The sequence below is a fragment of the Embleya sp. NPDC005971 genome (genome assembly GCF_040629175.1).
Classification (GTDB): domain Bacteria; phylum Actinomycetota; class Actinomycetes; order Streptomycetales; family Streptomycetaceae; genus Embleya.
On record NZ_JBEXUX010000004.1, the window covers coordinates 169,756 to 227,426 of the forward strand.

The 57,671-nt window shown below is 71.8% G+C and carries 44 protein-coding genes (2 of these 44 only partly in view); 26 read left to right on the forward strand and 18 right to left on the reverse strand.

Annotated features, from left to right (window positions below):
• On the forward strand, nucleotides 1-2,764 hold the 3' portion of the coding sequence (locus tag ABZ374_RS06275) for a LamG-like jellyroll fold domain-containing protein (protein ID WP_360306896.1). Its footprint begins 1,802 nt before the window's first position; only the last 2,764 of its 4,566 coding nucleotides appear in the window; its start codon lies off the left edge, out of view; the stop codon is at nucleotides 2,762-2,764.
• A 157-nt stretch (nucleotides 2,765-2,921) separates the two neighbouring features.
• Here ABZ374_RS06275 and ABZ374_RS06280 read toward each other — a convergent pair whose 3' ends face one another.
• Together ABZ374_RS06280 and ABZ374_RS06285 are read right to left on the reverse strand one after the other, a co-directional pair.
• On the reverse strand, nucleotides 2,922-3,542 hold the full coding sequence (locus tag ABZ374_RS06280) for a hypothetical protein (protein ID WP_360306899.1): 621 nt from the start codon (nucleotides 3,540-3,542) through the stop codon (nucleotides 2,922-2,924).
• Nucleotides 3,539-4,033, reverse strand: coding sequence for a hypothetical protein (locus ABZ374_RS06285; RefSeq protein ID WP_360306902.1), 495 nt, complete (start codon nucleotides 4,031-4,033; stop codon nucleotides 3,539-3,541). The genes ABZ374_RS06280 and ABZ374_RS06285 overlap by 4 nt, the downstream gene beginning before the upstream one ends.
• 732 nt (nucleotides 4,034-4,765) lie before the next feature.
• On the opposite strand from ABZ374_RS06285, the gene ABZ374_RS06290 reads away from it, so the two are divergent.
• The 7 genes from ABZ374_RS06290 (at nucleotide 4,766) to ABZ374_RS06320 (ending at nucleotide 21,671) form a co-directional block, all read left to right on the forward strand.
• Nucleotides 4,766-5,878 (forward strand): Rieske 2Fe-2S domain-containing protein, encoded by a 1,113-nt coding sequence (locus tag ABZ374_RS06290; protein ID WP_360306905.1) that lies wholly within the window; start codon nucleotides 4,766-4,768, stop codon nucleotides 5,876-5,878.
• Nucleotides 5,879-6,051: 173 nt separating this feature from the next.
• Nucleotides 6,052-6,594, forward strand: a complete 543-nt coding sequence (locus tag ABZ374_RS06295) for an EF-hand domain-containing protein (RefSeq protein WP_360306908.1) — start codon at nucleotides 6,052-6,054, stop codon at nucleotides 6,592-6,594.
• A gap of 99 nt (nucleotides 6,595-6,693) precedes the next feature.
• The gene (locus ABZ374_RS06300; RefSeq protein ID WP_360306911.1) at nucleotides 6,694-16,056 is read left to right on the forward strand and encodes an amino acid adenylation domain-containing protein; all 9,363 of its coding nucleotides are present in this window, start codon (nucleotides 6,694-6,696) and stop codon (nucleotides 16,054-16,056) included.
• On the forward strand, nucleotides 16,050-17,270 hold the full coding sequence (locus ABZ374_RS06305) for a cytochrome P450 (protein WP_360306914.1): 1,221 nt from the start codon (nucleotides 16,050-16,052) through the stop codon (nucleotides 17,268-17,270). The genes ABZ374_RS06300 and ABZ374_RS06305 overlap by 7 nt, the downstream gene beginning before the upstream one ends.
• Nucleotides 17,267-18,919 carry an NAD(P)/FAD-dependent oxidoreductase gene (locus ABZ374_RS06310; RefSeq protein ID WP_360306917.1) on the forward strand — a complete coding sequence of 551 codons (1,653 nt, stop codon included), beginning with the start codon at nucleotides 17,267-17,269 and terminating at the stop codon, nucleotides 18,917-18,919. Before ABZ374_RS06305 ends, ABZ374_RS06310 begins: the two co-directional genes overlap by 4 nt.
• Before the next feature lie 14 nt (nucleotides 18,920-18,933).
• Nucleotides 18,934-20,619 carry an NAD(P)/FAD-dependent oxidoreductase gene (locus tag ABZ374_RS06315; protein ID WP_360306920.1) on the forward strand — a complete coding sequence of 562 codons (1,686 nt, stop codon included), beginning with the start codon at nucleotides 18,934-18,936 and terminating at the stop codon, nucleotides 20,617-20,619.
• Nucleotides 20,616-21,671 (forward strand): NADP-dependent oxidoreductase, encoded by a 1,056-nt coding sequence (locus tag ABZ374_RS06320; protein WP_360306923.1) that lies wholly within the window; start codon nucleotides 20,616-20,618, stop codon nucleotides 21,669-21,671. Before ABZ374_RS06315 ends, ABZ374_RS06320 begins: the two co-directional genes overlap by 4 nt.
• Before the next feature lie 4 nt (nucleotides 21,672-21,675).
• Here ABZ374_RS06320 and ABZ374_RS06325 read toward each other — a convergent pair whose 3' ends face one another.
• Nucleotides 21,676-22,716: a methyltransferase gene (locus ABZ374_RS06325; RefSeq protein ID WP_360306926.1), complete on the reverse strand. Its 1,041-nt coding sequence runs from the start codon at nucleotides 22,714-22,716 to the stop codon at nucleotides 21,676-21,678.
• 295 nt (nucleotides 22,717-23,011) lie between these two features.
• On the opposite strand from ABZ374_RS06325, the gene ABZ374_RS06330 reads away from it, so the two are divergent.
• The 3 genes from ABZ374_RS06330 (at nucleotide 23,012) to ABZ374_RS06340 (ending at nucleotide 26,245) form a co-directional block, all read left to right on the forward strand.
• Nucleotides 23,012-23,560 (forward strand): DUF1062 domain-containing protein, encoded by a 549-nt coding sequence (locus tag ABZ374_RS06330; protein ID WP_360306929.1) that lies wholly within the window; start codon nucleotides 23,012-23,014, stop codon nucleotides 23,558-23,560.
• Nucleotides 23,561-23,774: 214 nt separating this feature from the next.
• Nucleotides 23,775-24,587, forward strand: a complete 813-nt coding sequence (locus ABZ374_RS06335) for a TetR/AcrR family transcriptional regulator (RefSeq protein WP_360306932.1) — start codon at nucleotides 23,775-23,777, stop codon at nucleotides 24,585-24,587.
• Nucleotides 24,584-26,245, forward strand: coding sequence for an FAD-binding dehydrogenase (locus tag ABZ374_RS06340; RefSeq protein WP_360306935.1), 1,662 nt, complete (start codon nucleotides 24,584-24,586; stop codon nucleotides 26,243-26,245). The genes ABZ374_RS06335 and ABZ374_RS06340 overlap by 4 nt, the downstream gene beginning before the upstream one ends.
• Before the next feature lie 31 nt (nucleotides 26,246-26,276).
• Here the strand turns inward: ABZ374_RS06340 and xylB are convergent, their stop codons facing one another.
• Together xylB and xylA are read right to left on the reverse strand one after the other, a co-directional pair.
• On the reverse strand, nucleotides 26,277-27,710 hold the full coding sequence (gene xylB, locus ABZ374_RS06345; RefSeq protein WP_360306938.1) for a xylulokinase: 1,434 nt from the start codon (nucleotides 27,708-27,710) through the stop codon (nucleotides 26,277-26,279).
• A 1-nt stretch (nucleotide 27,711) separates the two neighbouring features.
• Entirely contained in the window at nucleotides 27,712-28,869 is a 1,158-nt protein-coding gene (gene xylA, locus ABZ374_RS06350; RefSeq protein WP_360306941.1) for a xylose isomerase, read from the reverse strand.
• Nucleotides 28,870-29,032: 163 nt separating this feature from the next.
• Between xylA and ABZ374_RS06355 the strand changes: the two genes are divergently transcribed.
• On the forward strand, nucleotides 29,033-30,271 hold the full coding sequence (locus ABZ374_RS06355; RefSeq protein WP_360306944.1) for an ROK family transcriptional regulator: 1,239 nt from the start codon (nucleotides 29,033-29,035) through the stop codon (nucleotides 30,269-30,271).
• Between the two features lie 90 nt (nucleotides 30,272-30,361).
• Here ABZ374_RS06355 and ABZ374_RS06360 read toward each other — a convergent pair whose 3' ends face one another.
• Nucleotides 30,362-31,288 carry an amidohydrolase family protein gene (locus ABZ374_RS06360; protein WP_360306946.1) on the reverse strand — a complete coding sequence of 309 codons (927 nt, stop codon included), beginning with the start codon at nucleotides 31,286-31,288 and terminating at the stop codon, nucleotides 30,362-30,364.
• Nucleotides 31,289-31,434: 146 nt separating this feature from the next.
• On the opposite strand from ABZ374_RS06360, the gene ABZ374_RS06365 reads away from it, so the two are divergent.
• From ABZ374_RS06365 to ABZ374_RS06380, 4 genes are all read left to right on the forward strand, one after another.
• Nucleotides 31,435-32,523: a hypothetical protein gene (locus tag ABZ374_RS06365; protein ID WP_360306949.1), complete on the forward strand. Its 1,089-nt coding sequence runs from the start codon at nucleotides 31,435-31,437 to the stop codon at nucleotides 32,521-32,523.
• A gap of 61 nt (nucleotides 32,524-32,584) precedes the next feature.
• Nucleotides 32,585-33,133, forward strand: coding sequence for a hypothetical protein (locus ABZ374_RS06370; RefSeq protein ID WP_360306952.1), 549 nt, complete (start codon nucleotides 32,585-32,587; stop codon nucleotides 33,131-33,133).
• Nucleotides 33,134-33,197: 64 nt separating this feature from the next.
• Nucleotides 33,198-33,998, forward strand: a complete 801-nt coding sequence (locus ABZ374_RS06375) for an SDR family oxidoreductase (protein WP_360306955.1) — start codon at nucleotides 33,198-33,200, stop codon at nucleotides 33,996-33,998.
• Nucleotides 33,999-34,047: 49 nt separating this feature from the next.
• On the forward strand, nucleotides 34,048-34,329 hold the full coding sequence (locus ABZ374_RS06380) for a hypothetical protein (RefSeq protein WP_360306958.1): 282 nt from the start codon (nucleotides 34,048-34,050) through the stop codon (nucleotides 34,327-34,329).
• Between the two features lie 154 nt (nucleotides 34,330-34,483).
• On the opposite strand, the gene ABZ374_RS06385 is transcribed toward ABZ374_RS06380, so the two are convergent.
• Together ABZ374_RS06385 and ABZ374_RS06390 are read right to left on the reverse strand one after the other, a co-directional pair.
• Nucleotides 34,484-35,608 (reverse strand): winged helix DNA-binding domain-containing protein, encoded by a 1,125-nt coding sequence (locus ABZ374_RS06385; protein ID WP_360306961.1) that lies wholly within the window; start codon nucleotides 35,606-35,608, stop codon nucleotides 34,484-34,486.
• Nucleotides 35,605-36,594: an NADP-dependent oxidoreductase gene (locus ABZ374_RS06390; protein WP_360306964.1), complete on the reverse strand. Its 990-nt coding sequence runs from the start codon at nucleotides 36,592-36,594 to the stop codon at nucleotides 35,605-35,607. Before ABZ374_RS06390 ends, ABZ374_RS06385 begins: the two co-directional genes overlap by 4 nt.
• Nucleotides 36,595-36,704: 110 nt before the next feature.
• Between ABZ374_RS06390 and ABZ374_RS06395 the strand changes: the two genes are divergently transcribed.
• The 4 genes from ABZ374_RS06395 (at nucleotide 36,705) to ABZ374_RS06410 (ending at nucleotide 43,118) form a co-directional block, all read left to right on the forward strand.
• Nucleotides 36,705-37,661, forward strand: coding sequence for a YafY family protein (locus ABZ374_RS06395; RefSeq protein WP_360306967.1), 957 nt, complete (start codon nucleotides 36,705-36,707; stop codon nucleotides 37,659-37,661).
• A gap of 410 nt (nucleotides 37,662-38,071) precedes the next feature.
• Entirely contained in the window at nucleotides 38,072-39,202 is a 1,131-nt protein-coding gene (locus tag ABZ374_RS06400; protein ID WP_360306970.1) for an acetate/propionate family kinase, read from the forward strand.
• A 162-nt stretch (nucleotides 39,203-39,364) separates the two neighbouring features.
• The gene (locus tag ABZ374_RS06405) at nucleotides 39,365-40,012 is read left to right on the forward strand and encodes a hypothetical protein (protein ID WP_360306973.1); all 648 of its coding nucleotides are present in this window, start codon (nucleotides 39,365-39,367) and stop codon (nucleotides 40,010-40,012) included.
• A gap of 592 nt (nucleotides 40,013-40,604) precedes the next feature.
• The gene (locus ABZ374_RS06410) at nucleotides 40,605-43,118 is read left to right on the forward strand and encodes a tetratricopeptide repeat protein (RefSeq protein ID WP_360306975.1); all 2,514 of its coding nucleotides are present in this window, start codon (nucleotides 40,605-40,607) and stop codon (nucleotides 43,116-43,118) included.
• A gap of 90 nt (nucleotides 43,119-43,208) precedes the next feature.
• On the opposite strand, the gene ABZ374_RS06415 is transcribed toward ABZ374_RS06410, so the two are convergent.
• The 4 genes from ABZ374_RS06415 to ABZ374_RS06430 all read right to left on the reverse strand — a co-directional run bounded on the left by ABZ374_RS06415 (nucleotide 43,209) and on the right by ABZ374_RS06430 (nucleotide 47,884).
• The gene (locus ABZ374_RS06415; RefSeq protein WP_360306978.1) at nucleotides 43,209-43,718 is read right to left on the reverse strand and encodes a universal stress protein; all 510 of its coding nucleotides are present in this window, start codon (nucleotides 43,716-43,718) and stop codon (nucleotides 43,209-43,211) included.
• Nucleotides 43,719-44,011: 293 nt separating this feature from the next.
• Nucleotides 44,012-46,375, reverse strand: coding sequence for a phosphoketolase family protein (locus ABZ374_RS06420; protein ID WP_360306981.1), 2,364 nt, complete (start codon nucleotides 46,373-46,375; stop codon nucleotides 44,012-44,014).
• 161 nt (nucleotides 46,376-46,536) lie between these two features.
• Nucleotides 46,537-47,184: a hypothetical protein gene (locus tag ABZ374_RS06425; protein WP_360306984.1), complete on the reverse strand. Its 648-nt coding sequence runs from the start codon at nucleotides 47,182-47,184 to the stop codon at nucleotides 46,537-46,539.
• 172 nt (nucleotides 47,185-47,356) lie between these two features.
• Nucleotides 47,357-47,884: a DinB family protein gene (locus ABZ374_RS06430; RefSeq protein ID WP_360306987.1), complete on the reverse strand. Its 528-nt coding sequence runs from the start codon at nucleotides 47,882-47,884 to the stop codon at nucleotides 47,357-47,359.
• Nucleotides 47,885-48,040: 156 nt separating this feature from the next.
• On the opposite strand from ABZ374_RS06430, the gene ABZ374_RS06435 reads away from it, so the two are divergent.
• Nucleotides 48,041-48,661, forward strand: a complete 621-nt coding sequence (locus ABZ374_RS06435; protein WP_360306990.1) for an L-threonylcarbamoyladenylate synthase — start codon at nucleotides 48,041-48,043, stop codon at nucleotides 48,659-48,661.
• A gap of 72 nt (nucleotides 48,662-48,733) precedes the next feature.
• Here the strand turns inward: ABZ374_RS06435 and ABZ374_RS06440 are convergent, their stop codons facing one another.
• The 3 genes from ABZ374_RS06440 to ABZ374_RS06450 all read right to left on the reverse strand — a co-directional run bounded on the left by ABZ374_RS06440 (nucleotide 48,734) and on the right by ABZ374_RS06450 (nucleotide 51,008).
• On the reverse strand, nucleotides 48,734-49,087 hold the full coding sequence (locus ABZ374_RS06440) for a beta/gamma crystallin domain-containing protein (protein ID WP_360306993.1): 354 nt from the start codon (nucleotides 49,085-49,087) through the stop codon (nucleotides 48,734-48,736).
• 173 nt (nucleotides 49,088-49,260) lie between these two features.
• The gene (locus ABZ374_RS06445; protein WP_360306996.1) at nucleotides 49,261-50,337 is read right to left on the reverse strand and encodes a CU044_5270 family protein; all 1,077 of its coding nucleotides are present in this window, start codon (nucleotides 50,335-50,337) and stop codon (nucleotides 49,261-49,263) included.
• A complete protein-coding gene (locus ABZ374_RS06450) occupies nucleotides 50,334-51,008 on the reverse strand; it encodes an RNA polymerase sigma factor (RefSeq protein ID WP_360306999.1) in 675 nt (224 codons plus the stop codon). Before ABZ374_RS06450 ends, ABZ374_RS06445 begins: the two co-directional genes overlap by 4 nt.
• A 438-nt stretch (nucleotides 51,009-51,446) precedes the next feature.
• On the opposite strand from ABZ374_RS06450, the gene ABZ374_RS06455 reads away from it, so the two are divergent.
• The gene (locus ABZ374_RS06455; protein ID WP_360307002.1) at nucleotides 51,447-52,037 is read left to right on the forward strand and encodes a hypothetical protein; all 591 of its coding nucleotides are present in this window, start codon (nucleotides 51,447-51,449) and stop codon (nucleotides 52,035-52,037) included.
• 173 nt (nucleotides 52,038-52,210) lie between these two features.
• Nucleotides 52,211-52,900 (forward strand): 2-phosphosulfolactate phosphatase, encoded by a 690-nt coding sequence (locus tag ABZ374_RS06460; RefSeq protein ID WP_360307005.1) that lies wholly within the window; start codon nucleotides 52,211-52,213, stop codon nucleotides 52,898-52,900.
• A 114-nt stretch (nucleotides 52,901-53,014) separates the two neighbouring features.
• Here ABZ374_RS06460 and ABZ374_RS06465 read toward each other — a convergent pair whose 3' ends face one another.
• Nucleotides 53,015-53,863: a helix-turn-helix transcriptional regulator gene (locus ABZ374_RS06465; RefSeq protein WP_360307008.1), complete on the reverse strand. Its 849-nt coding sequence runs from the start codon at nucleotides 53,861-53,863 to the stop codon at nucleotides 53,015-53,017.
• Between the two features lie 161 nt (nucleotides 53,864-54,024).
• Between ABZ374_RS06465 and ABZ374_RS06470 the strand changes: the two genes are divergently transcribed.
• Nucleotides 54,025-54,804, forward strand: a complete 780-nt coding sequence (locus ABZ374_RS06470) for an NAD(P)H-dependent oxidoreductase (RefSeq protein WP_360307011.1) — start codon at nucleotides 54,025-54,027, stop codon at nucleotides 54,802-54,804.
• Nucleotides 54,805-54,896: 92 nt separating this feature from the next.
• On the opposite strand, the gene ABZ374_RS06475 is transcribed toward ABZ374_RS06470, so the two are convergent.
• Together ABZ374_RS06475 and ABZ374_RS06480 are read right to left on the reverse strand one after the other, a co-directional pair.
• Nucleotides 54,897-55,376, reverse strand: coding sequence for an alpha/beta hydrolase (locus ABZ374_RS06475; RefSeq protein ID WP_360307014.1), 480 nt, complete (start codon nucleotides 55,374-55,376; stop codon nucleotides 54,897-54,899).
• Between the two features lie 103 nt (nucleotides 55,377-55,479).
• Nucleotides 55,480-56,022: an MFS transporter gene (locus ABZ374_RS06480; protein WP_360307017.1), complete on the reverse strand. Its 543-nt coding sequence runs from the start codon at nucleotides 56,020-56,022 to the stop codon at nucleotides 55,480-55,482.
• Nucleotides 56,023-56,049: 27 nt separating this feature from the next.
• Between ABZ374_RS06480 and ABZ374_RS06485 the strand changes: the two genes are divergently transcribed.
• Together ABZ374_RS06485 and ABZ374_RS06490 are read left to right on the forward strand one after the other, a co-directional pair.
• Nucleotides 56,050-56,682 carry an Lrp/AsnC family transcriptional regulator gene (locus tag ABZ374_RS06485; protein ID WP_360307020.1) on the forward strand — a complete coding sequence of 211 codons (633 nt, stop codon included), beginning with the start codon at nucleotides 56,050-56,052 and terminating at the stop codon, nucleotides 56,680-56,682.
• Nucleotides 56,683-57,103: 421 nt separating this feature from the next.
• Nucleotides 57,104-57,671, forward strand: the start of a protein-coding gene (locus ABZ374_RS06490) for an AMP-binding protein (RefSeq protein WP_360307023.1). 1,433 nt of this gene lie beyond the right edge of the window; the window shows 568 of its 2,001 coding nt (coding positions 1-568); its start codon is at nucleotides 57,104-57,106; its stop codon lies off the right edge, out of view.

The following is a 57,671-nucleotide window of genomic DNA, read 5'->3' on the forward strand; positions in this document are numbered from 1 at the left end:
CCGCAGCGACACCCGACAATGGGCGTTCACCGTGCCGAGCGCCGACGTCGACGACTTCGCGGGGGACCGGGTGTCGGGCGACGCCCCGGTCCGCCCGCACGTGTGGACACACCTCGTCGGTGTCTACGACGCGGGCGAGGAACAGATCAGGCTGTACGTGGACGGCAGGTTCGCCGGCCGGGCACCGCATGCCACGCGCTGGCACGCCGCCGGCCCCGTACACATCGGAGACGCCCGATTCGACGGTGCGGCGGTCGACTTCCGGCCCGGCGCCGTCGACGACGTGCGGCTGTACGACCGGGTGCTGACCGACGGCCGGGTGAACCCGGGCGATCGGGTCGCCCCGGACAGCGACGTACACACCCTCGCCACCAAGCCCGCCGAGCCCGCCGGACGCTGGACGTTCGAGGAGAACACCCCCGACTCCACCGCGGACACCTCCGGGCAACGTCGCGCCGGCACGTTCGTGGGCGGAGCCTCGTGGACCCCGGTCGGCACCGGCCGCGCCGTCCTGCCGGACGGCGTCGACGATCACGTCGTGGTGGCGGGGGTGCCGGCCCGCACCGACGCGGGCTTCACCGTCGGCGCCCGAGTCCGTGCCGACGCGGCGCGCACCGACATGACCGCGGTCAGCAGGTCCGAGGCCGGCACCGCCCGATCCGCGCTGCGTTACGACGCCCGGCGCCGGGCCTGGGAGTTCGTGGTCACCGCCGACGACACGGACGACGCCCCGAGGTGGACCGCCACCGCGCCCGTGACCGCAGTAACAGGCCGATGGACGCACCTGGCCGGGGTCCACGACACGGCCGCCGAGGAACTGCGCCTGTACGTGGACGGCGTGCTCCAGGCCGTCGCCCGCGCGGGCCCGAGCCGGCCGATCGACGAGGGACTGCGGATCGGCGCCCACCTCACGCGCGGGGTCCCGGACGAATTCTGGGCCGGCGCGATCGACGACGTGCGCCTCTACCGCGGTGTGCGGGCGCCGGACCAGATCGCCGACGAGGCCGACGACCCCACCGAGGGAACGGTGTTCGCCCGGGACGGGCTGCACCGCAGCCTCGCGCACGACGGCGAGCACACCACCACCGGCGGCGCCGGAGCGGCGGGGCTGGCACCCCCGGGATCCCATCTGGAGTACGAACTGGGCTGGTACGCCCCGGAGGGGGCCGCCGGCACCCGAGTGCTGTACTCCTGCCTGCTCGGCGACGACCAGTTCACGTCGGTCGACCCGCGCTGCGAAGGTCACCGCCTGCTCGGCGCGTTGGGGTCGATCCATGCCGAAGCCCCGGGCGACGAACCGGTGATCGACCTGTACCGCTGTCGCACCGCCGGCGGCGAGCACTACGACTCCGTGCACGACGACTGCGACGGCGGCGGTACCCGCGAGTTCCGGTTGGGCCGGCTGCGCGCGTACGCCCCGCTGATCCGTTATGTGCAGCCGGACGCGCCGGCGGACCACACGAGCACCGTGGGCGGGACGGCCCCGGGCTACCGCGCGGAAGGGCGGATCGGCGTCCTCTCCCTCGTCCAACGCCCCGGCACCCGGCTGCTCTTCGCGTGCCGCGACGGCACGGACACCTTCACCTCGCTCGACAGCGCCTGCGAGGGCGGACACGGGCTGCGCACCCTCGGCTGGATCCACTCCCGGGCCGCGATCCCGGGCGACGACCGGTGCCCGCGCACGTCCTACGCGCGCAATCGGGAGACCCGGCCGGTGTCCGCGGTCGGCCGCGTCGAGGTTGTCGCCGTCGCGTGCGCCACGCCGCCGCGCTTTCCGGAGCACGCCGTCTCCGACGAACGCACCCACTACGACGGCCTGGCGTGGGCGGAGCCACCGACCGCCGGGGACGCGACTCTCCGGGAGAAGGTCGCGGCCTACGCGGACGGTCGACCCCGGTACGTTCCGGTGACCCGGACCCGCCACGACGTGCACGGCCGGGTGCTGGAGTCGGTCGACGCGCTGGACCGCAGGACCGTCACCGCCTTCGCTCCGCCGACCGGCCCTCCGCAGACCTCGACGAGCACCAACCCGCTCGGCCACACGACCACCACGACGCTGTTCCGCGCCTGGGCGGAGCCGCAGGCGGTCGTCGACGCCAACGGGCGGCGCACCGAGTTCGTCCGCGACCCGCTCGGTCGGCTCACCGAGGTCTGGATGCCCGGCAGCGCCGCCGGATCCCGCCGACTGCACGAGCGTTACACCTACACGATGCGCAAGGACGGCACGAGCCACGTGGCCACCGCGACCGCCAAGGCGGACGGCGGCCTGGTGACCGAATACAGCCTGCACGATGGCATGTTGCGCGCACGCCAGACGCAAAAGCCGGCCTGGGGCGGCGGTCGGGTGGTCACCGACACGTTCCACGACCCGCGCGGTCTGGTCGTGCGCACCAACAGCGCGTACAACACCGTCGGCGAGCCGGACGGCAACCTGGTCGGCGCCGATCCGATCGCCGTCCCGGCCTACACCACGACCCGATTCGACGGCGCCGCGCGCCCGGTCCTGGCGACGACGCCGCCGGCAACCGGCACGTGGAGACCCGGCAGGGCCCGAACGGCGCGGCCGAGACCGTCCGTACCTACCACTACCCACCGGCGGGCGCCCCCCAGCCGCACACCGTGCGGTCCGTCACCACCGGCCCTGGCAACGCCGGCGAGCAGTCGTACACCTACGGCCCCACCGGCGCCACCACCGTTCGTCCCGGCCCGAACGGCGATGCGCAGCACGTCACTTGGGACGCGGAGGACCGTCCGGCCGCGGTGACCGACCGCACCGGGACCACCCGCTACGTGCACGACTCGGCACGGGCGTCTCGTACGGCTTCGGCACCCCTTCCCTGAGTGCCGGCCTGGAACCGGGCTTCGGTTGGCGGTAGCGGAACCGCCGCGCCACGCGGCCTCGTTCGTGGCCCGGCCGGGGCCTACGCCGGGTCGGCGGGCGGCACCTGTTCGGGCGTCGGGAGCAGCGCGATGCCCGACCTGAGTCGCACGGCGCCCGGCAGGTCCAGGCCGCAGCGGCGAGTGGCGACGACCGACTCCTGCATCGCCAGGGTGCCGGTGGTCGTACAGGTGCCGCAGCGCAGCGACGTCAGCCGGGCCTGCCGGACGACCGCCTGCATGCCCTCGATGTCGAAGGCGACGGTGAGGCGGATGTCCAGGGTGCCGACGCGGACGCCGTCGACGGTCAGGTCGACGCACGGGCGATGGGTGGAGGTGACCTGGTGGGTGGCCAGTGCGACGACCTCCTCGGTGTCCGGCGCGGCGCGGGTGCGGTGTGCGGCCTGGACGAGCGCGCCGTGTTTGGCCCATCCGGCGGCCACCAGGTCGAGCAGATCCAGGCTCAGGAAGCCGTCGACCACCGTGCCGATCTCCTGCTCGACGGTGCGGCCCGCGCTGTCCGTCAGGCTCTGGGCGCCGCGCCCGAGCAGCGTGGCGACCTCGTGTTCGTGTGCCGCGTCGGCGAGTGTTTCGGCAGCGGCTTCACCGTCGGCGCCGAACAGCAGTTCGCGCACGGACGTGGGGTGCGGCGCGGCGTCGGTCATGGGTCCGGCTCCTCGATGGTTTGTTCACCGGGGTCCGCGCGGGGTTCCAGCCGTACGGTCCGGTTCGTTCCGTGGGTGTCCCGCACGTCCTGTACGCCGGCCGCGGCCGGGCCGGGGCGGATGACGGCGCGAACGTGTCGACGGGTCCAGCGTGGTCCCCGCCCGCGACGGAAGATGCCCAGGTAGCCGGCGAGCGCGGCGACCAGCAAACCGCCGCCCGCGATCATCCCGATCATCCAGCCCGAGCCGGCGCCGGCTCCGGTGCCGCCGACCGCGGTCGACGACGAGGTCGGCGTCGGCTTTCGGGAAGAGGCCGGTCCGGTGCCCGTGGTGACCTCGAAGGGGGCGGAGGCGTCGGCTTGCCCGCAGTACGCCGAGACCCGATGGCTCCCCTTCGACGCGTCCTTCGGGACCACCAGTCGGACGGTGAAGCCGCCCCCGTTCGGGGCGACCCCCGTGGCGGCGGTGATCGTGGCACCGTCCCAACGCATGTCGACCCGGGTTCCGGGACGGCAGGCCGCGAAGCCGGAGCCGGAGACCGCCACCGTGGTGCCGGCACCACCCCTTGCCGGGGCCAGGACCAGAACCGCGGCCCGGGAGCCGGGGGCGGGCGTCGTCCCTCGGGGGGACGGCTGCCCGCTCTTCGTGGACGGCGCAGGCGTCGTCCTTCGGGCGGACGGAGCCACGGGCGAGGGAGGGTACGGCGGATAGGTGATCGGCGGCGGCGGCGGCGGTGGTGGAGGCGGCGGCGGTTGTGGCGGTGGGGGAGGCGGCGGTGCCACGTGGGCGTGCGCGACGCAGGTCGGCGCGCAGACCCCGGCCCCGACGCAGAGCAGTGCCCCCACCAACCCCGAGACCGCGATCAGTCGCCCGCTCCGCCCGGTCTCGGGGCGTCGGGCGGGACCGTCGCACGCCTCCACCGTGGTTCCTTCCGTGTGTCCCCGGCGCGAGAGCAGGCTCTCGACTCGATCACGAGCCACAAAAAAACGCGTTCCGGCGCGCAACGCACCGGAGCGACTCCGGTTCAGACAAACACGGGACGGCACGTGTCGCATCCGGATGGTCTCGGCGACATCTGCGGCGTCGGTGCCCCCGAACCGGGCGGGAAACCGATTATCGTGAATTCGAAAGATAGTCTTGCGCATTTCGGTGAACACATTTCGGGAAACCTCCCTGGTCGGTGGTATATCTGGTCCGCCGGAATCAAATCCAGGAGGGTCGCTTTGGGATTGTCACGCAAATACGCGAATACGATCACCCAGGGACCCACCCCGGCGGATGTGGCGCGGGCGCCCGGCCTGCCCTATCCGAGCGGCTGGTCCGCGCTGGCCTTCTCCGACGAGTTGAGGCCCGGAACCGTGCTCACCCGACCGCTCCTGGGCGAGGACGTGGTGCTGTACCGGTTGCGGACCGGGGGCGTTCGGGCGGTCCGTCCCTACTGTCCGCACCTGGGTGCCCATCTGGGCCTGGCCGACCTGGACGGGGACGACCTGGTGTGTCCGTTCCATTCCTTCGCCTTCGGTCCCGACGGTTCGTGCGTCCGCACGGGATACGGCACGCCGCCACCGAAGGCGCCGCTGGATGCGATTCCGGTGCACGAGGTCAACGGCGCGGTCTTCGTCTGGCGGCACCACGACGGTCGGGAACCGGACTGGCGGATTCCCGCCTGGCGGGCGATCGCCGGCCTGCCGACTCGGCACGTGACGTGGGAAATGGCGGGCAATGTCCAGGAGGTCATCGAGAATTCCGTGGACATCGGGCATTTCGCGACGCTGCACGGCTGGGTCCGGGCCGAACTCGGCGCGCCGATCGCGTACGAGGAAACGAATTTCCACGTGTCGATGCGAGTGCGCGAGAGCGCTCCGCTGATCGGTGAGTTCGACGTGGAGGTGGAGGTCGACGGCTATGGCCTGGCCTGCCTCCAGGCCGAGATCCACACGCCGCGCTTCGGCCTGCGGATGTACACGCAGGTGATGCCGACCGCGATCGCACCCAATCGGATGCAACTTCGGCAGGCGAACCGGGTCACGGTGACGGAGCCGTCCTGGTCGACGCCGGGCCTGGCCCGGACGGTGACCCGGGCCGTCACGCGTGCGCTGGAATGGCCGCTGTTCCGATCGAGTTGCGCCTTCACCGCCGCCGACTTCCCGATCTGGCACCACAAGCGATACCAGCAGCCCCCGCGACTGGGACTCGGGGATGGGCCGATCGGCGCCTTTCGGCACTGGGCCCGGAAGTTCTATCCGGCGGAGGGCGTCGAATCGAGGAGCGCCGCACACGCCGACAGGTCCCTCGAACGGGCCGCGCCCGAGCGGGTGAATTCACCGGGAGGGTGAACGCCACACGGTCGCGCCGGGGCGGGTCGGGGTCGAGATCGTCGACGGCGCGATCGGTCGCGCCCGGGTGCAGCAACCGTGATATCCGCGACCGGCCGTATATCTTTCATCACGCAACGCAACCAACCGTCTGTACGTGGACGTCACCGTCCGCGACGACCGAGAGGATCGCCGTGCAATCAACACTCATCGACGACAAGCCCCGGCACATGTTCGCCCTGTTCGACACCGACCGCAACGGGGTGATCACGGCGGAGGACTTCCAGCAGCACGCGGAGCGAATCGTCGGCCAGTTCCCCGACGCGGACCCGCAGAAGATCCAGGAGGTGCGCCGGCAGTACGCCGAGCTGTGGAAGGAACTGGCCGAAGCGGCCGACGCGGACCGTAACGGCCAGGTCGACGAGGCCGAGTTCGCGGTGCTGCTCCAGGGCTCGAACCAGAAGGAGGCGGCCCGTACGGTGGGGCGCCGGATGGCCGAGTTCACGCTCGCCGACACGAACGGCGACGGCTACCTCGACCGGCAGGAGATCATCCCGCTCCTGAAGGGCTACGGCGTTCAGGGAAGCCGGGTGGACACCGTCATGGAGATCCTGGACAAGGACGGCGACGGGCGCATCTCGTCCGAGGAATACGCCGTCATGCTGCGCGACGTCTACATGGGCACCGACCCGTCGTCGCCCGGAGTGGCCCTCTTCGGACGCCTCAGCGACGCCTGATCCACCGGAGACACGCGACCGCCCGTCGCCGCGACGACGGGCGGTCGTCTGTGTTCGCGATGCCGCGCACCGAACCACGACCCACGGATGTTTACGACCATGACAGTTACGAGGAACGCCGGCTGCCGCGACAAGATCGCGGTCATCGGGATCGGGTGCCGGCTGCCGGGCGGTGCGGGCGATCACCGGGCGTTCTGGCGGAACGTGATCGAGGGCAGGGACTGCCTCACGCCGACCCCGGCAGACCGGTACGACCTCGGCACACTGCTCAGCCGTGACACCGCCAAGTCCGGGCGGCTGGTGGGCGGTCGCGGCGGCTACATCGACGGGTTCGACACGTTCGATCCGGCGTTCTTCGGCATCAGCCCGCGTGAAGCGGAGCACATGGATCCCCAGCAGCGCAAGCTCCTGGAGGTCGCCTGGGAGGCGTTGGAGGACGGCGGGCAGCGCCCCGCCGAACTGGCCGGTCGCGAAGTCGGCGTGTTCGTGGGCGCGTTCACCCTCGACTACAAGATCCTGCAATTCGCCGACCTGGGCTTCGAGACGCTGGCCGCGCACACCGCCACCGGCACCATGATGACGATGGTGTCGAACCGCATCTCGCACTGCTTCGACTTCCGCGGCCCCAGCCTCTCCATCGACACCGCGTGCAGCTCGTCCCTGGTGGCCGTCGACCTGGCCTGCCGCAGCCTGCTGCGCGGCGAGAGCAGTCTGGCGCTCGCGGGCGGCACGCTGCTGCACATGGCCCCGCAGTACACCATCGCCGAGACCAAGGGCGGCTTCCTGTCCCCGGAAGGCCGTTCGTGCACCTTCGACGCCTCGGCCGACGGCTACGTGCGCGCCGAGGGCGTCGGCCTGGTCGCGCTCAAGCGTTTGGCGGACGCCCGGCGCGACGGCGACCCGATCCACGCGGTGATCGTCGGCAGCGGCGTCAACCAGGACGGCCGGACGAGCGGGATCACCGTGCCCAACGCCGACGCCCAGGTGGCGCTCATCGAGCGGGTCTGCGCCGAGGCCGGCATCACCCCCGGCGACCTCCAGTACGTCGAGGCGCACGGCACCTCGACACCGGTCGGCGACCCGATCGAGGCGGCCGCGCTCGGCCGGGCGCTGGCGATCGGACGCGGGCCGCAGGACCGGTGCTACGTCGGCTCGGTCAAGCCGAACATCGGACACACGGAGTCGGCCGCGGGCATCGCCGGCCTGATCAAGACCGTGTTGTGCCTCGAACACCGGGTGATCCCACCGCACATCAACCTGGAGCGGATCAACCCCGCGATCGACCTCGCGTCGCTGCCGTACGAGATCCCGACCCGGCCGACCCGGTGGCCCGATCACGACGGACCGGCGCGGGCCGGGGTGAACGCGTTCGGCTTCGGCGGCACCAACGCGCACGTGGTGTTGGAGGAGCCGCCGAAGGCGCCGGTCCGGCCGGCCGGCGACGAATCCGACACGTACACCATCCTGCCCCTGACCGCGCGCGACCCGGCGGTCCTGCCGGAACGGGCCGCGGCGATCCGGCGCGAACTCGCGGGCACCGACGGCACCCGCGTGTCGCTGTCCGACCTGGGGCACACGCTGGCGCACCGTCGCCAGCACCTGGAGTCCCGGCTGTCCCTGGTGTACACCTCGCGTGCGTCGCTGGAGGAGGCGCTGGACGCCTACCTGCGGGACGAGGAACACCCCCGGGTGCTCGCGGACCGCAGCCGCGACGGGCTGGGGCGGCGCCTGGTCTGGGTGTTCACCGGGATGGGTCCGCAATGGTGGGCGATGGGGCGTCGGTTGTTCGCGAGCCGGCCCGTCTACCGGGAGGCGGTCGAGCGGTGCGACCGCGAGATCGCCGAACTCACCGGCTGGTCGGTGGTCGAGGAACTCGGCGCGGACGAAGCCGATTCCAGGATCGGCGAGACCTGGCTGGCCCAGCCCGCCAACTTCGCCCTCCAAGTCGGCCTGGCCGCCCTGTGGCGCCACCACGGAGTGCGGCCCGACGCCGTGGTCGGGCACAGCACCGGCGAGGTGGCGGCCTTCCACGAAGCCGGGGTCTACAGCCTGCGGGACGCGGCCAGGATCGTGGTGCACCGCAGCCGACTCCAGCAGCGCCTGGCGGGGACCGGCACGATGCTCGCGGTGAGCCTGTCCGCCGCCGAGGCGACCCGACGCCTGCGGCCCTACGCCGACCGGGTGTCGCCGGCCGCGTTCAACAGTCCGACCTCGGTCACCCTCGCGGGCGACCCGGACGCGCTGGAGCAACTCTTCGCCGAACTGCGCGCCGACCAGGTCTTCGCCAGGTTCCTCGACGTGCAAGTGCCGTACCACAGCGCGCGGATGGACCCGATCAAGGACGAGCTGCTGTCCTCGCTGGCGGACATCAAGCCGCAGCCCGCGCAGCTCCCGGTCTACCGGACCGGTCGCGAAGGCACCGCGCAGGGACCCGAGTTGGACGCCGGCTACTGGTGGGAGAACGTCCGGGGCAGTGTGCACTTCCGGGCCGCGGTCGACCGGCTGGCCGACGACGGCTACGGCGTGTTCCTGGAGATCGGCCCACACCCGGTGCTGGGCCACGCGATCCGGGAATGCCTGGCCGCCCGCGGCCGGGAGGGGCGCACGCTGGCGTCCATCCGCCGCCGGGAGGACGAGAACGAGACCTTCACCGGGTCGCTGGCCGCGCTGCACAACCTGGGCGTCGACGTCGCCTGGGACGTGCTGCAGCCCGCCGGGCGGCCGGTGGCGCTGCCGCCCTATCCCTTCAAGCGGGACCGCTACTGGACCGAGCCCCGCGCGGTGGAACAGATCCGGCTCGGCCGGATCGACCACCCGCTGCTCGGCCGGCGCCTGGCGCACGCCGACCCCACCTGGGAAGTCAGGCTCGACGCCGAGACGTTGCCCTATCTCGACGACCACCGCATCCAGGGCAACGTGGTCTTCCCCGCGGCGGGATACCTGGAAATGGCCGTGCAGGCGGTCCGGGCGCTCACCGGCGGGACCGACGCCACACTCGCCGACATCGAACTGCGCAAGGCCCTGTTCCTGCCCGACGGCGAGTCCGCGACCGTGCAACTGTCCTTCGCGGGCGAGGGCGCCGCCTTCACCGTCGCCGGCATCACCGGCGACGGCCGGGGCCCGGCCGTGCACGCGAGCGGAGTCGTCCGGGCCGGGCAGCGCCGCCGACACGGCGGCACGCTCGATGCCGACGCGATCCGCGCGCGCAGCGCCCGGCGACTCGACGCCGGCGAGTGCTACCCGGCGTTGGCCGCCGAGGGCTATCACTACGGTCCCGCGTTCCAGGGCATCGAACAGGTGTGGACCGGCCCCGACGAGGCGCTGGCCCGGATCCGCGCGACCGCGCCGCTCGGCGACGACGCCGCCCGCCATCATCTGCATCCGGTGCTCCTGGACGCCTGCTTCCAGACCCTCCTGACGGTGCGGTTGGGATCGGCCGGCGCGGACGGTGCCGTCCTGTTGCCGCTGTCGATCGACGAGGTGCGCATCGACGCCGTCGGCGACCGGCCGCTGTGGGCACACGCGACGGTGGTGCGGCGCGGCGCCGGCGAACTCGTCGGGGACATCGCCCTGTACGACGACGACGGTGTGCCGCTCGGCCTGATCAGCGGCTTTTGTGCGGGCGACGTCGAGCGGGCGGCGACCGCGGTCGGCACGAACACCATCGACGGCTGGCTCACCGATGTGACCTGGGTCGACCGGCCGCTCGACGCGGGCGAGGCGACGGTCGACGGTGCCCACGACTGGCTGGTGTTCGCCGACGCGCAGGGGGTCGCCGACGAGTTCGCGGCCGCGGTGGTCGCCGGCGGCGGGCGCTGTCATGCGGTCCGCCCGGGCAGTGGCTACCGCAGGGCCGCCGAGGGACACGCGTGGACGGTTGCGCCCGGTTCCGTCGAGGACCTGGCGCGCCTGTTCGCGGACCTGCGCGCGGACGCGGGCGCCGTGCCCGGGCACATCGTGCACCTGTGGAGCCTGGACGTGCCGCGGCTCGACCCGGACGACGGGCAGGCCCTCGATCCGCACCTGTTCGACCGGCACACCGACACCGGCGCCTACTCGCTGATCACCCTCGCCCAGGCGCTGACCCGCGAACTTTTGCCCGCCAGGCTGCACATCGTCACCCGAGGCGCGCAGGCGGCGGCCCCGGGGGACGCGGTACAGCCGCCGGCCGCGCCCGCCTGGGGCATCGGCCGGGTGTTGCGGCAACAGGAGTTGACCGCGCACCCGGGCAAGCTGATCGACCTGGACCCGGCCGCGGCGCAGGACGCCGGAGCACGCCGAGCCGAGGCCGCGGCGCTGCTGCGCGAGATGTCCGTCCAGGACGAGGACGAGATCGCGCTGCGGGCCGAGCGCCGGCTCACCGGTCGGCTGGCGTCCGCCACCGGGCTGACCCGACCGTTGCCGCTGCGCCTGCGCGCCGACGGAAGTTACCTGGTGACCGGCGCCTTCGGCGCGCTCGGCCGGTTGTTGTGCCGCACGCTCGTCAAGCGCGGGGCCCGCCGGCTGATCCTGATGAGCCGCAGCGCCCTGCCCGAACGCGAGCGGTGGCACGAGATCGACCCCGACACCCCGGCCGGTCGCCGGGTGTGCTTCGCCAGGGAGCTCGAAGCACTCGGCGCCCACCCGGTACCGGTGACGCTGGACATCACCGACGAGGCCGCCCTGACGGTGTGGCTGGCGCACCATCGGCAGACCCAGGCGCCGCCCGTTCGCGGCGTGTTCCACCTCGCCGGACAGGTGCACGACGCCCTGCTGCCGGGCATGGACCGGGAGGTCTTCCACGCCGCGTACGACCCCAAGGCGGTGGGCGGGTACCTGCTGCACCACCTGTTGCGCGACGAACCGCTCGAACACTTCGTGCTGTTCTCCTCGATCGCCTCGCTGCTCACCACGGCCGGCCAGACCAACTACGCGGCCGGCAACGCCTTCCTGGACGCGCTCGCGCACCACCGCCGCAGCCGCGGCCTGCCCGCCCTGAGCGTCAACTGGGGCCCTTGGGCGACCGGCATGATCGAGGAACTCGGACTGGTCGAGCACTATCGCGTCAGCCGGGGAATGAGCTCGCTGTCCCCGGAGACCGGCATGGCCGTGTTGGAACGGGTCATCGGCCAGGACCGCGCCCAGTTGCTGGTCGCCACCGTCGTCGACTGGCCGACGTTCCTGGCCTGGTACCCGGCACCGCCGGCGCTGGTGGCCGAACTCGCCGCGGTGGGCGATCGGCACACCGTCGTCGGGGACGACACCTTCCTGGACACCTTCCGCGGCGCCGACACCGAGGAGCGCCGGCGGTTGCTGACCGAACGCTTCACCGCGCTGGCGGCGGGCGTATTGCGGATGAACGCGCAGGCCGTCGGCCCGGACGACACACTGGGTGCCCTCGGCCTGGACTCGCTGCTCGCGATGGAGCTGCGGGCCCGCATCCACACCGAGTTGGGCGTCGCCCTGCCGGTGGTGGCGCTGCTGGGCAACGCGCCGGTGGCCGAACTGGTCGCGCAGGTGCACGTCGGCCTGGTCGAACTGCCGGACACGGACCCGGGGGACGCGGGCGACGCCGACGTCGAGCTGTTCGACGACGAGCGGCAGTTTCCGTTGACGCAGAACCAGAAGGCGCTGTGGTTCCTCAAGCAGCTCAACCCCGACGGGTTCGCCTACAACATCGGCGGCGCGGTCGAGGTCCGCGTCGAGCTGGAACCCGAGCTGATGCGCGCCGCGTTCACCGCGATGATCGAACGTCACCCGCTCCTGCGCGCCAACCTGGTCATGGTCGACGGCCGGCCGGTGCAGCGGATCAACGCGGCGAGCACGCCCGACTTCGGCGTGTTCGACGTGCGGGACCGGGAGTGGGACGACATCCGGTCGATGATCATCCGCGAGTACCGCAAACCCTACGACCTCGAACACGACCCGCTGATCCGCTTCCGTCTGTTCGAGCGCGAGCGGGACCGCTGGGTGATCATGAAGGCCGTGCATCACGTCGTCTCCGACGCGATCTCCACGTTCACCTTCATCGAGGAACTGCTCGCGGTCTACGAAGGACTGCGGCACGGACGCCCCGCCGAACTGCCGCCGGTCCCGGCCCGCTACCTCGACTTCCTCAACCGGCAGAACCGGTTCCTGGCCCGCCCCGACGCGCAGCGCATGCTCGACTACTGGCGAAGCCGGCTGCCGGCCGAGGTGCCGGTGCTCAACCTGCCCACCGACGGGCCCCGACCCGCCGTGCAGACGCACAACGGCGCCTCCGAGTTCTTCGTGCTCGACGAGGAGACGAGCGCACGCGTGCACGCCCTGGCGCGCGAGCACAACGTGACCGTGTTCATGGTGCTGCTCAGTGCCTACTACCTGCTGTTGCACCGCTACAGCGGGCAGGACGACCTCATCGTCGGCAGCCCCGTCACCGGCCGCACGAACGAGGATTTCGGCTCCGTCTACGGATACTTCGTCAACCCGCTGCCGCTGCACGTGAACCTCGCGGGCGAGCCGTCGACCGCCGAACTCCTGGCCCAGGTACGGGAGACCGTACTGGGTGCACTCGACAACCAGGAGTACCCGTTCGTGCTGCTGGTCGAAAAGCTCGGTCTCCAGCACGACCCGAGCCGCTCCGCGGTGTTCCAGGCGATGTTCATCCTGCTCACCCACAAGGTCGCCACCGAGCACTGGGGCTACCGCCTGGACTACATCGAACTCCCGGAGGAGGAGGGTCAGTTCGACGTGACCCTGTCCGCCTACGAGGACGAGGCCGAACACCGCTTCCACTGCGTCCTCAAGTACAACACCGACCTCTTCCGGCCGGAGACGATGCGGCGGATGGCCGCGCACTACGTCAACCTGCTGAGCGCGCTGACGCGGGAGTCGGCGGCCCGTCCGGCGACCGGGCTGCCGATGCTGGACCGCCGCGAGCGCGAGCGTATCGTCGGCGAGTGGAGCGGGGCCGAGCGTCGGGTGCCCCACGAGGTCCCGGTGCACGAGCTGTTCGCCCGGGCGGCGGCGGCACGGCCCGAGGCGATCGCGGTCTCGGCCCCCCAGGAATCGGGCGCGGTCCGAAGGATGACCTACGCCGAGGTCTCGGACGACTCCGCCGCGCTGGCCCACCGGCTGCGCGGGCTGGGGGTGCGCGAGGGCACGGTGGTGGCGCTGTGCCTGGACAAGACACCGGAGTTGATCGTCACCCTGCTCGCGGTGCTGCGGGCGGGCGGCGCGTATCTGCCGCTGGATCCCGGCTACCCCGCCGAGCGGCTCGCCTACCTGGTGCACAACGCCGGGGCCGCGCTGGTCGTGGTCGCGGACGCGGACGCACGCGGGTCGGCGGCCTCGGCCGGCGCCGAGGTGCTGACCCTGGACGAGCTGTGGCAGCGCGCACCCGCCGACGCCGGGGAGGCGCTGCCCGCGGTCGGCCCGGACGCGCCCGCGTACGTCATCCACACCTCCGGCTCGACAGGTCGGCCCAAGGCGGTCCAGGTCGGCCACCGCAACCTCGCCTCGGTATACGCCGGATGGCGCGAGGCGTACCGACTCGACGACGAGGTCCGGGTCCATCTGCAACTGGCCAACCCCTCCTTCGACGTCTTCACCGGCGACCTGGTCCGGGCGTTGTGCTCCGGCGGCACGCTGGTGTTGATCGGCCGCGAGCTGTTGTTCAACACGGCCCGCCTGTACGAGACGATGCTCGCCGAGCGGGTCGACTGCGGGGAGTTCGTCCCGGCGGTCGCACGCGCGCTGCTGCGGCACTGCGAAAGCCGGGACCTGCGGCTGGACTTCATGCGGTTGCTGATCGTCGGCTCGGACACCTGGAAGGTCGAGGAATACCGCCGCCTTCGCGATCTGTGCGGCCCGCGCACCCGCCTGGTCAACTCCTACGGGCTCACCGAGGCGACCATCGACAGCACCTGGTTCGAAGGCCCCACCGACGCCCTGGAACCGAGCCGGATCGTGCCGATCGGGCGGCCGTTTCCCAACAGCACTCTCTACATCCTGGACCGGTACGGCGAGCCGGTGCCCTCGGGCGCGCCGGGCGAGCTGTGGATCGGCGGCGACGGCGTCGCACTGGGCTACCTGGGCGACCCGGAGCAGACCGCGCAGCGCTTCGTGACGCTGACCCTGGGCCCGGAGCCCGACGCGAACCCGGTACGGCTGTACCGCACCGGCGACCTCGCCCGCTGGAGCGACGACGGCTGCGTGCAACTCCTCGGGCGCACCGACGCGCAGATCAAGGTGCGCGGCCACCGCGTCGAACTCGGCGAGATCGAATCACGGCTGGCCGGGTGGCCCGACCTGGACCAGGCGGTGGTGACCGTACGGCACGACCCGCAGGGGGAGGCCGTCCTGTGCGCCTACTGCGTCCCGGCCGCCGGCGCCGAACTGGACCGGCGCGCGCTTCGCCGCCACCTCGCCGGCTACCTGCCCACCTTCATGATCCCCACCCACCTGGTCGAACTGCCGGCGCTGCCGCTGTCCTCGAACGGCAAGGTCGATCCGTCCGCGCTGCCCGCGCCGCGATTCGGCGAGCCGCACGAGGCGCCGGATCCGCCCTCCACGTACTACGAGATGCGGATGGCCGAGCAGTGGACGACGCTGCTGGGCCGGGAACGAGTGGGCCTCCAGGACGACTTCTTCGAGCTGGGCGGCAGCTCGATCAAGCTGATCGAGCTGATCCACTGCCTCCAGGCGGAGTTCGGCACCACCATCCCGGTGAGTCGACTCTTCCGGAGCACCACCCTGCACGGCATGGCCACCGCCCTGGAACGGATCGACACCGGCCGAAGCACCGACGACCAGCCCTACCTCCGGTTCAACGACGGCGCCGGGCCGCAGGTCTTCTGTCTGCCGCCGGCCGGCGGGCACGGCCTGGTCTACCGCCGGTTCGCCGCGCACCTGCCGGAATACCGGCTGACCGCGTTCAACTATCTGCGCGGCGACGACAAGACCGAACGCTACGCCGACCTGGTCGAGTCGCTGCACACCGAGGGCCCCTGCGTACTCCTCGGCTACTCGCTCGGCGGCAATCTCGCCTTCGAGGTGGCCAGGGAACTGGAACGGCGCGGACGCGAGATCGGGCACGTGATCATCGTCGACTCGTACCGCATCCACGAGTCCTTCACGCCCGCCGACGAACACCTCGAAGCGTTCGAGCACGAACTGCGCGATCACCTGCGCAAGCACACCGGCTCCGAGGCCGTCACCCGAGAGACGTTGGAACAGGCCCGGGAATACATCGACTTCTGCGGACGCAGGCCCAACCTCGGCGCGGTCACGGCCCCGATCAGCGTGATCTCCGACGAGCAGAAGGCGGAGTTCTACCTGGCCGGCCGGCCGGGCACCTGGCACGGCGGTTCGACCACGCACACGACGGTTCACCAGGGATCCGGCGTCCACGCCGACATGCTCGACCCGGACCACCTGCCCTACAACACCGATCTGGTCCGCGCCGTGCTCACCGGAGCCGGGAGGTCGACCCCACCGTGCTGAGCCGGCAGGAGCCGCCCGCCTATCCCTTCGAGCCCGGTGATGGGCTCGAACTCCATCCCAGATATGCCGAATTGCTCGGCCGACCGCTCAGCCGGGTACGACTGGCCGACGGTTCGCAGGCCTGGCTGGCGGTCCGCCACGCCGACGTGAAGGCGGTCCTGTCGGACCCCCGTTTCGGCCTGGCCGAAGCCAAGGGGTGGGCCGAGGAGCGCAGCGAGGGCGCACCACCGGGCAACGGCGGCCTGATGTCCCTGGACCCGCCCGAACACACCAGGCTGCGGTCCCTGGTCGGCGGCGCGTTCGGCGCGCGCCGGGTCGAGCGACTGCGATCGCGTGCGCAGGAGGTCGCCGAAGAACTCCTGGACCGGATCGTCGAGTCGAAGCAGCCTTCGGTCGATCTGATGGAGCGGTTCGCCATCCCGTTGCCGACCACCGTGAACTGCGAACTGCTGGGCGTGCCCGACGAGTACGGCCGGTTCTGGAGCTGGGTGGAGGCCACCCTGTTCGGCGCGTCGACGGCCGAACAACTTCGGCGGGCCGCCGCCGAGTTCGCCTCGCGTACCGCCGCACTGGTGGCGCTGCGGCGCGACACGCCGGGCGACGACCTGCTCGGCTCGCTGCTGCAAGCCTGTGATCGGGACGGCCGGATCACCGAGAAGGAGCTGTCGGCCCTGGTGGGCGACCTGCTCGTCGCGGGCTTTGTCACGGTTGCCCGTCAGATCGCCGTCTCCCTCTACCATCTGATCGGCCGCCCCGACATGTTGTCGCGACTGCGTGCGCACCCGGAGCAGATTCCCCGCGCCGCCGAGGAACTGCTGCGCTACGTACAGCTCATCGAGTCCACCCTCCCGCGTCGTGCCGGCGAGGACGTGCGGCTCGGCGGCGTCCTGGTCCGGGCCGGCGAAATTGTGGTACCGGCGCCGGCGGCGGCCAATCGGGATCCCGCGGTCTTCCCGGAGGCGGACCGCCTCGACCTCGCTCGAAACGACGGCGCGCACCTCGGCTTCGGGCACGGCGCGCACTACTGCCTCGGCGCTCACGTGGCGCGGCTGGAGCTCCAGGTGGCGTTGGAGACGGCGCTGCGCCGGCTGCCCGGCCTGCGCCTCGCGGTGCCGCCGGCCGAACTGCGGTGGACCACCAAAGGCATCGCGGCCGGTCTTCGTGAACTACCCGTCACCTTCGATCGTCGTGTCGGTGGGGTCGGTCGCCGATGACGGGGGAGGACGAGCAGGACTGGGCCGTGCGGGAGCGGCGTCCGGGGGGCAAGCCTCGGGTCATCATCATCGGTGCGGGCATCGGCGGGATGGCCACCGGCTGTTACGCGCAGATGAGCGGGATGCAGACCCGGATCCTGGAGAAGCATGTCCTGCCCGGCGGTTGTTGTACCGCCTGGTCGCGCGACGGCTATCTCTTCGACTATTGCATCGAGTGGATGACCGGCACCGGCTCCGGCAACGACGCGGCCCGGATCTGGCGCGAACTCGGCGCGCTCGACGGCAAGACGGTGACCAACTTCGAGATGTTCAACCGGATCGTCGACGAGCACGGCCGGGCGGTGACGTTCTACAACCACCCCGACCGGCTGGAGCGGCACCTGCTGGAGATCTCGCCGGCCGACGCCCGCCTCATCCGCGCCTTCTGCCGCGACCTGAGACGGTTCATCGGCCTCAACCACTACCCGTTCCTGACCGCGGCCCCGCTTCGGACCGTGCGCGAGAAGCTCGACGCACTGCGCACCATCCTGCCGTGCTTCGGCCTGCTCTGGCGCACCTCCACCACCAGGATGGAGAGCTTCTGCGGCAAATTCCGCGACCCGCTGCTTCGCCGAGCCTTCCCCTACATCTTCTTCCAGGACCACGAGGTCTTCCCGCTGTTGCCCTACCTGTTCAACATGGCCAGCGCCTACCACGGCAACGCCGGTTTCCCGCAAGGGGGTTCGCTGGGTCTGTCGCGTTCCGTCGAGGAGCGCTACACCTCGCTGGGCGGCCGGATCAGCTACCGTGCCCGGGCCACCCGCATCCTGGTCGACCGGGACCGCGCGATCGGCGTCGAACTCAAGGACGGGACGCGCCACTACGCCGACCACGTCGTCTCCGCCTGTGACGGCTACACCACGATCCACGGGCTGTTGGGCGGGCGCTACACCAATCCGACCATCGACACCCTCTACACCGAGACCCTGCACAAGCCGGAACTGGTCTACCCGGGCGTGGTCTCCGCCTTCGTCGGCCTGGTCGGCGACGTCCCCGAGGCCCCACACAGCACCACGTACCTGCTGTCCCGGCGCGACGGTGCCGCCTTACCGGCCGCGCAGCAACAGAGCCTGGTGGTGCAGATGCGGTCGCGCTACTGCGACTCCTTCGCGCCCCCGGGCCGGTCGGTGATCCACTGCACCTATTTCAGCGACTTCGCGTACTGGAAGACCCTGCGCACCACCGACCGCCGGGAATACCGCGCCCGCAAGGCCGAAGTCGCCGCTTTCGTGCGGGACTTCCTGGAACGGCAGTACCCGGGCATCGCCGAGCGCATCGAGGTGACGGACGTGGCCACACCGGCCACGACCCTGCGCTACACCGGCAACTTCAACGGCAGCATCCTCGCCTGGAAATCCTTCACCGAGGCCGAGGACCTGGCGAACAAGCTGGTCAACCGGGACCGCATGCGGCTGCCTGGGCTGCGCGGCTTCTCGATGACCGGCCAGTGGATCGGCGGCGGCAGCCTGATCCGCACCGCGTCGGCGGGCCGCTTCGCCGCGCAGTACCTGTGTGCGGAACTGGGGCTCGACTTCACCGCGTGGGACAGCCCCGGCGCGGAACCCTGGCATCGCGGCAAGCTCGGCCGGTTGCCCCGGTTGGACGTTTGAGGAGGCACAGGATCATGCCGCGATCGCGACACGACAGGCAGTCGATGATCATCATCGGGGCCGGCCTCGGTGGCCTGTCCACCGGATGCTACGCGCAGATGAATGGATACCGGACCTCGATCTTCGAGATGCACGAACTCCCCGGCGGCTGCTGCACCGCCTGGGACCGCGGCGACTTCACCTTCGACTGCTGCATCAGTTGGCTCCTGGGCAACGGCCCGGGCAACGAGATGCACCAGATCTGGCTCGAACTCGGCGCCCTCCAGGGCAAACAGATGCGCCACTTCGACGTCTTCAACATCGTGCGCGGCCGGGACGGCCGAGCCGTCTACTTCTATTCCGATCCGGACCGCCTGGAACGCCACCTGCTGGAGATCTCGCCCCCCGACGCCAAGCTGATCCGGAACTTCTGCGCCGGCCTGCGGGCGTTTCGCAAGTGCCTGGCCGTCTATCCCTTCCTCAAACCGGTCGGCCTGATGGGCCGGGTCGAACGCTGGCGCATGCTGGCCTCGTTCCTGCCGTACTTCAACGTCATCCGCACCTCGATCTCGACGCTGATGACGGACTACTCGGCACGCTTCCGGGACCCGCTGCTCCGGGAGGCGTTCAACTTCATCCTGTACGAGAAGCACGCCGCGTTCCCGGTACTGCCGTTCTACTTCCAACTCGCCTCGCACGCCAACCTGTCCGCCGGCGTCCCCGAGGGCGGCTCCCTGGGACTGGCCAAGTCGATCGAGCGGCGCTATCGAAGCCTCGGCGGTGAGGTGACCTACAACGCCAAGGTCGAGCAGGTGCTGATCGAGAACGACCGCGCGGTGGGGGTGCGACTCAGCGACGGACGGGAGTTCCGCTCGGACATCGTGGTATCCGCGTGCGACGGGCACACCACGACCATGCGCTTCCTGGGCGGTCGCTACCTCAACGACACCTACCGGCGCCTGTACACGAGCACCATCAAGGAACCGGGCATGGTCTTCCCCGGCTACGTGATGCTCTTCCTCGGCCTCAGACGCCCCTTCCCGCAGAGCGAACCGTGCACCACCCACCTGCTGGACGAGGCGCTGGCGACCAAGCTGACCGGCCTGCGCCATGCCAGCATCAACGTGCAGTTCCGCAGCAGGCACTATCCGGAACTGTCCCCCGAGGCGAGCACGGTCGTCTACGCCACCTACTTCTCCGACACGGCCCCCTGGCGGGACCTGAACGAGGGGCGGCCGGAGCAGGGCACCCGCCGGCACCGGGGGCGGAACGTACACACACTGCCGCTGCGTCACGGGCGGGAGTACTACGCGGCCAAGCATCAAGTGCGCGATGCGCTGGTGGCGTTCCTGGACGAACGCCATCCCGGGCTCAAGGACGCGATCGCGGTGCGCGACCTGTCGACCCCGCTCACCCAGGTTCGGTACACCGGCAACTACGACGGGACCGTGCTCGGTTGGCAGCCGTTCGTGGAGAGCGGCGAGACCCTGGAGGAGGAGATCAAGAAGAACGGGCCGACTCTTCCCGGCCTGGCGAACTTCTATCTGTCCGGAGTGTGGGCCACCACCGGCGGCCTGATCCGGGCCGCCGCGGCCGGGCGCCACGTTGTGCAGTTCATCTGTCGCGACGACGGCAGGACGTTCACCGCCGACATCGACGACAGCGCGCCGGCCCCGACCCACGTCGTCATCCCCGTCACACAGGAGGTTGGTAGTCGATGAAGGTTGAGAAATGGGTGGTCCGAGAGCACGCCGCGGGTGTGCCCGACGTCGACCGGATGTACGAGAAGGTGGTCGAGGACGTCGATCTCCCGTTCGGGGACGACGAGATGCTCCTGCGGACCCGGCATGTCTCCGTCGATCCCTTCCTGAACGGCCTCGCACAGGTGACCCCGCTGGGCGAGCACGCGCCCGGCCTGTCGATCATGGAGGTGCTCGATGCGGGGCCGGACGCCCCCTTCCGGCCCGGTGACCTGGTGGAGGGGTTCGGTGGCTGGCGCACCCATGTGGTCGGCGACGGGAGGGCATACGTCTGGGACACCGGCTCGTTCCTCTTCGACGTCACGCCGTACCGCAAGCTCCACCCGGAGCACTACGATGACACGCTGCCGATCACGACGGCGTTGGGAGTGCTGGGAGTTCCCGGGTTGACGGCCTGGGGGACGATGACCAAGTTCTTCACCGTCGAAGCCGGCGACACGGTCGTGGTCAGTGGCGCGACCGGAACCATCGGATCCCTGGTCGGGCAACTGGCCAAGCGGGCCGGTGCCCGGGTGATCGGCACCACCGGCACTTGGGAGAAGGCGGCGTACCTGCGGGAGTTGGGCTTCGACGCCGTGGTGCACTACACGCGCCGGCACGACCCCGAGCAGGTGCACGCGGCACTGCGGGAGGCCGCGCCGGACGGTGTCGACAAGTACTTCGACAACATGGGCGGCGCGATCACCGACGCGGTGTTCACCATGCTCAACCGGTACAGCCAGGTGGCGGTGTCGTGGCAGTGGGACAGCACGGTCGGGGGCGATCGGGTCGGCCCGCGTCTGCTGGAGAACATCATGCGGCCGCGCACCACGATTCGCGGCATCTACGCGCAGGACTGGTACACGGACGAGGACTTCGCCGCGCTGCACCACGAGTTGGGCGGTCTGATCCGGCACGGTGAGATCACCTACGACCAGACCGTGCACTACGGTTTCGACAACATCCCGCAGGCATACCAGGGCCTGTACCTGAACCGGGCGGGCAGCCGAGGCAAGCTGCTCGTCGAACTGTAGGCGGTCAGCCCTTCGGCTCGCATTCGAAGACGTGGTGTCCACCGGCCGATCGCCAGGTGGACAGGAGTTCGAGGTCCGCCCGTTCCAGCAGTGCGCGCAGATCCCGCTCGCCGAAGCCGCCCGTGTCCTTGCCGCACATCACCATCTGAAACAGGACATGGGCGGCGTCGGACTCCTGGTCCAGCAGCGGTTCCAGCACGAGCAGCCGGGGCGAGCCGAGACCGGGCTCCCGGGCTTCGGCGGTGCGGCGCATGGCCCGGCCCACCGCGGTCAGCAGGCGCACACACGTCTGCGGCGACCAATCGTGCAGGACGTTCTTCAGCAGGTACCGGTCACCGCCCGCCGGCACCTCCTCGAAGATGTCCGCGGCCCGGAAGGAGATCCGGTCGGCGATCGGCCGTCCGGCGGACGCGCCCAGCGTCGCCTCGCCCCGGGCGCACACGGCCGGCCGATCGACACACACCCCGCGCAGGTGGGGATGGCCGGCCAGCACCCCGGCGAGCGTCGTGCCGTCACCGCCGCCGACGTCGATCAGCGTGTCGACCTGCGCGAAGTCGTACTCCTGCGCAAGCGCGGCCGCCGTCGGGCGAGCCAGCTCCGACATCGCCGCGTCGAAGATTTCGCCGGTGTCCGGACTGCTCTCCAGGAATTCGTAGAGCGACATGCCGAAGACTCGGTGAAAGCCGGAGTGCCCGGTGCGGACCGTGCCCAGGAGGGCTGCGAAGGCGTCGTCGTACGTTTCCGCCGTCAGGATGCACAGGTTGCGGACGGACCGCGGATGATCGGCGCGCAGCGACGCGTAGTGCTCGCTCAACGCGAATCCGCCGTTCGTGTCCCGGGTGAAGACCCCGTACAACGCCAGCGTCTGCATCACCCGGGCCAGGACCTCCGGATCCGACTCCGTGCGCCGGGCGATCTCGTGCGCGGACATCGCTCCGCCACTCACGAGGTCGGCGATGCCGAGCCTCGCCACCACCGCCAACGCCCTGGCCGAACAGCCCCCGGCGGCAAGCCGTACGGCCTGCATCTCGTCCCCGTCGTCCACGTGCGCTCCCGACTGAAGTGGCACCGACCGCGGCGGCCCGACGGCGCGCCCTCCCCAACCAACGATCGGCCGATCCGGAAGCAACGCGGAGATTGCCCGGCGGGTACGGGTGTCGGAAAACCGGTTGAGCAGTGCCGGTGTGCGCGATTACCGTGCCGCCGAACCGAGCCGTCCAGTGAAGGACATGCCGTTGTACACCGTGTGAGACCTCCCGAGTGCTGATTGGTCGCGCGTCGCACCCTGTGCGCCGTGCTGCTTCCTGCTGCGGACTTCTCGCTGAAACCGGTGTACTTCTGTGCTCAACGTCTGGGTGGTCATGCCCACCTGCCTGCCGCTCGTTCTCCGCCGCTGCCATGCCTGCGGGTCCGAGCACTTCCGGGCCGACGGCAAATTTCGCGTCAACGCGCACCACAAGCTCATCGATGCCTGGCTCCTCGCGCTTTGTACGGCGTGTGGGGCAACGGCGAAGCTCACCGTCCTGGAGCGGACGAACGTGCGCTCCGTGCGACCCGAACTGCTGGACCGGCTGCACGACAACGACCTCGATCTGGCCGCCGAGCTGCTTCGGGATCCGGCGGTGCGCCGCCGTAATCGCATCGCCCTCGACTGGGATCACGCCTGGCGCCTGGACACCGGCGGGGCGGATCGTCCGGACGGCGAGGCGATCGACGTCTCGGTGCGTTTCGCGGCGCGAATACCGGTCCGACCGGTGCGACTGATCGCCGAAGGGCTCGGCCTCTCCCGGGCCGAGGTCGAGCGAGCGATCACGCGGGGCAAGCTCGTGTCGGCGGTCCGCTTGAGCAGCAGACTCTCCGACGACTTCACCTTCACGCTCAAGCACTGACCCCTCCCCTGAACCGGGACCGGTCCACCAAGTGTTGCCGGACCGGCCCCGGTTCGGGTCACCCCTGTCGAGCGGCGCAGCGGCCGTCGCGGTGATGGAAACCGAGCAAGTGAAAGATTTTCAGCCTTGGTGGAAAACCGAACGGCCGATAGAGTTTTTTCTCCGCGGGCCGCTGCCATCCGCATGAGGCCATCGAACAGCGAGGAGGCGGCGCGTGACCGCGTCATCCGAAACGGCGGGCGGAGTGGCGAAGGCGCGTGTCGAGTTGCCGAGTCGTTCGGCTGCGGGGCGCAAGCGTGGCGCGTATGCCAAGACGGAGGCGCGTCGTACCGAGATTTTGGACGCCGCCCTGGCCGCGTTCGGCAGGTCCGGCTATCGCGCCGGGTCCGTCCGCGAGATCGCCAAGCTGGTCGGCATGAGCCCGGCCGGCATGCTGCACCATTTCGACAACAAGGAAACGCTGCTCGCGGCGGTACTGGAACACCGCGAGGGCATCGCCCACCGGGTCGCCTCGCGGCACGGCATCACCGGTCTGGACACGCTGGTCGGGCTGGTGGAACTGGCCCGCTACAACTCCACCCACCGCGGCATCGTCGAGCTGTACTGCATCGTCTCCGCCGAGGCGACCGCGGCCGACCACCCGGCGCACCCCTACTTCGTCGCCCGCTACCGACGCGTCCGCACCCGGATCGCCGAAGCCCTGGAACACGCCGCCCGCAAGGGCGAACTGCGGGCCGGCGTGGTCCCCGCCCGGGCCGCCCGCGCCGCCGTCGCGCTGATGGACGGCCTCCAGGTGCAGTGGTTGCTCGAACCCGACGAGGTCGACATGCCCGGCGAACTCGCCGAACACTTCGCCGCCTTGGTCAAACCGGGTGCATGGCGACGTGCCCTCGCCGCCGCCCTCGCCCCGACCGGGTACGAGGGCTTCCCCGACGACCGACCCGGCTCCGCGAAGAACATGGCCGGCCCCGGCGCGGGGAACTCACCCGACGCCCACAACACGCCGATCGAGGAGGTTGGGCCATGACCGATCACGCGGACGTCATCGTCGTCGGTGCCGGACTGGCAGGTCTGGTCGCCACGTACGAACTGACCCGGGCCGGGCGACGCGTGCTCGTCGTCGACCAGGAGAACGAGGCCAATCTCGGCGGCCAGGCGTTCTGGTCGCTCGGCGGCCTGTTCTTCGTGGACAGTCCCGAGCAGCGTCGGATGGGTATCAAGGACTCGCACGAGCTCGCGCTCGCCGACTGGTTCGGCTCGGCGGGGTTCGACCGGGACCGCGAGGACCGCCGGCCCCGCGAATGGGCGCACGCGTACGTCGACTTCGCCGCCGGCGAGAAGCGCCGCTACCTGCACGACCTGGGGCTGCGGGTGATGCCGACGGTCGGCTGGGCGGAGCGCGGCGCGGGGACCGCGAGGGGGCACGGCAATTCGGTACCTCGCTTCCACCTGACCTGGGGCACCGGGCCCGAAGTGCTGCGGGTCTTCCTGGAGCCGGTGCTGGCCGCCGCGGCGCGGGGCCTGGTGACGTTCCGGTACCGGCATCGGGTGGACGAGATGCTCGTGCAGGGCGGCGCCGTCGTCGGCGTGCGCGGCACCGTGCTCGCGCCGTCCGTCGAACCGCGCGGCGTTCGTTCCTCGCGCGAGCCCGCGGGCGAGTTCGAACTGCGCGCGCAGGCCGTCGTCGTCACCTCCGGCGGCATCGGCGGCAATCACGAACTGGTGCGCGGGAACTGGCCGGTGGACCGGATCGGCCCCGCGCCCACGTCGATGATCACCGGCGTCCCGGCCTACGTCGACGGCCGGATGCTGGGCATCACCGAACGCGCCGGGGCCTCGGTGGTGAACCAGGACCGGATGTGGCACTACACCGAAGGCATCCGCAACTGGGACCCGATCTGGCCCGACCACGCCATCCGCATCATCCCCGGCCCGTCGTCCCTGTGGTTCGACGCCGGCGGACACCGGCTGCCCGCGCCCCTGTTCCCCGGCCACGACACACTCGCCACGCTGCGCCACATCGTCGGCACCGGGTACGACCACACGTGGTTCGTGCTGACCCGCGCCATCGTGGAGAAGGAGTTCGCGCTGTCGGGGTCCGAGCAGAACCCCGACATCACCGGCAAGGACCTCAAGGCGGTGCTGTCCCGGACCAGGAAGGGCGCACCCGGCCCGGTGCAGGCGTTCCTCGACCGCGGCGAGGACTTCGTGGTCGCCGACACGCCGCGCGCCCTCGTCGACGGCATGAACGCGATCAACCCGGGTCCGACGCTGGACCCGGCCGCGATCGAAGGCGAACTGCGGGCCCGGGACCGCGAGATCGACAACCCGTACGGCAAGGACCTGCAACTCATGTCCGTCCGCAACGCCCGCGCCTACTGGCCGGACCGGTTCACTCGCGTGGCCAAACCGCACCGCATGCTGGACCCGGCCAACGGACCGCTCATCGCGGTACGCCTGCACATCCTCACCCGCAAGAGCCTCGGCGGCCTGGAAACCACCCTCGACTCCCAGGTCGTCCACCCGGACGGCTCACCCTTCGACGGCCTCTACGCGGCCGGCGAGGTGGCCGGCTTCGGCGGTGGCGGCGTGCACGGATACAACGCCCTGGAAGGCACCTTCCTCGGCGGCTGCATCTTCTCCGGCCGCGCCGCCGGCCGCGCGCTGGCGCGGCGCCTCGGCTGACCCTTTCGCAACCGGGTCGCCGGGCCGCCGCTCAGGCTCGGTGGGGATCCGCGCGGTCGAGGATGTGCGGGCGTGCCGCGGCGTATCGGCGGCGCACGGCGGCGTCGTCGCGGTGCGGGCGATGGGTGTCGCCGGACGTCCCCCAGTTCGGTGGGTGCGGGTCGCCGGTCAGGGTCCAGGCAGCCTGGCGGGCGGCGCCGATGGCGGCGTACTCGGCGGGTTCGGGTACGTGGACCGGGCGTTGGAACAGGGCGGGCGCGATGTCGGTGACCGCCGCCGAGCGGGCCGCGCCGCCGGTGAGGACGATCCGCCGACCGGTGACGCCCGACGCGGTCAGCGCGTCGACGGCGTCGGCGAGTCCGCACAACATGCCCTCGACGGCGGCACGGGCGAGGTGGGCCGGGGACGCGGTGGCGGTGGTGAGGCCGTGGATGGCGCCGGTGGCGTGCGGCAGGTCGGGCGTGCGCTCGCCGGCCAGGTACGGCACCAGCACCAGGCCGTCGGCGCCGGGGGGTGCGGACAGGGCGAGTTCGGCGAGCCGGGTGTGGTCCACGCCGAGCAGGCCGGCGGCGGCGTCCAGGACCCGGGCGGCGTTGAGCGTGCAGACCAGCGGCAGGAACCGTCCCGTGGCGTCGGCGAACCCGGCGACGGCACCCCCGGCGTCGGCGGTCGGGTGGGGGGAAGTGGCGTACGCGGTACCCGAGGTGCCGAGGGAGACCACGATGTCGCCCGCCGCCGCGCCGAGTCCCAGGGCGGCGGCCATGTTGTCCCCGGTACCGGCACAGACCAGGGCGCCGCCCGCCGTGCTGCCCGCCGGCTCTCGGGGGCCGAGCACACGCGGTGTCGCCGCGTCGTGTCCCAGCGCGAGCCGGAGCAGGTCGTGCCGGTAGGTGCCGGTGGCCGGCGACCAGTAGCCCGTGCCGGAGGCGTCGCCGCGGTCGGTGGTCCACTCGGCCGGACCAGCGCCGCGCAGGCGCCCGGTGAGCCAGTCGTGCGGGAGGCAGACGGTGGCCACGCGGGCTGCGGCGCGTGGTTCGTGTTCGGCGAGCCAGCGCAGCTTGGCGACGGTGAACGCGGCGACCGGGACGCTGCCGACCGCGTTCGCCCACGCGGCCGGGCCGCCGAGTTCGGCCACCAGGTCGGCGGCCGCGCCGGCGGAGCGGGTGTCGTTCCACAACAACGCGTCGCGGACCACCCGGCCGTCCTCGTCGAGGCAGACCATGCCGTGTTGTTGCGCCGCGACGCTCACGGCGGCGACGTCGTCGATCCCGCCGGCGTCGGCCGCGGCCCGTTGCAGCGCGGTCCACCACGCCCGGGGGTCCGCCTCGGTGCCGTCGGGGTGGGGAGCGCGGCCGTGGCGGACGACGGCTCCGGTCGTGGCGTCGCAGACGACGACCTTGCACGCCTGCGTGGACGAGTCGACGCCGGCGACCAGGCGCGGGTGGGCCGTGCGGGGGAGGGCCATCTCAGCGGGCCCCGAGCAGGTGCTCGATCGCCAACTGGTCCAGCCGCTCGTATCCGCAACCCCGGGCCGCGGCGGCGTCCGGGTCGAACTCCTCCAGCGCCAACTGCGCGGCGGTCTCCCCGGGTTCGAGGGTCGGCCGGGCCAAGTCGGCCGCGCCGGCGGCGGCGAGGGCCGCGCGCACCTCGGGGTCGGCGCGAAACGCCCGAGCGCGTTCGCGCAGCAGCAGGTAGGTGCGCATGTTGGCGGCGGCGGACACCCACACGCCGTCGGCGTCCTCGGTGCGCAGCGGCTTGTAGTCGAAGTGTCGCGGACCCTGGTAGCCGCCGTGTTCCAGTAGGTCGACGAGGAAGAAGGCGCTCTTGAGGTCGCCGTGCCCGAAGACCAGGTCCTGGTCGTACCTGGGGCCGTGCTGGCCGTTGAGGTCGATGTGGAAGAGCTTGCCGGACCACAGGGCCTGTGCGACGCCGTGCGTGACGTTCAGCCCGGCCATCTGCTCGTGTCCGACCTCGGGGTTGACCCCGACCATCTCGGCGTGCTCCAGGCGCTCGATGAACGCGAGGGCGTGCCCGACGGTGGGCAGGAGGATGTCGCCGCGCGGTTCGTTGGGCTTGGGTTCGAGCGCGAACCGCAGGTCGTAGCCCTGCTCGCGGACGTAGCCGCAGAGGAAGTCGAGGCCCTCCTTGTAGCGATCCAGCGCGACCCGCACGTCCTTGGCCGCGTCGGACTCGCTGCCTTCGCGGCCTCCCCAGAACACGTAGGTGCGGGCCCCGAGTTCGGCGGCGAGGTCGATGTTGCGAAGGATCTTGCGCAGGGCGAACCGGCGTACGCCGCGATCGTTCGCGGTGAAGCCGCCGTCCTTGAACACCGGATGGGTGAACAGGTTGGTGGTCGCCATCGGCACGACCAGGCCGGTCGCGTCGAGCGCGGCCCGGAACGCCGCCACGCGCTTGTCCCGGACGGGCGCGGGTGCGCCGAACGGGAACAGGTCGTCGTCGTGGAACGTCACGCCGTACGCCCCGAGCTCGGCCAGCCGGTGCACCGCCTCGACGGGGTCCAGCGGAGCCCGGGTGGCATCGCCGAACGGGTCGCGGGCCTGCCATCCGACGGTCCACAGACCGAAGCTGAAGCGATCCTCGGGGGTGGGACGGGGAGTGGTCACGATGAGCCTCCGGTGGCCGGCATGCATTAAGTCCAGACAATGGATTAAAGTCGTGCCATCTGATCCCGTGACCTCGCCGGCTGTCAAGAGCCGCACCCGATCGGGATCGGCCGGCGCGGCACGCCGTCCCACCCGTACCCCGGCCTGTGAAAGGATCACCGCCATGCCTGCGCCGGAACTCCCCACGCGCGCCGGCACCATGCGCGAACGCAACCTGGCGTTGGTGCTCGCCGAAATCGCCCGGCGTCAGCCGGTGACCCGGGCCCGGCTCGCCGAGTCGACGGGCCTGACCAAGACCACCGTGGCCGCGCAGGTGGCCGTCCTGGAGCGATTGCGGCTCGTGGAGGGGGCGCAGCCGGTTCGCGAGGGTTCGCGCGGCCGTCCGGGCGCGCCGATCTCGCTCGCCCGCGGGCCCGTCGCGGCGCTGGGGCTGGAGGTCAACGGCCACTACCTGGCGGCCTGCGTGGTCGATCCGACGGGGGCGGTACGGCTGCGCGACACCGTCGCCGGCGACAACCGGGGCCGCGATCCCGGCGAAACGCTGGCCGCGCTCGGCGCCCTCGCTCGTCGTCTCACCGCCCTGGGGGCGGACATCGGGCTGGACGTGGTGGGCACGGCGGTCGCGTTGCCCGGCGTCCGCATCGGCGACCGGGTCAACGCGCCCAACCTCGGCTGGGACGCGGTGCCGGCGGCGGCGCTGCTGGCCGGCGCACTGCCCGATCAGCGGCTCGGACTCGTGGTGGACAACGAGGCGAACCTGGGTGCCCTGGGCGAATTGCGCTACGGCGCGGGACAGGGCGCGGGAAGCTACCTGTACCTGTCCGGCGAGACCGGCATCGGCGCGGGACTCGTGGTCGACGGCGACCTGTTCCGGGGCGCGCACGGCGCGGCCGGCGAACTCGGCCATGTGGTGGTCGACCCCGACGGGCCCGCCTGCGGTTGCGGCGGCGCCGGCTGCCTGGAGCAGTACGCGGGTCTGGACGCCGTCATGCGCGCGGCCGGCGTCCCGACGGCCGCCGGAACGCCGGCCCGGGTCGGCGGGCCCGGCGACGACCCGGCGGCGACGTCCGCCTCGCGAGTGGCCGAGCTGCTGGACCGCCTCGGCCGGGAGGATCGCCAGGCGCGTCTCGCCGTCGAGCGCGCGGGGCGCGGTCTGGGCATCGCGCTGATCGGCGCGGTGAACCTCCTGGACCCGGACACGGTCGTGCTCGGCGGGGTGCACGCCCGCCTCGCCGACCACCTGATCCCGCCCATCGAGGCGGCCCTCGCCCGCGGCGGAGGCCGACTGCGCGGCCGCGTCCCCACCGTCCGCGCGTCGGCACTGGGTTCGGAGAGCGCGGTACGCGGGGCCGCCGCCACCGTCCTCGCCCGGGTGTTCGCCGATCCACTCGCCATCGGCTGATCGAAGTCGACCAGCCGACACCGCAGTTCGGTTCGGGCACAACGCCCGCGGACGGCGTGTGCTCGGAACGGCCGGGCGTCCCGATCGGGGCTATCCGGTCCGGCCGTCGCGGGTGAACCACAGGCGTCGGGCCGTGCCGCCGAGGACGGCTGCTCGGGCCGGCGCGTCGCGTCGCCGGATCGCGCGCCGGGCGAGCGCGAGCATGCCGGGGTAGTTCGGCGTCCGGGTCTGCGGGTGGTCGGATCCCCACGTCAATCGGTGCTCGCCGAACGCGGCGGCCAGGTCGTCGACGACATCCGCCGGGTCCTCCCCGGCCGCCTCGGCGGCGGTGAGCAGATGCGTGGTGACCTTCACGTGCAGATTGGCCAGGTCGGCGAGGGCCCGGACGGGCGCCCGCCCGGCCTGTCGGGACCGGGGGTCGGGGAATCCGCAGTGGTCCAGGGCGACGCGCAGCGCCGGGCGGGCCTGGATGTGCGGGCGCAGCAGGGGGAGTTGTCGGGTGAACGCGGTGAGTACGACCGTGAGTCCCGTTTCCGCCGCCACGTCCCAGACGGCCTGCGACGCGTCGTCGGTGAGCCAGGTCGGGTCGGGGGCCTGCGGGCCGCCCGAGACGGCGAAGAGCCGCACGCCGGTGACGAAGGACTCGTTCGCATGTCCGCGCAGTCCGCGGGCGGCGGCGACGGGATCCGCCATGTCGACGGCGACGACCGCCGAGGTGCGCTCCGGGTCGCGGGCGGCGGCGTCGAGCAGGTAGCGGCAGTCGTAGCCGTACGCCCCCACACCCTGCACCAGCACGGTCCGCGACACACCGGCGGCGGCCTGGGCGCGGAGCACTTCGGGGGCCGAACAGCCGCCGTCGCTCCAGTAGTCGGTGCCGTCGCCGGTGCCGGCGTCGAGGGGATAGCGGCGGGTGTCCGGCGACACGACGTGCACATGCGCGTCGATCACGGTGTCCGGGCCGTTCGGGATGTTCGGGTCGCTCGCATCGCCGTTCGTATCGGCGTTCGTGTCGCCCATGCCGCGCCCTTCGTCGAGATCCCGCAGAGATTCGAATATTCGAATGAGTAGATCGTTATTTCGAACGATACCTCTTGTGGTCGTGTCCGTGCCGCCCTAACCTCACACCCACTCGCCGCTCCGCCCCTTCAGCCCAAGGAATGCTCATGGTCGACTCCGCCCCGGCCGGACCCGCCCCCGACGCGGGCGCCGACACGCACGCCCTGCCCGACGATCTGCCCGAGACCGTGTACGCCTGGCTGGAGGCACGCGGGTGGGGGGACGGGTTGCCGGTGGTGGCCCCCACCGAGGAACGGGTCGCCGCGATGCTCGCCGGATACCCGGGCGATCCCGACGAGGTGATCGGTGTGCTGCCGCCGCGCCTGGGCGAGGCGACGCCCAGGGTGCTGGCGGTGAACGCGGTGATGGCGGGCTGCGCGGCCGGCATGTTGCCCCTGCTCGTCGCCGCGACCCGGGGGATGTGCGCACCGGAGTTCAATCTGCGCGGTGTGAACTCCACGACACACCCGGTGTCGGTGATGGTCGTCGTGCACGGGCAGGCGGTGGCCGCGCACGGGTTCAACTCCGGTACCGGGACGCTGGGTCCGGGCAACCGCGCGAACGCGACGTTGGGACGGGCGGTGCGCCTGGCCCTGCTGCACATCGGCGGCGGCACCGCCAAGGGCGCCGGGGACGCGGGGTTGGCGGACGCGGCGACCCACGGGCAGCCCTCGAAGTACACGTTCTGCTTCGCCGAGAACGCCGACGCCAGCCCCTGGGCGGTGTATCCGCGTTCGCTGGGGCTGGAGTCGCGCAGCGCGGTGACCGTGGCCGGGATGGAGAACCCGCACAACATCCACGACATGGAGACGCGCGGCGAGCCGGGGCCGATCCTGAACAAGATGGCGACCGTGATGGCCACGTTCGGGACGAACAACGCGGTCGTCTCCAGCGCCGAGTACTTCATCGTCCTGGGTCCGGAGCACGCGGCCACGATCGCGGCGGCGGGGTGGGCGCGGCAGGACGTGCAGGCGTACCTCTTCGAGAAGGCGCGGCGTCGCGCGGGCGATTTCCGGGCGAACTTCCGGTCCGCGTTGTGGTGTCCGTGGATGCGCGCCCTGGCCGACGACGACCTGCAACCGATGACCGAGTCCGCGGACAACATCCGGATCCTGGTCGCGGGCGGGCCGGGCAAACACTCGCTGGTGGTGCCGAGTTGGGGATTGACCCGCAGCGTCACCGTCCCCGTCGACTGACCGGCCCGCAGCGCCGCCCTGTCGCCTGTCGCCCCTTCCCCAACATGTCGAGGAGATCCCGATGACCGTGCACCTGCTCGACCCGTCCGGACGGGTCGGCGAACCGGCCAAGCAACTCGCCCCCGGACTGCCGGTGTTGACCGGCGCGCGCATCGCCGTCCTGGACAACCTCAAGCCGCACGCCGGCTACATCCAGGGAGCCGTCGCCCGACTGCTCGCCGAACGCACCGGCGCGGTCGTGACGCTGGAGATCCCCAAGTTCAGCGCGGCCCGGCCCGCCGAACCCGAAGTGCTCGACCGATTGCGCGAATCGGCCGATCTGATCATCACCGGTTCGGCGGACTGTGGTTCGTGCACCTCGTGGAGCTGCCACGACACCGTCGTGCTGGAACAGGCGGGCATCCCCACCCTGCTGCTGGCCACCGCCGGCTTCACCGAGATCGCCCGCCAGGTCTCCTCGCTGTACGGCATGCCCCAGGCACGCGTCCTCACCGTGCGCGGCCCGCTCGGCGGCTCGTCCGACAACGAGCTCGACGCCATGGCCCTCGAAGCCCTGGAGGACGCCCTGGTCCTCGCGACGACCACCCCGTCCGCGCCCGATGCCGCCTGAAACGGCCCGAGTCGGCCCGCCGAGCACTCACCTCGCCGCACCGAACGAAGTGGAGACCCCTACCGTGCCGGACCCGACGAACCTCACCGACCGCGTCGCCCTGGTCACGGGCGGCGGCGCGGGGATCGGCCGGGCCATCGCCGTCCGGCTCGCGCGGGCGGGGGCACACGTCGCGGTCACCGACATCGTCCCCGAGGCCGCCCGGGAAACCTGCGAACTCGTGCGCGGCGTCGGCCGATCGGCCCTCGCGCTGATCGGCGACATGCGGGATCCGCAGCAGGTACAGGACCTCGTCGACGAAGCCGGCAGCACCCTCGGCCGCCTCCGCATCGCCGTCAACAACGTCGGCATGATGGGCAGCCACCCCGCCGCCCCGTTCGTCGACTGGACGCCGCAGGCGATGTCGGACGTGGTCACGGGCAACCTGCTCACCACGATGTACGCCTGCCGCGCCGAGGCGGCCGCGATGATCCGCGATCGCACCGACGGCGTCATCATCAACGTCAGCTCGGGCGAAACCACCCGCCCCGCCCCCCGGTTGGCCCCGTACGGCGCCGCCAAGGCAGCGGTCAACCACCTCACCGGGACCCTCGCGGTCGAACTCGCGCCACACGGCATCCGCGTCAACGCGGTCGCCCCCGGGACCACCCTCACCCGCGAGGTCGAGGCCGCCCTCACCGCCGACTACATCCGGGCACTGCGCGCCGCCATCCCGCTGGGCGGCGAACTGTCCGCCCCCGAGGACCTGGCCGACCTCGTCCTGTTCCTCGCCTGCGACCTCGCCGCCCACACCACCGGACAGTTCCTCCTGTCCGACAACGGCGCGTTCCTCTCCCGCAGTCGGCCGCCACTCGACACGCACTGACCGCCGACGACCCGCGCCGACCGCGCACTTCACGCGAACGGAGTACTCCATGACCCACCCGGACATCACCGACGACGCGGTATCGCAGGCGCTGGCCCCACTGGCCCGGGCGCTCGCCGCCGACGACTACCGACTCACCTGCGTGCGCCCGGCCGACCACCACGTGCTGATCACGGTCGACGCCGGACCGTCCGCCTGCGCCGACTGTCTCGTCCCGAAGGACCTCACCGAACGCATGGCCCTGCGGCACCTGCGCCCCCTGGCACCCACCGCCGGCTGGACCGTCGAGATCCGCTACCCGGCCGACGACCCGACGGAGACCGCACCGTGAGCGCCGTGCCCGATGCGATCGGCGTCGGCGGCGCCGCCGCCGCGTGGCGCTCGGGGTGGGCCCCGCGACGGCCGCCGAGTGCACCGACGGGACGGGAGCCGGACCGGGACCGGCCGGAGGGGTTCGGGCCACGGGTGGGTACCGGGGAGGGAGCTCAGGTCGGTCGGCTCGCGACGGGGTCGTCGTAGGACACCGACCGACCTGCGACGAAGGGCAGCAGCCGGGCGGCTTCCTGCTCCAGGGCGGCTCGATCGGTGCCGCGCAGCGGCCGGAACGGCGTGAGTCGCAGCGTCCCGGCGTCGAGGGACCACGTGCCGTGCACTCGGCCGTCCACCAGGAAGGTGGGCCGGACGCGCGCCTGGCCGGGCATCACCACCTTCCGGTCCTCGTCGCCGATGATCCGGGAGCGGTCGGCGTGGCCGAGCAGGGCGTTGTCGAAGGCGGGCAACAGCCGTACCGGAGCCGGCGTTTCGGGGTCGGGCAGCTCGGCGTCGGCCAGATCGATCAACTCCCTGCCATCGGGGCCGGACCAGTGGCGCAGTTCGGCACGCATCTCGGCGACGACCTCGCCGAGCCGGGTCAATCCGGACCAGACCTGGACGTCCTTCACCCCGGCCGGGCCGAAGCCGGCCAGATAGCGGCGGATCAGCTCCTTGGCCGCGTCCTTGGCGGCGGTCGGCGTCGCGGCGGTCGCCATCGGCCGTCCCAGCCAGACCTCGGCGGGCGTGACCGAGATCGCCGACCGGTTGCCCCACGAACCCCAGGTGCCGGTGGCCGCGCCATGGACGAGGGGCGTACGCAGTTCCACCAGCCCGGCCAGAATCCGGCCGTCGTGTCCCGGATGGCGTTCGGCCAACCGCCGGGCCAATTCCTTGCGCGACAGCGTCCCGCCCGCCAGCAGGTCGAGCCCCTCGGCCACCAAAGCCGCCGCGTCCAGGCCCGCGCCGTTCCGGGTGAAGTAGGGCGAGCCGGCCGTGCGGTCGAGCACGGGCTGCAGCAGCGGTCGCAGCCGCCGGAAGTCGTCGGCCGCGGCGAGGTGTTGGGTACTGCGGAGCAGCCCGGAACGGACCACCCGGCGGGCCTCGATCAGCGTGGTGAGCCCGGACGCGGTGAAGCCGTGGATCCTGGTCCACAGGCCGATGTAGGCCCAGTTGGGCTCCTGGGCCTGGAGCGCGACCAGCCGGCCGATCACCTCCAGCGGGGTGCGGTCGGTGCGCTCCAGCAGGAACTGCCGGTCCAGCAGTGCCCGGTTCAGGGCCCGGAGGGTGAGGGCGGTCACGGCAGACGCACCGAGACGTTGCCCCGGTGGGAACCCCGAAGCAGGTCGAGGAATGCCTGCGGTACGTCCTCGATTCCGCCCTCGACCACCGTCTGCGGACAGACGAAGCGGCCCTCGCCCAGCCACGTGACGAAGTGTCCGTGCCAGGCGGCGATCTGCTCGGGCGTGTGGTGGCAGGAGAACGGCAGCAGCTCGACGCCCCTCGCCTCGGCCGCCGCACGGTCGGGCTGCGGGAAGCGCTCCGCCGCGTCGCCGAGTTGGTCGGCCAGTGAGCCGCAGAGGGCAAAGCGGGCTCCGGGCCGGGCCGACCGCAGCGCGCCCCGATACTGCTCGCCACCCACCACGTCGAAGAAGACCGAGATGCCTTCGGGCGCGAACTCCGCGAGTCGGTCGGCCGTCGGGCCGTCGTGGTAGTCGAACGCCGCGTCGTAGCCGAGTTCGTTCACCAGGTAGTCGACCTTGGCCGGGCTGCCCGCACTGCCGATCACCCGCGCCGCGCCGAGGCATTTGGCGATCTGTCCGGCCAGCGAGCCGACCCCGCCCGCCGCGCCGGAGACGAAGACCACGTCGCCCGGGCCGACGTTCGCCACCTCGGCCATGCCGTGGTAGGCGGTCGGCCCCTGGACGAGATGGTAGCCGGGGTCGGCGAACAGCTCGCGGTCGAGCCTGAGGTACGAGTCGGCCGGGCCGGCCGAGTACTCGCTCCAGCCGGTCGTCGACCGGACCAGGTCGCCGACCTCCAGATCGGGGTCGTCGGATCGCACCACGGTGCCGATCGTGGTCACCCCCACCCGCTGCCCCGGCTGCCAGGCCGGGACCGGGATGGCGCAGTCGGCCCGCATCAGCTCCAGGTAGGTCGCGGCGAGCCCGATTCGGTCGGTGCGCACCAGGACCTCGCCGTGCACCTCGGTCTCGGCGACGGTGAAATGGTCGAGCGTGGGGGCGCCGGTGATCTGGGCGGTCAACCGAATCTCACGGGTGAGCATGTGTCTGTCCTTGCCTCGGGTGCGGTCGGTGCCTCGCTGCGGCCCGTCGAGATCGACTCTAGGCAGGCTTCCGGTCACTTTCCGGCCGGAAGTCGAGGCAGGATGTCGGCATGGCGAACACCAGCTCACGCACGCTCGGACTGCTCTCCCTGTTGCAGACCCACCGGCACTGGGCCGGCCCGGAGCTGGCCGAGCGGCTCGGGGTGTCCGAGCGCACGCTGCGCCGCGACGTCGAGCGGCTGCGCGAGCTCGGCTATCCGGTCGGCGCGACCCGGGGCACCGACGGCGGCTACCAACTCGCGCCCGGCGCCGTCCTGCCGCCGCTGTTGCTCGACGACGAGGAGGCGGTGGCCCTCGCGGTGGGCGTCGGCGACGCGGCGCAGAGCGGGGTCGCCGGGATGGAGGAGGCGTCCCTGCGCGCCCTCACCAAGGTGGTGCGGGTGCTGCCGCCCCGGCTGCGGGCCAGGGTGGACGCGCTGCGCGCGGTGACCCGTTTTGCCGGCGGGTCCGGGCCGGTCGTCGCGTCGGGGGTGCTCACCGCGGTCGCCCAGGCGTGCCGGGACGAGGAGCGGCTGCGGTTCGGCTACACCGCCAGGGGCTCCGCGCCCACCGACCGCGAGGTCGAGCCGCACCGCGTCGTCGCGCTCGGCGGACGCTGGTACCTGGTGGCCTACGACCTGGGCCGGCACGACTGGCGCAGTTTCCGCCTCGACCGGCTCACCGGGCCGACCGCGACCGGCACCCGCTTTCGGCCGCGGCTGCTCCCGAGCGAGGACGCCGTGGCCTTCGTCCGGGCGGCGAGCGGGACCCCGGCTCCGTACACGGTCGAGGTCCTCGTACACGCACCCGCCGCGCGAGTGCGGCAGGCGGTCGGGCGCTGGGGCACGATCGAACCACTCGGCCGGGACGGTTGCCGGCTCACCATGACGTCGACCTCCCTGGACTGGCCGACCCAGGCACTGGGCAACGTGGGGGCCGAGTTCGAGATCCTGGGACCGCCGGAGTTCGCCGCGCACGTTCGGGAGTGGGGCGCCCGCTTCCTCCGCGGCACCGACACACCCGCGTGACCTTCGCCGTGCACAGCGGGTGGTGCGCGGCCACCACGATGATCGGCCGCGTTCGGTGCCGGTCCGGGACCGCATCCCTTGCGGCGACGGTCGTCCGCCGGCGCCCGAGGGCCGCCGCCGATCGTGCGGCAGGGCCGCGTTGCCCGAGGCAATCGGGTCCTTCGGCCCGGGCGCGGGGGCGTGAACCGCGATGTCCTGGGAACGGTATCGACGCATCAACCACCGGGAGGCGGCCGTCGTGTTCCCCCTCGCACCACCCCGAAGCACCCCTGCATCCGCGTGTCGGCGCCCGATCGGGGACGGCGCGCGGTCGCCGCGGTCGCGCCGGCGCGGTCGCGGGTCGGCTGCGGGCCCCGGGCTCGCCGCCGACCGCGAGCGGCTGCGCGCGTGGCGGGAGACGGTGGTTCGCGATGCGCACTGAGGCCGCGCGTGCGGAGGGCGTCGACCACCCCGGACGCGTCCTGGTCGTCAACGCGGGCTCCTCCAGCCTGAAGTTGTCGGTCGTCGAGCCGGACGACACGATCGCCCGCACCGCGAACCTGACCTGCGCCGAGGCCATTCCGCCCGAGGCGATCGCCGAATTCCTGCGCGAGGCGGGCACCGTCGACGCCGTGGGACATCGGATCGTGCACGGCGGCGCCGACTTCACCGGGCCCGCCCGCCTGGATCCGCGGGTATACGCGCGGGTCGTCGCACTGCGTCCGCTCGCGCCGCTGCACCAGGGCCGGGCGATCGCGGGCATCGACACGGTCCACGAACTGCGCCCCGACCTGCCCGCGGTCGCCTGCTTCGACACCGCCTTCCATCACACCCTCCCGGCCGAGGCGAGCACGTACGCCCTCCCCGAGGCGTGGCGGGCCGGATGGGGGTTGCGCCGCCACGGCTTCCACGGCCTGTCGCACGCCTATGCCTCGACCCGGGCATGCGAACTGACCGGCCTGCCGGCGTCGTCGGCCCGCGTGGTGAGCTGCCACCTCGGCGCGGGTGCCTCGTTGGCCGCGATCCGGGGCGGGATCAGTGTCGACACCACGATGGGCTTCACCCCGACCGAGGGCCTGGTGATGGCCACCCGCGCCGGCGACCTGGACCCGGGCATGCTCGTTCGGTTGCTTCGTACCGGCGTCGAACTCGCGGAGTTGGAAAGGGTGTTGGAGCACGAGGCCGGGTTGAGCGCGCTGGCCGGACACGGCGGCGACATGCGCGCGATCCGGGCCGACGCCGAGGCGGGCGATGCGCGCGCCCGGCTGGCGCGCGGCATCTACGCGTACCGGGTGCGGACCAGGATCGCCGCGATGGCCGCGGCGATGGGCGGCCTGGACGTCCTGGCCTTCACCGGGGGAGTCGGGGAACACGACGACACGCTGCGCGCGGACATGGTCGCCGAGTTGGCGTTCCTCGGGGTGCGCCTGGACCCCCGGGCCAACGCCCGCGCGCGGGCCGACGCCGAGATCGGCCGAGCGGGCGCGCCGGTGCGCACCGTGGTCGTCACCGCCGGCGAGGACATCCGGATCGCACGCGAGACCCGCGCGACGCTGGGCTGAACCGCGATTCGCCACGACGTGCGCCACCCGGAGTGGGCCGGCGCGCGGGCGTGCGTGGGGGGTGCCCGTCCGGTCACAACGAGCCATCTTCCGAGGGGCGTTCGGCCCTGTCCGGATTCGCGGCGGAGCGGCCAGGCTGGGACGTGACCCAGGGGAGGGATCATGCACCGACGGGGACTGAAGATCGTGATCACCGAGTCGCAGCCGGACGGTTGCCGGCAGGTCGCGGGGCACCTGACCGAGGCCGGACACACCGTGCTGCGCTGCCACGGGCAACCGGGGACGGAGCGGACGGAACCCTGCGTGGCCTGGGCGGCCGGCGGCGGCTGTCCGCTGCTCGCCCAGGACGTCGACGTCGTCGTGGACGTGCGCGCCGACGAGGGGCCGCGGACCGCGCGCGAACAGGGCGCGATGTGCGCCCTCGTAGCAGGTGTGCCGCTGGTGGTCTGCGGACCCGTCGGCGCCCGCGACGGCATGCTCGCCCGGGCGGACGTGCTGTGCCACCACGACGACATCGAGGCGGCCTGCCGCACGGCGTTCTCCCCGGTGGGCCCCACCGCCCATCGGGTGGTCGCCCGTGCCGTGTCGCTCGCGCTCGCCGGAGTGAGCACCCCCGCCGACGTGCACGTGCGCCTGACGGCGCGGGAGAGCACGGTCTTCGCGGACATCACGGTCGGCGCGTCCCCCACGGCCACCGCGATTCGCCGCGTGCGTGCCGCCGTTCGACTCGCGCTGGCCCCCTTCACACCGTCGTGGCCGTATACCCCGGTGACGCTGTACCACCGGGAGCGGCCGGCCGATCGTCCGTGACGGCGCGATGTCATCCGGGCAACTCGCCGGGTGACGGGGGCACTTCGCCTGCGACGGGTTCAGCGCTCCGGTCCGAATCTCACCGCCGAGCGTGAGGAACGCCGACGGCGGTACCCGGCTTGTCTCCGGGCGGGGAGTTCGTACCTTGCGCGGATGACCGCTCGCCGTGGGCGCGTTGTTGTCGGCCTCGGTAGACGGGGCCTGGTCGGTTGGCGAGGCGCCGGCGTGCCGACGCCGGCGGGGGTCTCCCTGCCGGATCGTCGTGCTTTGGTACGACGGGCCGGTTTGTCTGGTAGTCCTGGGAAGTGGGCGCCGGATACGGCTCGTTGGGCTGGTCGTGACAGGGGTGGGACGGGGCCCGGGGATTGAGGATCACGGTAGTGGTGGTGATCGTGTCGACGCAGTCGTTGTGACCGGAGAAGGCGAGGAAGCCACCGTGCGATGGCGCCGACGCGAGCGCGGATCCGATGCCCCGGCGGTCGTGGAGGAGGTGGTGGTTGCCGACAGCGGCGATGCTCGTGCCGGCGACGGTGGGACGGCGGTGTCCGGCCATCGTGGACCACCGTCCTCGTTACCGGCGGGCGCGGGAACGGTGCACGTCGAGAGGTCCGGGCCCGCGACCGCGTCGGCGCCCCACGCGGTGGCCATCAGCGGCAACGTCCACGTCGCCCGGTTGAACGTCCGAGCCGCGCCCGTCCCGGTGCCGGTGGAGTGGCCGCTCCTGCCCGATCCCGTGCCGGCGTTGGCCTCGGCGTTCCAGGACCGTACCGGGTTGCGGGAGCGGATCGATCGGGCCCGGGCCGATCACGCGACGGTGGTGCTGTCCGGGGGTGGCGGGATGGGCAAGTCGCAGCTCGCCGCCGCCTACGCCCACCAGGCTCGCGCGGAGGGCGTGGACCTGGTCCTGTGGGTCAACGCCGCCGAAACCGAGCAGGTGATCACCACCTACGCCCGTGCCGCACGGTTGGTCGCCGCCCCGGGCGCGGCCGGGCAGGATCCTCAGGACGACGCGCGGGCGTTCGTGAACTGGCTGGCGACGACGCCGCGTTCGTGGTTGGTGGTCCTCGACGACATCACCGACCCGCGATCGCTGGAATCGTGGTGGCCACCGTCGCCGCCGTCCGGTCGCGGGACGGTCCTGGACACCACCCGCCGCCGCGACGCCCTGCTCTCGGGCGGCGGCCGTGCCGTGATCGACGTCGACACCTACACCGAGGCGGAGGCGGAGACGTATCTGCGCGAGCGCCTCACCCACGCCGCATGCGCCCGTCTCCTCGACGACGATGTCCTGCGACTGGCGCGGGAGTTGGGCCTGCTGCCCCTGGCCCTGGCGCACGCCGCCGCGTACATGATCAACGAGGATGTGACCTGCGCGCGGTACCTGCGCCTGTTCACCGCCGGCACCGCCCGTCTGGACAAGCTGTTGCCTGTGGACGCGGACACCGAACGCTACGGGCGACCGGTGGCCACCGCGCTCCTGCTGTCCCTGGACGCGGCCCAACGCGCCGAACCCGCCGGACTCGCGGCCCCCGCCCTCACCTTGGCGGCCTTCCTCGACCCCGCCGGACACCCCCGCGAACTCTGGACCCACCCCGGCGTCGTCACCCACCTCGGCATCCACCGCACCCCCGAGACCCCGGTCGACGCCGACGACGCCCACGCCGTGCTCCGGCTGCTGCACCGCTACGCCCTGATCACCGACGATTCCCGCAACGGCCCCCGCGCCGTCCGCATCCACGCCCTCACCGCCCGCGCCGCCCGCGAGGTGACCCCAGACACCGAACTCCCCACCGCCGCCCACGCGGCCGCCGACGCCCTGCTCGACCTGTGGCCCACCCACGACCACGGCGACGCGGATCTCGCGGCCGTCCTGCGGGCCAACACCGACACCCTCGCCGCACATGCCGGCGACCACCTGTGGCACCCCGACGGCCACCCGATCCTGTACCGGGCCGGACGAAGCCTCCTCGACGCGGGCCTCCACAACGTCTCGATCCCCCACTGGCAACGGATGAGCGCCGACGCCGATCGACTGCTCGGCGCGGAACATCCCGACACGCTGATGGCCCGAGGTCAACTGGCGATCTCGTTCTGGCAGGCGGGGCGGACGGACGAGGCGATTGCCTTGGAGGAGCGGGTGCTGGCCGCCCGCGAGCGGCTGCTGGGCGCGGAACACCCCAACACGCTGATGGTGCGAGCGAACCTGGCCTCCTCGTACTTGCAGGCCGGGCGGATCGGCGAGGCGATCGCCCTGGACGAGCGGGTGCTGGCCGATCGCGAGCGGCTGCTGGGTGCGCAGCACCCCGACACCCTGATGACGCGGGCGAACCTGGCCTCCTCGTACCGGCAGGCGGGGCGGATCGGCGAGGCGATCGCCTTGGAGGAGCGGGTGCTGGCCGATCGCGAGCGGCTGCTGGGTGCGCAGCACCCCGACACCCTGATGACGCGGGCGAACCTGGCCTCCTCCTACTGGCAGGCGGGGCGGATCGGCGAGGCGATCGCCTTGGAGGAGCGGGTGCTGGCCGATCGCGAGCGACTGCTGGGCGGGGAACATCCCGCCACGCTGACGTCCCGGGCGAATCTGGCGGTCTCGTACTGGCAGGCGGGGCGGACGGCGGAGGCGATCGTCCTGCTGGAGCGGGTGGTGGTCGATCGCGAGCGGTTGTCGGGCGCGGAGCACCCCGACACGCTGACGTCCCGGGCGAATCTGGCGGTCTCGTACCGGCAGGCGGGGCGGACGGCGGAGGCGATCGCTCTGCTGGAGCGGGTGGTGGCCGATCGCGAGCGACTGTCGGGCGCGGAGCACCCCGACACGCTCACGGCGCGGACGAACCTGGCCTCCTCGTACCGGCAGGCGGGGAGGACGGACGAGGCGATCGACATCGAGGAGCGGGTGCTGGCCGACCGCGAGCGGCTTTCGGGGCCGGAGCACCCCGCCACGCTGACGGTTCGGGCGAACCTGGCCGTCTCGTACCGGCAGGCGGGGCGGACCGGCGAGGCGATTGTGCTGCTGGGGTGGGTGGTAGCCGACTACCAGCGGTTGTCGGGCGTGGAACACCCCGACACGGTGGCGGTGACGAGTGTCCTGCGCAGGTGGCTCACGTGAGGGAACTCGCGGTGTGTGCCACATCCCCGGTGCTGCTTCGAGTTCGGATGGGTGCTCGGTCCCGGCCGCTCGAACGCGGTGGTCGTCGGACTATGCGTCCGCCGGGACGAAGAGCACCGGGGTGACGCTGTGGCGTAGGCAGTACGTGCCGGTGGGGCCGGGGATCGTGGGGCTCTCGATGCCGCTGGTGCCCAACACGAGCAACCGGGCGTTGCGGGCGCGGGCGACCAGGACCTCGCCCGCCGGACCGTGCAGCGGGGTGGCCACGATGCGCTCCGGCGGGATCGGGGCCCGGACCAGGCTTGCCAGGGCGCGTTCCAGCCGCTCGCGCGCCACGGACAGGGGGGCGTCGGGGCGGTCCAGGGTCGGGCGATCGGGGTCGGCGTCCGTCCAGGCCGTGACCACGTCCAGGGTCACGCCGAGTTCGGCGGCCTCGCGGGCGGCCCAACGCAGGGCGAGCGCGGATCCGAACGAGCCGTCGAGGCCCACCACGATCCGTCCCTCGGGCCGGGCCTTCGTGCTCTCGTCGGTGGGGACGGTCTCCGGCCGAGGGGGACGGCCGAGCGTGTCCCGGTCGAAGTGGGTACCGAGCGTTTCCATGTCGAACTCCGTTTCGTCCCGCGGCAGGTGGGCGGTGGTGGTCGTGATCGCACAGCGCACAGCGCACAGCGCACTGCGAATAGCGCACATCGCACGTCCCGTGTCCCGGGGCTTCGCGATCGCGAGGTTTCACCCGTCTCCAGGATGGAACGTCCGCGACCCCGGGCACAGGGCCGGTGGGAGTGGTGGGCCGGGACGAAGGTCCCGGCCCACCGGTACGGGTGGCCCTGTGCCGATCGACTCGGGGCGCGCCGAATGACGAGCACCCGGGTCACGGGGGATCTCGCCTCGGGTCAGCGGTCGCCGGGTGTGTCGGTCGTCCAGGTCCAGTCGCGGACCTCGGGCAGGTCCTCGCCGTGTTCGAGGATCCAGGCGCGGTGTCGGGTGCGGGCGTCGAGCATGCTCTGGCGTACGGTCGCGGCGCGGGTGCCCAGGCCGGGGACGCGGTCGATGACGTCGATCACGCGTTGGTAGCGGTCCATGTCGTTGAGGACGACCATGTCGAACGGGGTGGTCGTGGTGCCGTATTCCTTGTATCCGCGTACGTGCAGGTGGTCGTGGTTGTGCCGGCGGTAGGCAAGCCGGTGGATCAGCCACGGGTAGCCGTGGTAGGCGAAGATCACCGGGACGTCGGTGCCGAACAGGGCGTCGTATTCGGCGTCCGGCATGCCGTGCGGGTGCTCGGTCTCGGGGGTCAGCCGCATCAGGTCGACCACGTTGACCACGCGCACCCGCAACCCGGGCAGGTGTCGGCGGATCAGGTCGACGGCGGCGAGGGTCTCCAGGGTGGGCACGTCGCCGGCGCAGGCCAGGACGACGTGCGGGTCGCCGTCGTCGTTGGAGGCCCACTCCCAGACACCGGCGCCCCGGGCGCAGTGGAGGACGGCCTCGTCCATGGTGAGCCAGTCGGGGGTGGGCGTCTTGCCGGCCACGATCACGTTGACCAGGCCGCGGCTGCGCAGAGCGTGATCGCCGACGGAGAGCAGGCAGTTGGTGTCCGCCGGCAGGTAGACGCGGACGACCTCGGGGCGTTTGTTGATCACGTTGTCGACGAAGCCGGGGTCCTGGTGCGAGAAACCGTTCTGGTCCTGGCGCCACACGTGCGAGGTGAGCAGGTAGTTGAGCGACGCGATGGGCGGGCGCCAGTCGATCTCGCGGGAGGCGTGCAGCCATTTGGCGTGCTGGTTGAACATCGAGGAGACGATGTGGGTGAACGCCTCGTAGCAGGAGAACACGCCGTGGCGGCCGGTGAGCAGATAGCCCTCCAGCATGCCCTGGCAGGTGTGTTCGGACAGGATCTCCACGACCCGCCCGTCCGGGGCCAGGTGGGTGTCCAGGTCGGTGATCGGCTCCTGCCACGCCTTGGCGGTCGCCCGGTAGACCGCGCCGAGCCGGTTGGATTCGGTCTCGTCCGGGCCGAACAGACGAAAGTCGCGGCGGGTCGCGGTGCGGGCGAAGACCTCGCGCAGGTATTCGCCGAGGGCCCGGGTGGGTTCGGACGAGGACGCGCCGGGTTCGACCACCTTGACGGCGAAGGTGTTCGGATCGGGCAGTGGCAGGTCCCGCAGCACGGTGCCCCCGTTGGCCTCGGGCACCGCGCCCAGCCGCGTCTCGCCGGTGGGTACGTTGGCGAGCACGATCGGGGTGGGCCGGCCGTCCCGGTCGAAGAGTTCGTCCGGGCGGTAGGAGCGCAGCCACCTCTCCAGCAGGGCCAGGTGCTCCGGGTTCTCCCGTACGCCCGCCAGCGGGACCTGGTGCGAGCGCCACGTGCCCTCGACGGGCGTGTCGTCCACGGTGTGCGGTCCGGTCCAGCCCTTGGGGGTGCGCAGCACGATCATCGGCCATCGGGGTCGGCCCTGTCCGCTTGCCTTGAACGCCTCGATCCCGTCGAGCGCCTCGTCCAGCGCGGCGGCGAACGCGGCGTGCACGCGTGCCGGTTCGTCGCCCTCGACGTGGATCGGGCGCCATCCGTAGCCGGTCAGCAGCGCGTCCAACTCGGTGCGCGGCATCCGGGCGAGCAGGGTCGGGTTGGCGATCTTCCAGCCGTTGAGGTGCAGGATCGGCAACACCGCGCCGTCGGTGCGCGGGCTGAGGAACTTGGTGCCGTGCCAGGACGCGGCGAGTGGCCCGGTCTCGGCCTCGCCGTCGCCGATCACGCACGCGACCACCAGGTTCGGGTTGTCGAAGGCGGCGCCGAACGCGTGCGAGAGGCTGTAGCCGAGTTCGCCGCCCTCGTGGATGGAGCCGGGCACGCCGGGGGCGATGTGGCTGGGTACCCCGCCGGGGTAGGAGAACTGGCGGAACAGCGTGGTCATTCCGGCCGCGTCGCGGGGGACGTTCGGGTAGCGCTCGCTGTAGGTGCCGTCCAGCCAGGACGCGGCGAGCGCGGACGGGCCGCCGTGCCCCGGACCGGTGACGTGCAGGGCGTGGGTGCCGCGTTCGCGGATCACCCGGTTCAGGTGCGCGTAGATCAGATTCAGGCCGGGGGAGGTGCCCCAGTGCCCGAGCAGTCGCGGCTTGATGTGCTCGGGCCGCAACGGTTCGCTCAGCAACGCGTTGCCGCCCAGGTAGATCTGCCCCACCGCCAGGTAGTTCGCCGCCCGCCACCAGGCGTCGACCGTCGTCAGGTCCGAGCCCTCGGGAATCGCCGTCGTCATCGAACTTCCTCTCCTGTAGCGCCGGAACTCCGCTCGTTCCCACGCTCGCGCCCGCCACGCACCCGGTGAAGGGCCGAACGGCCCTACGGGACCGGGCCGATGCGGCCCCGGCGCGACGCGCCGATCGCCTGGCGAATGCGGGCCGGCGGGTGGCCCCGGGCTCAGAAGGGAAATTCGAAGTGGCTTGCGCCGCCGAAGCAGTGGGTCGCGTGGTGGTGCATGCGGCGGAAGTAGCGGGGGTCGTCCATCAGGCCGGTGTAGGACTCGTATTCGTGCTCGATCAGACCCGCGGTGTTGCCGAGGTAGACATCGAAACCCGGGTACATCAGGCCGACGAAGGGCAGGTCGTCGACGTCGACGGCGAGCACCGGGTACTCGCCTTCCCGGTCGGGCTCGGTGACGGCCAGGATGCGGCGGGAGTCCGAGCCGCCGGGCAGGAGGAAGCACTCGGGGAAGCGGTCGGCGACGGGCGTGAACATCTCGCCCCACATCTCGCCCAGTTCGTCGGCGACCAACTCGTCGAGGCTGCGCGGCGTGAGGCTGCCGTCGTCGGCCATCCAGTCGTACCGGTCGAGCAGGGACGTGTCGTACGCGAGCCAGGCCCGCAGGCTCGGCGACAGCGGGCGGCCGGACGGCAGCACCACCTCGGCCGACGCGTGGGCGGGCAACGGCCGGGCCACGCCGTCGGTCACCCACGGGACGTCCGCGTACGACAGCGCGGAGGCCCCGGGGTCCCGCCGGACCACCTCCAGGACCCGCTCGACCAAAGCCACTCCATGCACGGCGTCGCCCGTGCCCTCAGTCAACATGGCCGGGACGGTAACAGCCGACTCCGACGCGAGGAAGCCCGCATGCCGGCGCGCGACCGGGCTCGGGCGGCACGCGGATATCCGGTCGCGCGGGAGGCTGGTCGCACTCGGGGCGGCGGGTCCGTGATGCGATGCGTGGAGCCGACGATCCGGGCGGCGTACCGTCCGGAGCTCACACCCCGAAGACTCCGTCGATGCGTTCGCGGATCAGGTCGGCATGGCCGTTGTGACGCGCGTACTCCTCGATCAGGTGGACCATGATCCAGCGCAGCGAGACCCGTTCGTCACCCAGGACGAGGGCGTCCTGCTCGGACAGGCGGCCGGAGTCGTCCAACGCGGCGGCGGCGACGAGTTCGCGCCCGCGAGCGACCTCCGCCCGCCAGGCCGCCATGACCTCGTCGAGCCCTCGGTCCGGGTCGAGGGCGAAGCCGTCGTTGTTGCTCGCGCCGAAGATCGCGGGCACGTTCCGGCCGGCGAACACACGCTGGAACCAGTTGCGCTCCACCTCGGCCATGTGCTGGAGGAGACCCAGCAACGTCATCGACGAGGGCGCAGCCGAGGCCAGCCGTAATTGCTCATCCCGCAGGCCCGAGCACTTCAGGGCGAGAGTGGCGCGGTGGAAGTCGAGCCACGCTTCCAGCATGGCGCGTTCGCCGGCATGCACGGGCGGTATCCGGCGCCCATCCGGTGTCGTAGTCATGACCGCACCCTGACACATGGCGGCACGACCCACCCGGGACTTCGCCGGCGACGCACGCGCGCCCGCCGGGACACGCGCGCCGTCCGGCACGCGGCGACCGGGCCGGTCGTGGTCGCCGGGGGCTGGATCCGGGCCGCCTCCCCATAGGGTCGGCGGATGGCGAAGTATTTCGATGTGCACCCCGAGAACCCCCAGCCGCGCACGATCGGCAGCGTGGCCGACCTGATCCGCTCCGGATCACTCGTCGCGTACCCGACGGACTCCTGTTTCGCACTGGGATGTCAATTGGGCAACCGCGACGGCCTGAACCGGATCCGGACGATCCGCAACCTCGACGACCGGCATCACTTCACCCTGGTGTGCGAGAGCTTCGCTCAATTGGGCCGGTTCGTATACCTGGACAACGACGTGTTCCGGGCCATCAAGGCGTCGACGCCCGGTGCCTACACCTTCATCCTGCGCGCCACGTCAGAGGTGCCGAAGCAACTGTTGCATGCGAAGAAGAAGACGGTCGGCGTCCGGATTCCCGATCACGTCGTCACCCGGGCGCTGCTCGCCGAACTCGGTGAGCCGATCCTTTCCAGCACGCTGCTCCTGCCCGGCGAGGACGAACCGCTGACCCAGGGCTGGGAGATCAAGGAACGGCTGGAGCACGTGGTGGACGCCGTGGTGGACTCGGGCGATTGCGGCACCCAGCCGACCACGGTCATCGACTTCTCCGGCGACGAGGCCGAGATCGTACGTCGCGGAGCGGGCGACACGGCGCGGTTCGAGTAGCGGCCCGGTCTCGGGCGAAGACGTCGGCGCCCGGGTCGAGTGACCGACCCGGGCGGCCGGTGCGCCGATTCGTCAGAGGATCTCGATCGCGTCGACCCTCGGTGGCCGGTTCGGGAAGGAGATCTCGTGCCACCGCTCGATCTTGACCGAATCACCGTTGGCGTCGTAGTAGATCAAGTCGTTGTTTCCCGTGGAGATCTTGTCGACCCACCACCCGCCGAAGGAGGTTCTGCCGCGGTTCGCGTAGCAGTCCACGCTCTGGTCTCCGCCGTTGTGCGACCAGATCTTCAGGAAGTCCTCGCCACCACGACAGGGCACATGGTCGATGGCGAAGGCGGGGCTCGGCGGCACGACCAGGGTCAACGCGGCGGCCGCGGCCAACGCCACGGCCATCGAACGTGCGGCCCTCTTGGTTTTCGAGATCACGGGTCCTCCTCGGACGCAAAATTCCAACCAACGATGCTGGTGCATCGGGCAGGAAGCAGCCTGTCGGGTGCGGACCCCCCGGAACATCAGGATCCGGGAACATTCACTCGAATGGCGGCGGGGCGGAGCGGTGGGCGGGGGTGCGACTCGGCCGCGTGCAGGGGTGGCCCCGATCAGGCGCCTGCGGAGCCGGTCGCCGGGGTCGCCGGGGCCGCGGGCGTGTCGGGGCGACCGCCGGGCCGGTCGACGAAGCCGCGTTCGACGACGGAGGAGAGGTTGAGAACGGTGCCTGCCGGCGCGTACACGGTGTCCGTGGTGGAGATTTCGCGCACGCCGGTGAACGCGGAGGTGGCCCGGTCGAGGATCCATTCCGCGCGGGAGCCCTGTACCTCGTCCCGCGCGACCGAGACCCCGGGGCGTCCCAGGGAGTCGACGGTGTCGTCGGCGACGGTCACTCCGGGCAGCAGGGCCGCCGCCCGGAACAGCGCGCCGACCACCGCGGGCGGCGCGGCGGCGTTCATGAGCAGGTCGCCGATCAGGGAGAACGTCTGCTGGTCGACGGGGTTTCCGCCGTGCTCGGGCGCGGCTTTGCGGAGCAGGCGCAGGAGTTCGGCCGGGTCGGTGGGCAGGGTCTGCATGAAGCGGTAGTCGGGCCGGTGCAGGTTCCCCGGCCCGGTGTGCTCCTCGCGGAATTCGGTCCCGCTGCCGCCGCGCTGAAGGTAGGTGCCCGTACCGTCGACCGGACGCCAATGCTCGGTGGTGCGGATCGGCGAATGCCGGAACGTCGGCGCCCGTTCGGGTCCACCCAGGATGGCGCTGTATCCGAGGGTCCGGACGTACTCGTATTGGCCGTCCCGGACCGGGAGTTGGCTTCCGGTCTCGGCGGTCACGGCGGCGCGGACCAGGAGCGCGCTCGCGGACCGCTGCTCGGCTCGGGAGACCTTCGTCCCGCTCGGATCGCCGCCGGCGACGCTCACGCCCGCGATGATCGCGGCGACGGTTGCGGCCGCCGCGACGGGCAGGGCCACGAGTTGCCACTTCCGGAGCGTGCGAGGCCGACGCGAGGGCGCGGTCGCCGAGGCTCGGCGGATCTCGTGCATCAGGTGTTGCTTCAGCAACAGGTGGCGGTCCGGGCGGAGTTCCGGGACGGCTGCCGGAGGGGCCAACGCCGCCGGTTCGGTGTCCGGGACCCCCGCCGTAGCGTGCCCGTGGTCGTGGCCGCCGCCCTCGGTTCGCGGATCGGTGTTCATCGTGCCCTCCCGGGTTGTTCGTTGTTCGGCCGGATCGCTGCGCTGCGGTCATCCATGAGCTGTCCTGTGGGCGAGGGCGGTTCCCGATTTCCCGTTGTTCGTTCGAGTTCCTCCGCCGCGTACTTCCTGAGTCGGTTGCGGGCGCGCGACAACCGGGACTTCAGGGTGCCGACCCGCAGGTCGAGTGCCTCGGCGGCCTCGGCGTATCCCAGCCCGGACCACACGACCAGCGCGATGGCTTCCCGGTCTCCTCGCCGCAGCCGCGCCAAGCCCGCGCGAGCCGCCGCGAGTTGCTGCGCGTGGTGGGCGCGATCGACGACCTCGTCGGCCAAATCGGGCACCGGGCCGCGCGGCGGCAGCCGATCCATCGCGGCGCGGTGCCGACGCGCCGAACGGGCGGTGTTGCGCAGGATGTTCGTGGCGATCCCGTACAACCAGGCACGCAGACCCTCGTCCGGGTCCCCCTCCTGCCGTGCCGGCGGCTCGGGATCGACGCGCTCGCGCAACCGCCACGCCTCCAGAAACGTCAGGGACACGACGTCCTCGGCACCGGCCGGATCCGCCGCCACGCGCAGCGCGTAGCGGTAGACGGCACGCGCATGATCGTCGAACAGGCCCGCGAAGGCGGCGGGGTCGCCGGCTCGGACACGGGCACGCAAGGACAACTCCATGACCGCTCCTGTCCGACCGGCCCCACCGGTTCCCGTGACCCCCGTCACATGCCCTGCTCCATTCCTGCGGGAGATTCGTTGTCGCCTCCGGTGGACGAAATGGGCGTCGCCGTGCTCCTGTTCCCGGCTGCGTACCGGTAACTCGAATTCGTGGGTCGGGCGGGCGGGCTTGTCGGGGAGTTGTGATTAGGTGCCGAATGGGAAGCGGAGTTTCGGATTCCTGCCACAGCTCTGCCGGCCGAAAACCGGAGGGTCGTCATATTCCGGCCCGAGTGGATCGTTTACTCTTTTCCGCGAATTTCTTCCGTCGTAACCGATCAAGGTGCGTTCTGCCCTATCGTCGGGTGTTCCCGGAACGTCCGGGATATCGAACGAACACGTCGATCGGATCGGTGTGAATTGAACAGCAAATTGCTTCGACTGTGGAATTGCACGACGATGGCGGATGTCCGGCGCAGGATCGCCGCGGGGGTGGGAGCCGTCGTACTGCTCGCGGCCGTCGTCCTCGCGGGCACCGCGACGGGCACGGCCGCCGCCGCGACGCAGGCGTCGTCAGCCGGGACTCAGGCGTCGTCCGCCGCGCGCGAGGGCGGGTGGACCTGTCCGGGGACGCCCGTGCCGACCGGGTACGTCATCACCGCGTTCGACCGCAACGGCTGCAACGGCCGGGGGGCGTGGTTACAGCAGCCCGTTCGTGACGGGATCTGGACCTGTTCGGGCTCGCCCATCGTGCCGGGGTACGTGATCGCCGCGTACGACCGCAACGGTTGCAGCGGGGTGGGCGCCTGGTTCCACCGACTCGCGCGTGACGGGATGTGGACCTGCTCGGGCTCGCCGATCGTGCCCGGCTACGTGGTCACCGGGTACGACCGCAACGGCTGCACCGGCATCGGCGCGTGGTACCACCAGCTCGTCCGCAACGGGATCTGGACCTGCCCCGGTTCGCCCATCCCGGCCGGCTACCGCAGCACCACCTACAACGCGACGGGTTGCAACGGACTCGGCGCCTGGTACACGATCCGCGCCTGAAAGTAGCCGCGGAACGCCGTCCGGCACTCGGGCGGCGCGTGCTTCGGCGCCGGGCCACGACCGGCCGGTGCCGAGGTACGCGCCGCCCGAGGGCGTGTCGCATTCCGAGACGGTCGGTGTGATGCGTATCGCTGCCTCGGCGTTTCGACTCGGACGTGCGCCATCATGACCGGATGGACGCTCGTTTCCTTGGTATCGCCGAGCTGGTCGAAACTCCCTCCGCGGCGGTCGTGATCGATGTGATGCGTGCTTTCACGGTGGCTGCCTGGGCCTTTGCCCAGGGGGCGGAAAAGATCGTTCTCGCCGAGTCGCCGGACGAAGCCCTGGCGCTCAAGGCTCGCCATCCGGAGTGGGTGGCGCTCAAGGACGGTCCGCCCGCGCCCGGGTTCGACACGGTCAACTCGCCGGGCCTGCTGCGCTCCCTCGACCTGGGCGGACGGACCGTTGTGCAGAAGACCACGGCGGGGACGGTCGGCGCCCTTGCGGTCAAGGAGGCGTCGCTGGTGTTGTGCGCCGGCTTCGTGGTGGCGGAGGCAACGGCTCGGCTGTTGCGGGAACACGGGTGTGAACGTGTCACGTTCGTGGTCACCGGTGAGGACGGGCGCGCCGACGAGGACCTGGCGTGCGCTCAATACATCGCCCGCAGGGCCACCGAGGCCGGGACGGACCCCGCCGACTTCCTCCGCCGCGCCGGCGAGTCGCGCGCCGCCGCCGAGCTGGCGCAGGGCGTGCGACAAGGAGTGCATCCCGACGACGTCGCACTCTGTCTCGAACTCGACCGCTTCCCCTTCGCCATGGTGGCAACCCCGGAGGACCAACTCATGGTCCTTCGCCCGTACACCGTGCCCACACCGACCGGCTGATCGCCGGTGAGGTGGGCCGAGGCCCGTGTGCGGGGCGACGGGTTCGCCGTCCTGCGCCTCGACTCCCGGCCGGCTGTCCGGCTGTGCGGCCGACCCCGACGGCTCGGCGGTGGTTCAGGACACGTGCGTTGTCGGGACGGGTTTCGTGGTGGGGGGTTTGTCGGTGGCGAGGGTGCCCAGAAGGCGTAGGGCGTCCTCGGTGGGGGTTCCGGGGGCGGCGGAGAGGACCAGGAGTTCCATGCCGGATTCGTCCGGTAGGGCGAAGTTTTCCTGGTGCAGTTCCAGGAGTCCGACCAGGGGGTGTCGGTAGGCCTTGCGTCCGTGGGTGCGGGCGCGGACGTCCGCGCGGGCCCAGAGGCGGCGGAAGCGCTCGCTGCCCATTGCGAGTTCGCCGATCAGCGAGGCCAGGCGCGGGTCGTCGGGGTACTTCCCGGCCGCCAGGCGCAGGTGCCCGACCACGTCGAGGGTGCAGATGTCCCAGTCGGCGTAGAGGCCGCGTTCGGCCTCTTCGAGGAAGATGTGCCGGGCGGTGTTCAGGCCCGGCATCTCCCGGCCGTAGAGGAGCCCGGCGAGGCGGTTCCCGGCGGCCACGTCCAGCCGGTGGTCCATGATCAGGGCGGGCGCGTCGGTGACCAGGTCGAGGATGCGCAGCAGTTCGGGCCGCAGGCGCCCGTTGGGCGACTTCGCGCGGCGGCGGCGCTGGCGGGCGAGCCGGTACAGGTGCCCGCGTTCGGTCTCGTCCAGGCCGAGGACTCGGGCGAGCGCGTCGAGGACCTGTTCGGAGGGCTGGGTGGCGCGGCCCTGCTCCAGGCGTACGTAGTAGTCGACGCTGACCCCGGACAGGTGGGCGACCTCTTCGCGGCGCAGCCCTTCGACGCGGCGGCGGCTGTCGGTGGGAATGCCGACGGCGGAAGGGTCGACCCGGGAGCGCCGGGTGCGCAGGAAACCCGCAAGATCGTCCATGCCCCCAGTATGGCTCCGGCGGCGCGAACGAAGGTGGCCCTGCGAATACCAGGAACTCCGGTCCGATGGAAGCGGCGCCCCTGAACGAAGCACGCGTGGCGGCCCAGGATTCATGGCGACACACCTCGTTGAGGCGACACACCTCGTTGAAGGGAACAGCCATGAAGGCGCTCATCGTCCACGCCCACCCCGAGCCGCGTTCGTTGAACGGTTCACTGAAGGACCTCGCCGTGTCCACCCTCGAAGCGGCCGGGCACGAAGTACGGGTGAGCGACCTGTACGCGATGAACTGGAAGGCCGTGGTGGACGCGGCGGACTTCGCCGAGCACGCCACGAACCCGCTTCAGGTGGTGCCGAGTTCGGGCCGGGCGTACCAGGCCGGTGCGCTGACGCCCGACGTGGTGGCCGAGCACGAGAAGTTGCTGTGGGCCGACACGGTGATCTTCCAGTTTCCGATGTGGTGGTACACGATGCCGGCGATCCTCAAGGGCTGGGTGGACCGGGTGTTCTCGTACCGCTTCGCCTACGGCGTCGGGGTGCACGACGAGACCCGGTACGGCGAGCGTTTCGGTGAGGGGACGCTGAAGGGGCGGCGGGCGATCCTCTCGGTCACCGTCGGGGGCCCGGAGTCCCACTACGGCGATCGTGGGATCAACGGCCCGATCGAGGACCTGCTGTTCCCGATCCACCACGGGATCCTGTACTACCCGGGCCTGGAGGTGCTGCCGCCGTTCGTGCTGTACGGCGCCGACCGGATCGCGGGCGGCGACTTCGAGGACGCCGCGAAGGCGTGGAAGGAACGGCTGCTGTCGCTGGAGGCGACCGAGCCGATCGCGTTCCGGCGGCAGAACTTCGGTGACTACGAGATCCCGTCGCTGCGGTTGAAAGAGGGCCTGGAAGCGCCGGGCCGCAGCGGTTTCGGCCTGCACGTGCGGGGTTGATCGCCGGCGCGGGACCGGACGGGGGCGGGCCGGCCCGTGTCGGTTCGTCGCGGTCCGGGGCGGCCGCGGTCGACCGCCCCGGTGGCGCGGGTTCAGCCTGCGGCGGCGCGGAGCAGGGATTGCGCCCGGGGCCAGGGGCCGAAGCCGGCGGCGGGGTTGAGGTGTCCGACCGGGCCGAGTTCCACCAACCGGCTGCCCCACGCGCGGGCCGACTCGGCGACCCGCTCGGCCGACGCCAGGGGGTCGTCGGAACTCGCCGCGACGATGCGGGGGAAGGGCAGCCGGGTGTGCGGCACGGGAGTCCAGCCGTGCTGCTCCAAGGCGTCGGGCGTGGGGTAGCCGGGCGGCAGCGGTGTCCCGAAGTCGGGCGGCGTGGCCGGCAGCGCGCCCTGGACGAAGAAGCGCTCTCCGGTCCGGTATCGGCGCGCCCAGTGCACGGTGGTGAGCACTCCGGCGCTGTGCGCGGCCAACAGGACGGGTCCGCGGACTTGGGCCAGTACGTCGTCCAGGGCCGCGACGCGCGCGGCCCTGTCGAGCAGGTCGTGGTCAAGGGCGGGACCGTGTGCACGCACCGTCCGGCGTCGGCGAGTTGCTCGGCCCGGTGGGTCTGCCAGTGCTCCGGCACATGGTCGCGCAGGCCGGGCACGATCACGACTGTCGGTTCGGGGGTTCGACTCATGGGGACGACTCCGATTCCTTGCGTTCCGCCGCCTCGGCGCGTTCCCGAAGTCGGCGCAGGTCCGGTGCGTAGTGGCGGCGACCGACCGCGAAGGCCGCGGTGGCCACGATCGCCACGAGCGGGACGAGCCGCAGCGCGGCGCGCAGCCCGATGTGGTCGGCGAGCAGGCCGGTGACCGCGGGGCCGGGGGCCAGCCCGAGCAGGCTGTCGGCGAGGGTGAGGGTGGCGAACGCGGTGGACGCGGGGACCAGGTTGGCCACCATCGCGGCCGCCGGACCGGCGGTGCCCGCGCACAGCAGCGCCCCGGCCGCCGGCACCAGCACCTGTGGCGGCCCGACGGGCGGCAGGAAGGCCGTCGTCAGCAGGACGAGCGAGCCGGAGCTGCACACGATGGCGACCGTCCACTTCCGCTGGGCGGACACCCGGCTGATCCGGTCCGAGGCCATCCCGCCGATGATTATGCCGAGGCCGATGACCAGGGCGAAGCCTCCCGCGACCACGCCGGCCTTACCGGTGGACAGATCGGACGACCCGCCCACCGTGATGCCCGCGTCCAGGAAGCGCCGGTGTGCACACGCGGCGGCGGCACGTTCGTCGCCGTAGTAGCCGCGCAGTTGTTCACCGAGGGCAGCCGCTGGGACCTGTGCTCCCTCGACCGCCGACAGCGCGGCCTGCTGCGCCCCACGAGCAGCGAAACGCTCCCCGCCGGCCCGGCGATCCTCGTGCCGGAGGACCGGCCGCTGCTCATCGCGCTCGGCGCCGACGGTCGGCTCGGCTACGGCGAACTCGCCGAGCTCACCGGCATGAGCGAGTCGACCGTGCGCCGCCGGCTGGGCCGGATGTTGCGCGAGGGCACCGTCGTGCCACGCTGCGAAATCGCGCAGAGCGTCTCCGGATTCCCCACCTTCGTGCACTACCTCGCCGACGTGCCCAGCACCGAACTCGCCCACGTGGGCGCCTCGATCGTCAACGAAGTCCGCATGTGCGCCGCGATCGCCGCCCGGCACGGCCTGCTGATCACCGCCTGGGTGCGCTCCCTGCCCGACACCCGACGGCTGGAGGCACACCTGGCCGAACGTTTCCCGCACCTGGTCGTCGAGGACCGCCGGCTGACCCTGGCCAACCCCAAGCGCATGGGCCACCTGCTGGACACCGAGGGCCGCAGCATCGACTTCGTCCCGATGGACATGTGGTCCTGAGCGGCCGCGCCGGCGCGTTCGGCGAGGGGCGGGTCGGGACGCGCTCGGCCGGCTCGGCGACGCGTTGTTCGGGAAAACCGGTCCTGCGGGGTCTTCGCGGGCGACACGATACGGGCACGACCACCGATCGGCCGCGTGGCCGAGCCCGGGAATCGTGGACCGAACCGGCGGGAGCGCCCGCGGAGTTCGGGGTTCGCGTTCGTCCCGGCCGTCGAGCCGAGGCATCGGCGGGATTGCGCGGGCAGGCGGCCGTCCGCCCCGACAGGCGGTGAATGTTGCTCAACCCCGCGGCCCGAGGGCGCAACCGGTTGCCCCGGGCCGCCCGGCATGGGTGCACTGGACCCGTTCCCGCACAGCCGCGGCGTCGTCGACGCGCCAGGCGGGAGCGCTTTCGGTCCTCCCACCGCGAATCGGGGATCCCATGCTGTCCGCCCGACATACCCTGCTGCCACGATCGGCACGTATCGCCCTGGCCCGGGACGCCCGGCTCGGGGGTGGCAACCTCTGGCGTACCGCGCTGGAGTACAGCCGAGCCCCCGACGCGCCCCTGCTCGTGTCGGACCCGCCCCTCGTGGTCGAAGACGGGACCCTGCGGCGGGAGTTCGGCATCGCCGCACTCGACGCCCTCGCCGACGCGTGGTCGTGCCACTACCTCGACCGGGGCGTGCGACCGCGCGACCGGGTCGCCCTCTACATCGAGGACTCCTTCGAGGACCACCTGCACCTGGCCGCCCTCGCCCGGATCGGGGCCATCGCGGTCGTGCTCAACGGCCGGCTGCCGCCCGAGGCCGCGCTCGGTCTGCTGGAGCGCGCCGACCCGGTCGGTCTGTACACCGACCCCGCGCACCTGGAACTCCTGGGCGGGCGGCACCGGGCACTGCCCGGACTGCGCTGGACGCACACCCGCGCGGACGGGGCCGGGCCGGGCAACGCGCGACTGCCCGACCGGGCGCGATACCGGCACGCAGACAACGACCCGGTGTTCCTGT

Bases quoted from the DNA above. Each gene is read 5' to 3' on its own strand.
- ABZ374_RS06320 (WP_360306923.1), top strand. From the start codon at position 20,616: ATGAAGGTTGAGAAATGGGTGGTCCGAGAGCACGCCGCGGGTGTGCCC.
- ABZ374_RS06430 (WP_360306987.1), bottom strand. From the start codon at position 47,884: ATGACTACGACACCGGATGGGCGCCGGATACCGCCCGTGCATGCCGGC.
- ABZ374_RS06405 (WP_360306973.1), top strand. From the start codon at position 39,365: ATGCACCGACGGGGACTGAAGATCGTGATCACCGAGTCGCAGCCGGAC.
- ABZ374_RS06355 (WP_360306944.1), top strand. From the start codon at position 29,033: ATGCCTGCGCCGGAACTCCCCACGCGCGCCGGCACCATGCGCGAACGC.
- ABZ374_RS06310 (WP_360306917.1), top strand. From the start codon at position 17,267: ATGACGGGGGAGGACGAGCAGGACTGGGCCGTGCGGGAGCGGCGTCCG.
- ABZ374_RS06370 (WP_360306952.1), top strand. From the start codon at position 32,585: ATGACCGTGCACCTGCTCGACCCGTCCGGACGGGTCGGCGAACCGGCC.
- ABZ374_RS06470 (WP_360307011.1), top strand. From the start codon at position 54,025: ATGAAGGCGCTCATCGTCCACGCCCACCCCGAGCCGCGTTCGTTGAAC.
- ABZ374_RS06445 (WP_360306996.1), bottom strand. From the start codon at position 50,337: ATGAACACCGATCCGCGAACCGAGGGCGGCGGCCACGACCACGGGCAC.
- ABZ374_RS06460 (WP_360307005.1), top strand. From the start codon at position 52,211: ATGGACGCTCGTTTCCTTGGTATCGCCGAGCTGGTCGAAACTCCCTCC.
- ABZ374_RS06390 (WP_360306964.1), bottom strand. From the start codon at position 36,594: ATGCTCACCCGTGAGATTCGGTTGACCGCCCAGATCACCGGCGCCCCC.
- ABZ374_RS06455 (WP_360307002.1), top strand. From the start codon at position 51,447: ATGGCGGATGTCCGGCGCAGGATCGCCGCGGGGGTGGGAGCCGTCGTA.
- ABZ374_RS06450 (WP_360306999.1), bottom strand. From the start codon at position 51,008: ATGGAGTTGTCCTTGCGTGCCCGTGTCCGAGCCGGCGACCCCGCCGCC.
- ABZ374_RS06465 (WP_360307008.1), bottom strand. From the start codon at position 53,863: ATGGACGATCTTGCGGGTTTCCTGCGCACCCGGCGCTCCCGGGTCGAC.
- ABZ374_RS06425 (WP_360306984.1), bottom strand. From the start codon at position 47,184: ATGTTGACTGAGGGCACGGGCGACGCCGTGCATGGAGTGGCTTTGGTC.
- ABZ374_RS06395 (WP_360306967.1), top strand. From the start codon at position 36,705: ATGGCGAACACCAGCTCACGCACGCTCGGACTGCTCTCCCTGTTGCAG.
- ABZ374_RS06280 (WP_360306899.1), bottom strand. From the start codon at position 3,542: ATGACCGACGCCGCGCCGCACCCCACGTCCGTGCGCGAACTGCTGTTC.
- ABZ374_RS06365 (WP_360306949.1), top strand. From the start codon at position 31,435: ATGGTCGACTCCGCCCCGGCCGGACCCGCCCCCGACGCGGGCGCCGAC.
- ABZ374_RS06315 (WP_360306920.1), top strand. From the start codon at position 18,934: ATGCCGCGATCGCGACACGACAGGCAGTCGATGATCATCATCGGGGCC.
- ABZ374_RS06285 (WP_360306902.1), bottom strand. From the start codon at position 4,033: ATGCGTTGGGACGGTGCCACGATCACCGCCGCCACGGGGGTCGCCCCG.
- ABZ374_RS06420 (WP_360306981.1), bottom strand. From the start codon at position 46,375: ATGACGACGGCGATTCCCGAGGGCTCGGACCTGACGACGGTCGACGCC.
- ABZ374_RS06300 (WP_360306911.1), top strand. From the start codon at position 6,694: ATGACAGTTACGAGGAACGCCGGCTGCCGCGACAAGATCGCGGTCATC.
- xylB (WP_360306938.1), bottom strand. From the start codon at position 27,710: ATGGCCCTCCCCCGCACGGCCCACCCGCGCCTGGTCGCCGGCGTCGAC.
- ABZ374_RS06360 (WP_360306946.1), bottom strand. From the start codon at position 31,288: ATGGGCGACACGAACGCCGATACGAACGGCGATGCGAGCGACCCGAAC.
- ABZ374_RS06435 (WP_360306990.1), top strand. From the start codon at position 48,041: ATGGCGAAGTATTTCGATGTGCACCCCGAGAACCCCCAGCCGCGCACG.
- ABZ374_RS06415 (WP_360306978.1), bottom strand. From the start codon at position 43,718: ATGGAAACGCTCGGTACCCACTTCGACCGGGACACGCTCGGCCGTCCC.
- ABZ374_RS06340 (WP_360306935.1), top strand. From the start codon at position 24,584: ATGACCGATCACGCGGACGTCATCGTCGTCGGTGCCGGACTGGCAGGT.
- ABZ374_RS06400 (WP_360306970.1), top strand. From the start codon at position 38,072: ATGCGCACTGAGGCCGCGCGTGCGGAGGGCGTCGACCACCCCGGACGC.
- ABZ374_RS06380 (WP_360306958.1), top strand. From the start codon at position 34,048: ATGACCCACCCGGACATCACCGACGACGCGGTATCGCAGGCGCTGGCC.